This window comes from Kutzneria viridogrisea DSM 43870, assembly GCF_000525635.1.
GTDB lineage: Bacteria > Actinomycetota > Actinomycetes > Mycobacteriales > Pseudonocardiaceae > Kutzneria > Kutzneria viridogrisea.
The window spans coordinates 5,949,214-6,006,884 of sequence record NZ_CP007155.1 but is presented as its reverse complement, the minus strand read 5'-3'; the positions used below and the strand labels follow the sequence as shown (position 1 = coordinate 6,006,884).

Genomic DNA, 57,671 nt, shown 5'->3' with positions numbered 1-57,671 from the left:
CCAGGAAAGCTTGCGTGCGCGGCCCGATGCTGCAGGCCGCTTCGGCCATGCTCCCGCGCGTGGAGGACCTCGACGACGGTCCAGGGACCCGTCGGCCCGATCAGGTGCGGTGACGCACGGTTTATCGACGCCTGTTCAGTGACGTTACGGGCCTGGTTGTGATAAAGCCAACGTATCTGGCGTAATTTGCTGGCCTCGCGCGGTCGGAGAATTCGAGCACCTCGTGTCGGGTTAACGGTTGACTCAATAAAGCACTGAAACAGTAGGGGGTGATCCACTAGCCCGAACAGTGGCTTGTCGCGCGCACCGGAAACCGGCTTGACTGGTCGAAGACGCATCAGCGTCATGTCTCACGATGGGGGTTCTGTGTTCAGCAGGTCTCGCGCGGCAATGATTGTCGCGGCAATTTCCGCTGCCACCCTGATTCAGGCGGGGCCGATTTCCAGTGCGGCCACCGAGCACCCGAATGGCGCCTCCGCCTCCACAGTGCCGACGCCGGTGGACACCCGGCGCGATGGCGACCACTGTGTCTGGCTGTACGGCAAGTCCGAGGCGGGCAAGCCCTCGCCGCTGGTCGACAAGGCGTGCTCGGACATCTCGCCGGAAGCGGCCTCAGCCAAACTCGACGCGCAGCAGGCACGGCGTGCGGGCACGTCTGCCTCAGCCTCGCCCGCGGGCCGCGTCCGCATCATGATCTGGTACGTGGACGGCAACTTCAACGACTACAACCCCGCCACCGGTACGACCAACGGGCACCGGTCGGACTGGATCGACGGCAAGGACGGGCCCTGCGACGCGGCCGGCTACCGGATCCCGACCGACTCCTTCTGGAGGGACAATCTGTCCTCCCTTGTCGGCGACAACAACTGCCACACCGCACGACTGACCGACAAGGCCTTGGTCTACGCCCAGGACTTCCGGATCGACCCGTACTACGCTGGGAATTTGCAGGGCTACAACGACAACGTCGGTCTGATCCACGCGCACAGCTGATCCGTCCGCTCGCACCTCGGCGATAGTGTGTGGCGGTCCACCGCACGAGACCGCCACACACCGCTGTCATGGACGGCTGCTGGTATCCGCGACAAATGCCGAGGCCAACCACAGGTGATAGCGCACCGTGGCTGGTGTCCGCACGGTCGTGTGCAGCTGCGCGGTGTCCACGCTCAACGCCACGTATTCCACCGCACGCAATACGCCGGTCTCCGGGTCAATCAGGAGATAGGCCCGTTGCGTGGGGAAACTGCCGGAGTCGGTCAATACTGCGGAGACCGCGATCGCCGGACGACCGGCGCGGTCGGTGGTCCGTCCCTCGACCGCGAGTCCCGGTCGGGTGGACAGGACCTCGAGGAACGCGGACGTCACCGCTGGCTTGTTCAGCCACACGGGCCAGGTGTGCACCGCCTCGGTGAGGAACCACGCCGCATCGTGCTGCTGCCCGGCACGGGTGAACCAGTCCACCAGCCCACCGTGATCGGTCAGTGTGTCCGGCCACGGGGTCTTGTCGAACGGCCGGTCGTCAGTCATCGGCGTGGCCCCGGGCGGAAGGTTCTGTTCCCTGCTCACACCGCGACCGGTGCCATCGGGCCGGACCCAGACCTCCGAGAGGCGCTCGGCCAGCAGGGATCCCAGGTCCTCACCACCGGTGCCCTGCACAGCCGTGAACGACCAGGACCGGCTCTGGGAGTAGAAGACCGGTCCCCGGCCAGGCGGTGCGGGCTGACCGGCCGCGCGGACTGACAGGTCGCCGAGCAGGCTCCGTGCGTCGGTCTGCTGCGCGACAGGCTGGAAGGCGAGTAGGGGCGGGGTAGCCGCCACCGCGGTCGACGTCCCGATCACCTGGGTGGCCAGCAGCCCGGCACCGCCCACCGCCACCACGGCCAACCCCGCACCGACCAGCACACGCCGACGACTCAACCCCTTCGTGACCCGTTGATTCTCACCCGAGTCCTGGGCAATGTCCGCCGCCTCCCAGGGCGGGGTCGCCCCGTCCGCGGTCGTGGGCGACTGCGCCGCCAGCCGCTGCATCGCGCGCTCGATCCGCTGCTTCACTGGGCGACCTTCCCTTCGAACGTGACTGTCGCAGTCCCGAGACCATCCTCATCAGGCAGTTCCTCACCACGTGCCAACGCCTCAGTGAACCGACGCCGCGCCCGGTGCAGCCGGACCGCGAACGTGGCCGTGGAGCACCCGGCGACGCGCGCCGCCTCTCGTGCGCTCAGCTGGTGCCACACGGTCAGCATCAGCGCTTCCCGGTCCCGCTCGGGCAGCTCCGCCAGCGCGGTGAGCACCGTGATCCGCTCCACCACCCCTGCCTCGGGACCGACCGCGCGGCCCGTGCCGGTCATGCGGGCGAGGTCGTCGGCGAGCAGGAGTTGCCGGTCGCTGCGGCGCCGCTGGTTGGCGATGAGGTGGCGGGTGGTGACCAGCAGCCAGGGCAACTCGGCATCCACGGGCAGCTCGGCACGCTTGCGCCAGGCCACCAAGAACGCCTCGTCCACGGCCTCGCGTGCGGCCGCGGGGGAGCAGCTGTTGAGCGCGTAGGCGAGAACCCGCGGGTGCAGCGCCCGGTAGAGCTGGGTGAACCGCTCCTGGTCGACCCCCATGTGCCGGTGACCTCCGAACTCCCTCGAGGTGGTGTTACTGAGCAATGTCGCCAGCAGGGCCCATCCTTACAGCCACCCCTGGACAATTTTCCGAGTCGGCTTGGCGAGGGGAGAGCGGTGCAACCACGGGGGGTGCGGACGGTCGTGCCCGGCGCCGGTGACCCCGGGTGTTCCCGCTGCGGTCAGGGCGGCCAGCGTGGTGCCGACGCCGATGTAGTCCCAGCTCACGAGCGGACAGGCCGGGCCCCAGCCGTAGTGCTCTGTGAGCTGCTGCCACAGCCCCGGCTATCGCCCGGTGAACCGCACTCTTCGATCGCAGTGAGCAGGCCACGTGAACTGCGGGCGACGCCCGCGCCTGAAGCGAGGTCGATACGCGACCGGGGGGCTGTCACTTCGCAGGACTGCCGCGGACCACCATCCGCAGTGCCGCGGCTGATGGCTGCGCGCGACCTATCTTCCGACGCCACTGGCTATCGACTCAGACTGCCCACCTTGAGCGGTTGCCTGCAGGACCTGTCACCACCCAGTTGGAGCATTGCTCACTTTCTGTGGCCCGCGTTAGCCCCGGTCGGGTTTGTCGCATTTTCGACGAACTGTGCAAACAGTATGGGGGAAGCGTGCTGAGACGATTAACTTCGCTGTGCTCTGCCGTGACGACCGTCGCGTTGACAAGTGCGATCATCTCATTCGGAGGCGCCCCCCGCCTTCGCGTAGGGTGGCGGACTGTGCGACGCGGGAACGAATTCCGCAGTCGCCACGCTCTGCGCCGACACCAACGCCAACGTGTATGGCACCTTCACGACCTTCAGATACCCCGCCATCACCTACGCCTCGACAGCGCCGTTGAACTCCACGGCATACAACGGCACGCGGATGTTCACCAGCAACAACCTGTCGACATCATTCGAACTCGGCATGGGTGCCAGCTTCACCGACCAGGGCGCGCTCGTCTACCAGCCCTACTTCTGGGACTACGGACCGACTTCACGCTACAACCCGATTGGCGACGTGCTGTTCAAGCCGGACGACCGCCTCCACAGCTTCATGGGCATGCCCCACTGCACCGGTTGCACCACGTGGGACGTCTTCTACGACTTCAACATGATCGGCACCACCCAGGCAGGAGACACGCCGACCGCCCACCACGTCAGCACAGGCTGGACACTCGACGGGGAGCTCGCGAACGTGAGCTTCCCGCAGACACAGAACAGGATCCAGTACCTCGACGGCAACAACACCTTCCAACGGTTCAGCATCAAGGACCTCACCATCAGGGCACCGGAAGGAAACTGCTCCCCAGGCGCGGACCCGAAATACTGCTTCCGCTTCACCACCGGCGCCAACGTCAGCCCCGCACGCACCGTGATCTCCTGGGACGTCAGCAAGGACGTGGTCACACCACCACGCCTCTCGCCCCGCACGGCACCGACCACCACGACGACTGGCGCGCCCAGCCCGGTAGCGACACGCGGCTACTTCAACGGTGTGGACCAGGCCCAGCTCAGCCAGTGCATGCACACCGCCCCGGACCAGTGCCTGACCACCGTTCCTGGCCTGTCACGCTGCCTCCAGCAACGCAAAGCGTGCAACAGCGACGGCCTTGACGCGCTTCACGCGAGGGAGCCCGTTACGCGAACCGCACCGATGACAGTCGACCAGGCCTGAATCGCCGCCACCCACTTCCTCCATTTGACCGACACCCCGGCCAACCTCACCGCCGTCTACGACGACCAGCCCCCGCAACCAGGCGACCAGGCAGACACCGCGGCGGCAGGCACGCCCTCGTCCGACGCGTCCACCATCACCGTGACAGTGCAGGGCGAGGTACGCGAACCCACCGATTCCCGCCGGCACCACCGTGGTGCCGTGATCGTCTTCGATCGCTCACACCACCAGGTGGTGCACGCCTGCCTGGGCGACACCTGCGCCACCCATCCCTGACCGCGGCCTCCAGCCTCCCGCGGGTCTTCGTCAACGCCGCACTCCGCCTCACCTACTGCGGACAGCGCAGGCCGCCCCGGCGACGGCGAACACAGGCCCCAACTCGGTGAGCTAAAGGTTGTCCCGTAACGCCGTCTCGGCAAGATCGATGATCTTGATGTGGAGCAGGTGATCAGTGCGGACCGGCCGGAGTGGGTGCCGGTGTTCACGGGCGTGTCGGTGCGGGTGTTTCGCAAGCTCGTGCGGATCGTGGCCCGTCGGGGTGGTGAGCAGACCGGCACCGGCCGGCGGTGGGGCTTGTCGCTGGCGGATCGGGTGTTGCTGGTGGCGGTGTACTACCGGACGAATCTAACGTTTCGGCAGGTCGCGCTGTTGTTCGGGATCTCGAAGTCGGCCGCGAACCGCGTGGTGGATCACCTGGCGCCGCTGCTGGCGCTCGCGCCGGTGACCCGCGAGCACGGCCCGGACACCGTGCTGATCGTGGACGGCACGCTGGTGCCCACCCACGACCGCGGCATGTCCGCCTCGTCGAAGAACTACCGCTATTCGGTGACCATGCAGGTCGTCATCGACGCCAATACCCGCCTGGTGGTCGCGGTCGGCGAACCCACGCCGGGCAACCGCAACGACTGCCGCGCCTACACCGACTCCGGCGTCGATGAGCAGTGCCGGGGCGCGAACGTGCTGGCGGACGGCGGCTACCAGGGCAACCCAGGGGTGATCATGCCCTACCGCCAGCCCCGCAAGGGACAACCACCGCTGCCGCAATGGAAAGAAGACCTCAACACCGTCCACAAGAGCGTCCGCGCACGGGTAGAGCACGCCCTGGCACACATGAAGTCCTGGAACATCCTGCGCAACTGCCGCCGCAAACGCGACGGTGTCTGGCACGCCACCCGAGGCATCGCGCAGATGCGCAATCTGTCCATGACGGCCTGAGCGGCCCCCGACAGCAGACAAGGCCGCTGTCACCCATGCCCGCCAACACTCTTGATCAATACGGGACAACCTTTAGGACGACCACACCACGAGAACTCTGCCCACAGCGACTCTGGACCACTGATATCGAGGATCAGCAATGCCCGGTAGAGCATGGACGATGCTACTCGCCGCGACATGCGCGCTCGCTGTTCTCGCGCCGCCCGCCGCGGCCCACGGCACGCATGCACACGAACCGTCATCCGTCGCCGGCCCAGCAGACGAGAACAACCTTCGTCAGGACTGCCAAGCCCACAACGCGCTTGCCGACAGGCAGCAGGGATGGGCAAGAAACCGATTCGAACAGTGCTACCACTTCACCAAGGTGGTCAACCTCTTCAACTCAAACCACGAGTACATGGTACAGTATTCAGTGGGAGGAATGGATACTCGCGTTCGCCTATGACGGAAGCCGCCGAGTCGACTATGTGGTCAGCGTCGAGAACGCCAAACAGTCGAAACAGCTCTTCTCCGACATCGCGTTTCTGACCATCGGATTCAACGGATGCGATGGTCAACCCAACATTTCATGCAGTGGCACCCTCGCGCGGTCCAGCACCATCGAGGACTGGTACCACAGCCGCGTATGGACACCATCACGGTGACCTCGCCCAACGATGCCGGCGACGGCCCCGACCTGCTCGCATACTTCACCGGAAAGATCGGCTTCGTGGCCGAGTACCGCGACGGGAAAACCATCCCCGAAAATGAGGACGTTACCGCGATCAACCGGGTTAGGTTCGATTCGGTCGGACAACGCCTGGGTGGGAAATGTGAGGGAACCGTCTTCACAGACCTGACTCCGAACCTGGAGATCCACCTCACCGGTCACGGGACAGACCAGGAGGCCAGGAACGTGGACGACGCGCTGCATCATCCCGAACGGACCTTCCCCAGCGTCATTGGCAAGTCGGTACCAGGCGCAAGCCTGAGCAACCCCCTCCACCGGCTCATGGACGTCGGCGAGCGGAACAGGAACCACGACGCCTCCGTAGGAATCTGCAAAGACGTGTGGGGTCCTGACTACGCCGCCGGAGGTCTGGACTGCGACGAATACCCCTACAAAACGACACGAGAAGGCTCCTATACCTCGACCAACGGTAATCCGCAGGCCTGGAACGGCTCCGCACGCCCGATCAACAAGGAAGACAATAGTGAGGCCGGAACTCAACTCGGTGTCTTCTACGGCACCAATCGGGTTCTCGATAACGAAGCGTTCACGGTAAGTGTTGTCCCATAGGCCGCATGCGGGGTCCGGGACGCACCTTCCCGGGCCCCCGCACGCAACCGCATCGCCGAATGCGGATCTAGGTCGGTGTTCGAGTATGCTAGAAGGGTGTAGGGGTAAGCCTGTGGCCGATCAACTTGCGAGCTGAGGTTCAATGGTGACGCAGAACCCGAGGCAGGTATTCACGTTCAAGCCTGACTATCGGATTTTCACGTTGCGTGACGTCGAATGCGATGCGGGGGTCGGCAGATCGGAGGCCGTCCGCGAGGCCAACCGGAACGCCAGCGCGTGCACCGATTATGAGGTGTACGTAGCGTGCGCCCAAGATCTATTCGATGTCTCCGTCACCATCGAGACCCTGCCAGGCGAGCCCGAGCCCGGTGACTGCGATTTCGAGTGGAGTCGCGGAATTGACTATGAGCTGACCTGTCCGAGTGGAGAACTCCGCCTTGGAGATCCCACAACCTACGGATTCACCGTCGCGCTTCCAGATGGATCTGGGGTTTACGCTATCCGTGTTCGACATGCAGGAAGGGAACAAGCCGATCAAGCCAGGAACGACGCGCTGGCGAACTGGCAGGGCACTTCGTCCGCCGCGCCGCCCACCTCGGCGAACGGTGACGCGATCGAGAGGTACCTCCTCCAACTATGGCACCGGTCGCCCATAGCGGACGACGACAGTGACTGACGGGTCCGCGTCAAGATCGGCACGCTACACTGCCCATGCGCGCACGCGGCATGGGTGACAACGCCGTTCACAGCGGAGGCGAGCAATGAGCGACCGGCACTCCTACTGGTTCCCCTTGTTCCTCGCCGGTGTCCTGCTTCTGCCGTACAGGTACATCATGGAGACGGTTGAGGACGCCGCCCTGCCTGCCGGCAAACCGTTCACAGTCCAGGACAATAGGTTCGAATCTCCCTGGGGTGAGGTTACCCCCAACAGCAGCTTGGCCTGGATTCTGTCGAGCGCTATCGTGGCCGCTATCCTGATAGTCGCGACGATCTGGTGGTATCGACGATTGAACCGGCAGGGATGGCACCCGGGTGCGGTCGCTATAAGGGCTGCCGTGGTGGCCGTAGTTGGCGGCGCATTGCTTACACTCCTGGCGGACATGGTCCGAAATGGGCGCGAGGGTGTCAGGCTGGCAATTTCGACCTCGGTTGTTCTTCTTGTTGCCGCAGGTGTCCTGTTCCTCCGGTATCATCATCTCGGTCGCCCGGCCTGGGGTGTGGGTGCGACGCTGACGTTGGCGTTCGCGGTAGCAACATTCCTGGTATCGCAATTCACGGTCTCTGTACTGGTGTTGCTTGTTGCGGTCGGGGCCGCCGCGTTGGCTTGGTACGAGCGTGCGATTGTCGCGGCGACGGCCTCCATCACACTCATGGCCCTCACGGCATGGACGGCACACCACATTGTCAGCAGCGGTGACACCAGGCTGGGATTCCTGACGGTGGACCAGGCGCCCAGCGCGGTTCCCGTGCTGTCGAATCTGGCGGCGTTGGGGCCTGGAATAGTACTGCTGCTGAGTTCTGGAGTTTCCCTGCTGCTTCGGGCACGAGCACCTCGCGCAGCCTAATCCGCCCGAGGCGCGTTTCAGGGGTGGCGTTGCCGGATTCACCGGCGGCCCCGCGGGCGCCTTCGGGGATGTCCGGTGCGCCTTCGCGCACATGCCTGAGGCTTCCGGGTGGCATGGAGGGCATTAGGTTGAAATTCCTATCTGCGTGCGGTGCCCGGCGCGATACGGGCAAGGGCAATTTAACCAGATGTTCTCTTTGATACCGGTGGAGCTTGGAGTAAGTGAGTGAAGTCTCTTGCTGCGATCGAGATTGAACGGTACGACTGGGACTCAATGCCGGTAATGGGAGACCGGTCCGAACAGGTTCCTCTGAACCTGTTCGGTCTGATCGCCGCCGATAGCGAGAGCGCCGTTGAGGAGTTCTACTGGGGTCTTGAGAACGTTGTGGTGGTGCAGGGTCAGCTATTCGAAGCTGCACCTGCGGTAGTTTCAGTGTTGCTTGCTTCGCTGGTTGGCGAGTTGTCTCCTTCGGCACGGAGGATGATCCTCGAGCTCCTCTTCCAGCTCGTGTCGGGTGAGTCGGATGAGGAAGCTATCGAGCGAGGGAATCCGGAACTGGGCGCCGCCTGCCGCGAACAGGCTCGCCTGGGAATTTCTGTGCTCTACTCCGAACTTTATGGCCACTTTTCGGTGGCGGCTAGAGATATACTTGAGGTTGTCGAGGTAGACAAGGGGAGGTTATTTCATCATGTTGAGCGCAGGGGTAAAGTGAAGAAGTGAATCTGTTCCGCTGGTTCTAGATGGCACTCGCAAATGTGAGGGTAGTGTTGTGATGAGGGTTGTCGAGGCCGAGATACAGTTGCGTACTTGTGCCCTATCTGATGTCGGTGACGGCGGGGGAGAGGATGTTGTGCGCGCACTGCAGGGGCTGGTGGATGCCTCCGCTGAAGATGATGCCCTGCTCAACTTCTGGGAGTTGGAGAGCGCGCTTCTGCGACAGAAATCTTCGTCTCGAGTGACACCCGCACTAGCCGCCGTTTTGATAACCGCCCTCGGGTCATCGCTTCCTGAGCATGTGAACAAGTGTGTACTAGAACTCGTTCTCCAGATCGTCCGAGGTCAGTCCGATTCTGCTATTGGTGAAATTCGGCAAGGTCTATGGATGCTATACTCGCATGTCTTTACAAAATGGCGGGTCATTGTGGAGAATATACTTAGAATTGTTGAAACTGACCAGGGAAGGCTCTTGAAGGTCCTGGCTGAGGCAGATTGTTGAGGTGACGTGCCGCTCGAATGAAGAGGTCTCGACCTCAGCGGCAGGCCTGGCCGAATGGTCTCGGAAGGTCCTGGGCGGCGCGTCGGTCAGAGGCAAACGGGTGAGTCATGCCCGGGCCCACCCTGGTTGGCCCGGGCAGGTTCGGCTCGAAGGGCTACGTCCTGATCGCTCCTGTCGATCTGCCGCTGTTGGTGGGGTCTCTCCTTGTCGACACCACTGGCGCGGTCGCGCTCACGCCACTGGTCATGGCCGTTCCCGTGATTCGGTCCCACTGCGGGCTACGCCGACGCACGCCGGGCAAGCTTCACCCGGTCAATGCTTACGACCAGGCAGAACTGCGGGACTGGATCCATGGCTGCGGCATCGGTGTGCGCGTCGTTAGGAAGGACGTGGAGTCCAGCGAGAAACCCGGCAGACATCGTTGAGTTGTCGAGTGGTGCCCTGGCTGGCTGTTCGGCTACCGCCGCCCGGGCGTGCGTTGCGGGCGCAGGGCCAACCACTTCTACGCCTTCCTCATGCTCGCAAGCACACTGACCTGTCACAAGATACTCACTATGGTGAGGGGCACTCACATTTGCTTTCTTCCGAGTGTGCTTATACCGGAACCAGGTCACGGGCGCGAGGTTAGCCACGACGACAAGATCAAGCTTGTGGGAGGTCGGTGATGAGGGTTCGCTGTGTGCGGGCAGCCCGCGTGGTTGATGGGGTGGCCCTGGAGGACAGCCCGTGGATCAGGATCGGTGCCGAGTACGTCGTGATCTCCCTGATGATGGACTCGAACCGACGAGCCATGCTGCAAGTCGTTGACGAGGCGCGTCCTGACCCAGGCTGGTTCGATGCCGAGATGTTCGAGACGACCTCCACTCGCATTCCCCCGAACTGGTCGGCCAGGGTGCGCGGCACAGGCGTGATCGAGTTCGCCCCGGCCCGCTGGCTCGACGACGGGTTCTGGGAACGGTTCTACGACGACGAACGCGTCGCGGTCGCTGTCTTTCGGGAAGACTTGGAAGTCATCTTGTCGGACTCGGCGTTCGTCGATCCCCACCAAGGGACCGGTATCGAGGCTCCCAGTGGATGACCTTCCTAGATGATCATGGACAGGGTTGTCTCAACAGCATCGCGTTGTAGAGCACAGGACAACGTCCCAGCGGACAATCAGTGGTGTGAGGTTCACCCTGGGTAGTGGACACCGAGTTATTGAGTCGAAAGTGATCGTTTGCCTGTATGTTGCTCACTTGTGATCGAGGTCGAGGACGCGCGTCGTCTGTCGCCCGCTGAGCGGGAGGTGCTGCGGTTGCGGGTAGTGGCCGCGTTGGAGTCCGGCACCGTCACCGGCTATCGGCAGGCGGCCGAGGTGTTCAGGGTGGCCGAGCGGTCGGTGGGCGCGTGGTGGCGGGCGTATCGGGATGGTGGCCGTGAGGCGCTGGCGGTGCGGCGGGTGCGCCGCCCTGGACCGGCCGAGCTGATCACTGCCGCCGAGCGGGGCACGCTATTCATGGCGATGGCCGACTACACGCCCGAGGAGTTGCTGATCGGTGGCCCGTTGTGGACCCGGGCGGCGGTGGTCGAGTTGATCCGGTTGGTCACCGGGGTGGTGATGACCGAGCAGGGCGTGGGGCTGTGGTTGCGTCGTCACGGGTTCACCCCGCAGCGCCCGGCCCGGCGCGCCTACGAGCAGCAACCGGCCGCGGTGCGGGCCTGGCTGGACACCGAGTATCCGGCGATCGCGTCGCGAGCCAAGGCCGAGGGCGCGGTGGTGGCCTGGGTTGACCAGTGCGGGTTGCGCTCGGATGCGGCCCCGCCGGGGCGGTCGTGGGCGCCCAAGGGACACACGCCGGTGGTGCGGGTGACCGGGAAACGGCTGCGGGTCAACGTCATGTCCGCAGTCGCGTCCCGGGGTGCGTTGTGGTTCACCGTGTTCACCGGCCGGTTCACCGCGCCGGTGTTCACCGCGTTCCTGGCCCGGCTGGCCCGGCAGGCCGGGCGGAAGGTGTACGTGATCGCCGACCGGCACCCGGTCCACCGCAGCAGGGTGGTGCGTACCTGGCTGGAAGCCAACACCGACCGGATCGAGTTGCACCTGATGCCCGGCTACAGCCCCGAGTTGAACCCCGACGAGCTGCTCAACGCCGACCTCAAACGCAACATGCCTGCCGGTCGTGCTCGCACTGTGGAGCGGCTCGCCCGGGACACGCGCCGCTTCCTGCACCGCCGCCAGCGCCAGCCACACCTCGTCCGTGGCTACTTCCAGGCACGCCACGTCCGCTACGCGATCATGTAGGCAACCAAACAGTTTCGGCTCAATATGGGAGCACCCCACGGTGCGGCGACGCCGAACGGGCCCGCCAGGCCGGGGAACACGGGCAGCCGGGAGGGATCAGGATCGAGCGGACGGCCACTCGTGTTCGTGTACGCGACCGCCGTCGACCTCCCAACGTTCCTCCGCACCGTCGGAAGCCATGCGAGGGACTGGTATCGGTTCGCCGGCCGAGACCCCGGACACGGCCAGGATCGTCGCCGGGCTGTCGGCGTTGTCGCGTTGCCCGGCGGCCATCATCGCGTCGTGCCCGGCCGTGTCCCCGGCCTCCGGAGGGACCACCAGCAGGCTGACGCGCCGCCCGTCCAGCCCGATGACGTGCACGACATCCTTGTCCTGGAAGTGGAATCCCTCCAACCGGACGCGCCAGCCATCGATCTCGACACGACGCGGGGTCGTGCCCCAGGCGGCCATCGCGAACACCACCCGATGCACCACTCCCAGCCGTACGGCCAGCACCGCGGCCAGGGCGGGCAGCTCCGTGGCCAGATCCCGGGACCGAGGCCACCAGCCGCCGTCGACGTATCCGGTCGTCGGCCCTTGAGGCTTGAGTCTCAACCTGAGCTGTCGCTGCCCGACTGAAGCGGGGCTGGCGTGAACATGCGGGCCCGACGTCATGCCGGTGCTCCTCAACCCGATCGCGTCGCGACCGTTCTGTGATCCGCTGAGGACGGCGCCGGCGTGACTGCCGACGCGCGATGTGCTCTCAGCACCCTCTACGTTACGCCGCCTGTCCACCCCAGGTTCACGTCCACGACCGGGCGTGACCGGCGTACCATCAAGTTCGACGCCGTATCGACATCGAACAGTCCGGCCAGCGAGTCACCGAGGCCAGGATCCGAGGGCGTGAGAGCAGTCCAGAGGAAGTCTCATGAGTCAGACGTACGACCAACGGCGAACCACCGTGGAGCACGTTCTGGAAACAGAGAAGATCCATGCCGGCAAGGGAAAGACGCTCGCCGAACTGGCCGCCAAGGTCCTCGACGCACTCGATCACATCAAGGAGGACGTGCGATAGCGCACGGGCTCGAGCTCACGCTGGTGCTGGGTGCTGCCGGTGTCACCGCAGTGCGACACGGTGGCCACTGACACCCGCCCCCGCGTCGTCGACTGGCGGCAAGGACGCCGGGGTTTGGGACAGCCGTCGCGGAGCAACCCAGTACCCGGGAGCGGCGCTCGGACTGTGCCGCGTGCAGAGAACCGAGACCATGAGATGCCGGCATCATCCCCGGATTCCGCCGATGGTCATCACGACCTGATCGGCCAGCCGCACGACGATGAGCACGAGGGCCCGGTGGCCGACGCTGAAGCCGAGGCGGCCCAGATCAGCGAGTCCGACCGGCCGCTGGGGGCGATTGGCGAGCGATTCGACCACAGGTCGCCGTTCCTGATCGGGATGGCCGCCGCCGCTGGTGTCGCCGTCACCTACGGTCTGGTGCTGGTGGTGACGGGTCTACGGGAGGTGTTGATCCTCCTCGGACTGGCGCTGTTCATCGCGATCGGCCTGGAGCCGCTGGTGTCCTGGCTGGTGTCCTGGCTGGTGTCCCGACGCGTACCCCGCTGGCTCGCGGTGACCACCGTGTTCGTGGTGGCGTTCGGCGTGGTCGGCGGCTTCCTCACCGCCGCGATCCCGGTGGTCGTCACGCAGGCGACCCAACTGGTCGCGAGGGTCCCCGACTATCTGCGCCAGGCCCAGGACCACAATTCCTGGCTCGGTCAGATCAACGACCGGCTGCACCTCCAGCAGGCGATCGAGAACTCGCTCAGCGGCGGTGCCAGTCTGCTCAACGCCGGTGTCGCGGTGTTCGGGGCGCTGGCCAATCTCGGCATCCTGGTGGTGCTGACCGTCTACTTCGTCGCCGACCTGCCCCGGATCCGGACCGCGCTCTACCGGCTGGTGCCGAACTCGCGACGGCCGCGGGCGATCCTGATCGGGGACGAGATCTGTGTGAAGGTCGGCGGCTACGTGTTGGGCAACCTGCTGATCTCGGTCATCGCCGGGGTGCTCATCCTGGCCTGGTCGTTGGTCTTCGGCGTGCCCTACGCGGTGCTGCTCGCGATCGCCGTCGCCGTGCTGGACCTGATCCCGGTGGTCGGTTCGGTCATCGGCGGCGTCCTGGTGAGTCTGGTCGCGCTGACCGTGTCCGTGCCGGTGTGCCTGGCGACGATCGGCTTCGTGCTGCTCTACCGGTTCGCCGAGGACTACCTGCTGGTCCCGAAGATCATCGGCAGCGCGGTCAAGGTGCCCGCGCTGGTCACCGTGGTGGCGGTGCTGTTGGGCGGGGCGCTGCTCGGCGTGGTCGGCGCCCTTGTCGCGATCCCCGTCGCTGCGGCGGCCTTGTTGCTGGCCAACGAGGTTCTGTATCCACGCCTCGACCGCGCGTGACCGGAACCGGTCGGTGTCACACGAGCAGGTGTAGTGTTGTCGGTACCGGGAGCATCTCGCGTGTCGACGGTCAGGCCGACGCCGTCCCCGGGGAACGTCCATGTCGGTCGTGCCGCGGCCGGGGACAGGGAGACCGACATGAGGTCGGGCCCGATCGTCCGCAAGATCCAGAACCGGGTCACCGTCGGGCCGCTGAAGTCCGATTCGGTCGACGGCGGCTGGTGGCCGAGGCCGCGCGAGTTGGCGGCGGAGCCACCGCCGTCGACCACTCCTCTTGGTGTCCGGTCCAACTGGATCCGGGCCACTGCGGTGCGTTCGCGGTGAGCGTCCGGATTGCTGGGCCGCGTCCTCCCGGGGCACGCGCGCCGCGTTGCGTCCGATGTCCGGGTAGGCGGCGATCGCCAGAAACCCCTGTCGGAGGAGCGCCGCGACTGCGACGGCCTGAGGACAACGGCGTGGTGACCGAATCCGTCCACTTCAGACTTTTGACGCGGCCGGCCGACGGAAACTGGAGGCAGGTCTTGGCGGAATCCCTGCGCACATCGGCCGACACGACGTCCGCACCAACCGCCTGTCCCGTGTGTCCACATCCACCGGACACGCATGACGAGATCGGCGTGAGGTACTGCGTTGCGACTGCGGCTGGGAAGTTCGAACGCGGATGTGTTTGTGTCACGGGCGAATCCGCCCGATAGGCCGGCCGTGGCGCCGAGGTCGACCGGATCGTGGTGCACCATCGGTGTCGAGGAGGAGTTCCTCCTGGTGGACGCCGTGACCGGAAGTGCCATCTCCGGTGCACCGGAGATGGTGCGGCTGCTCACGGACGAGCCGGCCGTCACTCCGGAGTTCCTGCGGTACCAGGTCGAGACGGCCACCCCGGTCTGTGCCGGGCTCGGCGAGGTCCGCGCGGAGCTGGATCGGCTGCGCCGCCTGCTCGTGGGCGCGGCCGACCAAGTCGGCTGCCTGGTCGTGGCCGTCGGCGTGCCGCCGTTCGACGCCCCGCCCGCACTCTCCGCGGTCGCCGACCTGCCGCGCTATCGGGAACTCGTCGACCGGTTCCCGACACTGTTGTCGTCCCCCGGGACGTGTGGGTGCCACGTGCACGTCGGTATGCCGTCACGGGAACTCGGCGTGCAGGTGCTGTCGCGGATACGACCGTGGTTGCCGCAACTGCTCGCGGTCAGCGCCAACTCGCCGTTCGCGCTGGGACGGGACACCGGCTGGGCCAGTTGGCGCCACCCGGTGTGGTCGCGGTGGCCGACCGCACGACCACCGGAGATCTGGGCGGACACCACCCACTACGACGCGGCGGTGCGCCATCTCGTGGACAAGGGCGCAGCCGCGGATCCACGCGGCGTGTACTGGCACGCCCGACTGTCGCCGCGGTACCCGACGGTGGAGGTGCGGGTCGCCGACGTCGGCCTGTCGGTGGACGATGCCGTGCTGCTCGCCGGACTGGTCCGGGCGTTGGTGGCGATCGCGGTCGAGGAATTCCGCGAGGGGCGGTCGGCGCCGGCCGTGCCCACGGCGAGGATCGCGGCCGCGTTGTCCGCCGCCGCCCGACACGGCCTGGGTGGCCCCGGCATCGATGTCCGCTCCGGCGAGGTCGTGGCGCAGCGGCAGCTGTTCCAGGATTTGCTCGAACACCTGCGGCCCGGGCTGGACATCACCGGTGACACGGAGGAAGTCGAACGGCTGGCCTCCGGTCTGGTGCTCGGCGGCAGCGGGGCGGACCGGCAGCGGCAGATGCGCGCCGCCTCGGCGACGGCGGGGGAGTTCGTCGTGGCACTCGCCGCCGCGACCGCGGCGAGCCGAGCGCCGGAGCTCACCGTCGACGGCAACGACCGGTGATGCCGGGCTGTGCCGACCGTCGCGGGCGCGGCGCAGCCCGGTGGCCTACGCCGTCGTCTTTCCCGGCATCCGGGCGGGGCGCGCGGGAGCCGTCGACGGCGCCGCGATCAGTTCTTCAAGCTGGCGGACGACCACAGCGGGCGGCGTGGGCTGGGGCGTGGCGAACACCGCCAGCAGCGTGTCCACGGACTGCGCGACGGTGAATCTCGTGCCCGCCCGCTGCCGGACCGTGACCGGGAGCGGCCCGAGGTCGACGGCTTGCCGGATGCCCCAGGCAAGTGCCTCGGCATCGTCCGGTGCGACGAGCGCCAGGCCGCCGCAGTCGGTCTCGGGCAGACCGCCGTCGTGCGAGGCGATCACCCGGCAGCCCGAGTGCTGGGCCTCGATCGAGACGATGCCGAAGGTCTCGTGCCAGTACTGGCTGTTCGACGGCATCACCACGATGTCGTGGTCGGCCATCAGCGCGGCCATCGCCGCCGGTGTCGTGCGGCTGGGCACCACGGTGATGCCGGGGTGCCCGCGGAGCAACCCTTCGATGATCTTTCCCTGCGGCTTGTCCGCGCCCGCGGTCGTCGCGGTGAACGCGATACGCCTGTCCTGCTCGATGATGTCGATGTGCAGCGTCTCCAGCAAGGTGTAGACGCCCTTCTCCGGGCTCAGCCTGCCGGCGAACAGCACGCGGGTCGTGCCGACCCGAATGGCCGGCCGGGACTGGGCGGCAAAACACGGTTCGGCGAACGGATGCACCACGTTGATCGTCGCGACGTCCACGTCCAGATACTGCGACCACAGCGCGGCGGCGTACCGGCTGGTGGCGATGAGCGCCCGTGTTCTGGTTCCCTCGGTGGCGAACGCCCGGTGGCGGGCGCGGATGGGCGGCGGGTTGTGCAGGATCAGGAACGCCGGACGTCTGGTGGGCACCGTGTGCGGTTCGTTGACGAACACGACCGTGCCGTCCAGATCGCCGACATCGGCCAGTCGCGACAGAGACCGGAACGGGACGTCGGCGAAGCCGTCCCGGCCGTCGCGGGCGCCGAGGCCGACCGTGACCACCTGCGCCGGGATGCCGCGCCTGGTCAGTTCTCGGACCTGTCCGACGGTGTAGTTCTCCGAGCCGCCGGTGCCGGCGGGCAGCGGGTTTCCGGGTGACCAGACAAAGGATATCAAGGTGCCGCACCGTCTTTCGTCGTTTGGCATCAAAGATCGAGTGGGCGAGCCGCAGTGCGGCCAATACAATCCACAATGGACGAACGGGGTCGCGTGGGTGTGGCGACCCGATCGGCTGATGAGACGCTCAGAACCAGATGCCGGCGGGAATCCGCGACAATGTGATGGCGAGCGACGACACTCGACGTCAACGTAGCACGTGACGTCGGTGACCGCCTCGCCGGCCACGCACCGCCGTCGCGTCGGAACTTTTCCGGATCGCGGGGCGTTGTACCGACGACGGCATGCGGCCGCGTCGGCCGTCCCCGGCTCGAGCATCGGAAACATATGACCTCGATCGACCGAGGACCGGCTGCCACGCGACGCGGCACCGACTTCGCCGAGTTGTCCCGCGTGATCAGGCGACACGGCCTGCTCGACCGCCGGCTCCGCAGCTATCTCGTCAAGTTCGCGGTCAACGCGGTGCTGCTGGCCGCGGGCTGGACGGCCTTCGCCGTGCTGGGCTCGTCCTGGTGGCAACTCGTCACCGCGATCGTCCTGGCTCTGGCATACACGCAGCTCGCGTTCATCGGCCATGACGCCGGCCACAAGCAGATCTTCACCGGCAGGCGGGGCAACGACGTCGTCGGTTACCTGCACGCCGGTCTGGTCGGCATGAGCTACGGCTGGTGGCTGGGCAAGCACAACCGCCACCACGCCAATCCCAACCACGAGGACGAGGACCCGGACATTCGGATTTCGGTGCTGGCTTTCACTGGCGTGCAGGCTACCGCCAAGCGCGGCCTGGCCCGCTGGCTGGCCAGGCACCAGGCCGTGCTGTTCTTCCCGCTGCTGACATTGGAGGGACTGGGCCTGCACGTGTCGGGTGTCAAGGCTGTCTGGCGGCGTGAGGTCAAGGCGGTCCCGCTGGAGGCGGCGCTGCTCGCGGCGCATGCCGCCGGCTACCTGGCGGCGGTGTTCTGGGTGCTGCCGCCGGTGCACGCGCTGGTGTTCATCGCGGTGCACCAGGGCCTGTGGGGCGTCTACATGGGATGTTCCTTCGCTCCCAACCACAAGGGCATGCCCACCGTGCCGGCCGGTCAGCGGCTGGACTTCCTGCGCAAGCAGGTGCTGACCTCACGCAATGTTCGTGGTGGCCGGGTCGTCGACTTCCTGTTGGGCGGCCTGAACTACCAGATCGAGCACCACCTGTTCCCCAACATGCCGAGGGCGAACCTGCGCCACGCCCAACCCCTGGTGCAGCGGTTCTGTGCGAACAACGGCATCGCCTACCGCCAGACCGGCGCCCTGGACTCCTACCGACAGGTGCTCAGTCACCTGCACGCCATCGGCGCGCCACTGCGCCGGACGAAAGGACAATGATCATCACTCAGACCTCCACAGTCGTGCCGACGCGAGACGGCCGCAGACCAGTCGATGCCATCCGGTTCAGCCATCCGGCCCTGGACGAGCCCGTGCGCCGCTGGACGGACGCGACACCCGGATCCACCGCCCATGCGCCGTGCTGCGCGCCGGTGCGATTTCTCGCGCCTCCCGGCGACGACCAGCCGGCGGGAGAAGACCGCCCGGAGTATTCGGTCCACAAGGGACAATCATCGTGGCAGCGCTCCCGTCGGGTCGGAGTCGAGGCGAGGGCGAACTCCCGGGGTCGACACGCGGCGTAGTGTGCGGGTCGACCGAGCCGGGAGAACCGATACGAGAGCGGCTACGAGGTCCGGTTCGGCCGACCGGGACGGCCGCGCCCCGGGTCAGCTCGGGCCGGCCTCCAGTTGCCGGGCCACCGTGCGGCCGAACTCGTCCCAGCTCGACTCGAACGTGGCCATGCCCTCGCGTTCCAGGGTTTCGGTGACGTCCGCGTAGTTGACGCCGACGTGCCGCAACGAGTCGAGGTGCTCCCTTGCGGCTTCGTAGCCGCCGTGCACGGTGTCGCCCTTGACGAGGCCGTGGTCGGCGAACGCGGACAGCGTGCCACCAGGCATGGTGTTCACGGTTCCGGGTGCGACGAGTTCCGTGACGTACATGGTGTCCGGATAGGTCGGGTCCTTGACCCCGGTGGACGCCCACAGCGGTCGTTGCGGATGCGCGCCGTCCGCGGCGAGGCGTTGCCAGCGTGGGCCCGCGACGAACCCTTCGTGGATCTGGTGTGCCAGGCGGGCATTGGCCACCGCGGCCCTGCCCTTGAGAGCGATGGCCTCCTCGCCGCCGATCGCGTCGAGCCTGCGGTCCACCTCGGTGTCGACCCGGGAGACGAAGAACGACGCGACCGAGTGGATGTCCGACAGGTCGCGGCCGGCACGCCACGCCTGCTCCAGGCCGGTGGCGAAGGCGTTGACCACCTGACGGTAACGGTCCAATGCGAAGATCAGGGTGACGTTGACGCTGATGCCCCGGGCGATCGCCGCCGTGATGGCCGGCAGTCCCTCCACGGTGGCGGGAATCCTCACCATCAGGTTCGGCTGGCCGACCTCGTTCCACAGCGCGTGCGTCTGGTAGACGGTGGCGTCGGTGTCCCTGGCCAGACGAGGATCGATCTCGATCGACACCTTGCCGTCGACGCCGTCGGTGCGGTCGTGAACCGGCCGCAGCACCTCACAGCCGGCGCGGACAACCATCGTGGTGATGGCGCAAACGGCATTGTCGAGTTCGGTGCCAGCTTGCGCAAGCGCACGCAACTGCTCGTCGTATCTGTCTCCTTTGGACAGAGCGGACGCGAAGATGGTGGGGTTCGTGGTGACGCCGACGACGTGCCGGTTGGTGATGAGCGTCTCCAGGGCACCGCCCGCGAGCAGCTCACGGGACAGGTCGTCGAGCCAGACTGAACACCGGCCGCGGACAGGTCGGCGAGCGGCGAGCGCAGCCGTTTGGTGTTCACGGAGCCTCTGGGGGTCGACCGGGCGTTCATCGGGTGTTGCGCAGGTTGCGGGCGACGCGCCGTGCCGCCGGCCAGCGGACTTTGGTCGCCCAGCCGCACTTCTCGAATATCCAGATGATGCGAGCGGAGATGTCGATCTGTCCCCGGCGCACGCCGTGACGCGCGCAGGTCGGGTCCGCGTGGTGAGAGTTGTGCCATGACTCGCCCATGGAGGCGATGGCCAGCGGCCAGAAGTTGGCCGATCGGTCGCGTGCGGTGAACGGCCGGTCGCCGATCAGGTGGCAGATCGAGTTCACCGACCAGGTGACGTGGTGCAGCACAGCGACACGCACGAGACCGGCCCAGAAGAACGCGGTCAGCGCGCCCCACCAACTCATGGTGGCCAGACCGCCGACGAGAGCGGGGGCGAGCAACGTACCCGCGGTGAGCATGGGGAACAGCCGATCCACGCGCCGAATGTCGCGATCTGCCAACAGATCCGGGGCGAACCGGACGGCGTTGGTCAGGTCTCGCTCGAACAGCCACCCCATGTGCGCGTGCCAGAACCCTCGCACCAGGGCGGTGGCGGAACTGCCGTACCGCCATGGCGAATGCGGATCACCGTCCCGGTCGGCGAAGGCGTGGTGGCGTCGGTGGTCGGCGACCCAGGCGACGACGGGGCCTTGCATGGCCGCACTTCCGGCGGCGGCCAGCGCGATCCGCAGTGCGCGGTTGGCCCTGAACGCGCCGTGGGTCAGGTAGCGGTGGAACCCGATGGTCACACCCAAACAGGTCAGGCAGTAGAAGACCACGGCAAGCCCGATGTCGAGCCAGCTCAGGCCCCAGCCCCACGCGGCGGGAACGGCGGCGGCCAGGGCCAGCATCGGCACGGCCGTGAACACGACGACCAGTGCGATCCTGGCGGTGGACTGTTCGCCGGCGAACATCGGTTCCGGCTCGGCGACGCGAGGTACACGAACAGAAGCGGTCACGAACAAACCTCCTGGGCCTGGCGGTGTTACGGCCGCCGGGTCCAGGGCGATCGCTGCGAACTCTCACCACGAGGCTACCCCGGAACGCGCCGGCCAACCCACACATGTCCCGACCGTCGGCTTCCGCCCGGTCCCGTACAGTGAGCCACGAACGACGTCGTGTGTTGACCATCTTGGCGTGGGTCCGGACCCGCTGCACCAGGACCGATCCTGAGTTGTCGATGTGGCGGAGGTGACGCATGCCGGTCGCGTGGCTGGTGCGCACTGAGGTAGCCACCGATGAGTGACACCGACGGCGCGGGGTGGCGGGTACGCGCCGTGATCGCAGCCGCGATGCGGAATCACGCGGGCGACCCTGACCTGCTGGCGCACGTGTACCGGGCGTGCGCAGACCTGTTGCCGGTGGACGGCATGTCGATCTCACTGATGAGTGACACGGACCGCAGGGAGGTGATGTTCGCCAGCGACGAACTCAGCGCTCGAATCGAGGCACTCCAGTTCAGCCTCGGCGAGGGACCCTGCTTCGAGGCGTTCACCACCGGCAGGCCCGTGCTCGTGCCGGACCTGGCCACCGCCACCGCCCCGTCGTGGCCGGCCTTCGCCGCCGAGATGGCCCGCGAGCCCGTGGGGGCTGTCTTCGCGTTTCCCTTGCAGAGCGGCACCGTCTGTGCCGGCGCGATGAACCTCTACCGACGGCAGCCGGGCTGGCTGTCCTCGGCGGACTTGGCCACGGCGCTGGCGGTGGTCGACGCAGCGGTGCTGGTGGTGCTGAGCCTGCTGGCCGGCACGGACCATGACGAGTGGTGGCTCACCCTGCCCGAGCAACGGGACCAGGTGCACCAAGCCGTCGGAATGGTCATCGCCGCCTTCGGGATTCCGGCCGATCATGCGCTGGCCCGGCTACGGGGATACGCATTCGCCGCCGGCCGCCTCGTCGACGAGGTGGCGCACGACATCGTCACCCGCACGCTCGAGCCGAAGGATCTCGACAGGTGAACCGAGAGGCTGGACAGGTGAGCGAGGGCGGAACTGGCTATCCTCGACAGAGCAGACAGGAGCGGAGCGAACCCATGAGCAGCACTGCCCCCACTGGCGCGCAACGGGAATCGCAGCTGCTTCACGCCTTCGTCCAGATGGCGGACACACTGGTCGACGACTACGACGTGGCCGACGTGCTGCACCAGCTGGTCGACCACTGCGTGCGGCTGCTGGACGCCGCCGCGGCCGGCTTGATGCTGTCCGACCAGCGCGGGAACCTACAGGTGCTCGCCTCCTCGTCCGAACGAACGCGGCTGCTGGAACTCTTCCAGATCCAGAACAACGAAGGCCCCTGCCTGGACTGTGTCCGCAGCGGTGAGCCAGTCCTGGTCGCTGACCTCACCGCGGCCACGCGCCGCTGGCCGATGTTCGCCCCACTGGCGGTCGCGGACGGCTTCGTCTCCGTGGCGGCCGTGCCGCTGCGGCTACGACGGGAGACCATCGGAGCGCTGAACCTGTTCGGCCGCGAACCCGGGCCACTCAACGACCAGGACGCCCAGGTCGCGCGGGCGTTGGCCGACACAGCCACCATCGGCATCCTCCAGGAACGGGCCATCCGCCGCGGCGAGGTGCTCACCGAGCAGTTGCAGACCGCCTTGAACAGCCGAATCATCATCGAGCAGGCCAAGGGTGTGCTCGCTTACGCCGGTGACCTGGAGATGGAGCAGGCGTTCGAGACCCTGCGCCGGTACGCCCGTCACCAAGGGATCCGTCTCAGCGAGGTCGCGCACCGACTGGTCACCGGTGGCATCTTGCCGCGGGAAGTCCTGCCTGCGCCGGACGGCGTCGATTCCTGACACTCAGTTGCGCTATAGGGGCGTCAGCCCACCCGACGCCTAGGCTACTCGCACTTGCGTCTGCCAGCAGCCGCCCGGACCCGCGGTCAGCCCCCACCTCTGAGGAGCGCACCGTGTGCCGGATGTCGACGGCCATCACGCTGGACGGTGCCGTGGAGCCGCTTCCCGATCTCACCCGCGACATGTAGCTGTCGACCCGAGTGGCCGAGGCCGCGGCTCCGGTATGTCCCGACAATCGGCCGCCGACTGCGGCGCTTGTCCGGCCGGGGTTCGACAGGCCGGCGTCGGGTCAGGGGCGACTCCGCCTGTTGGTCGTGGTGCTCCCGGCACAGGAGCGGGGAGCACCACGATGCCCGGACCGCGCTCGCCTTCGACACGTCGAGGTTTCCCGATCTGCCCCTGGGGTAGCCGGTCGCAGCTTTCCCTGAGGGGAAGGACCGAGGACGTCACTCCTGGACCGAGCCGGCAGGGCCGGGCGGCCACGGGTCTGTGCGTGAACCTGACGGAGGAAGGATCCTCATGAGCACTGAACGCAAGATCGACGCCAAGGCCGACGAGGTGAAGGGCAAGGTCAAGGAAGGCGTCGGCAGCGCCACCGACGACCGGAGCCTGGAGACCGAAGGCAAGGGCGACCAGGTCAAGGGCAAGGTCAAGGGGGCGGCCGAGAAGGTCAAGGACGTCTTCAAGAAGAACTGACCTCAGTGGACAGTGGTGGGCCCTCGCCGAACCGGCGACGGCCCACCCTCGTCGTTTCGCGGCCATCGGTCGGATGATCGCAGCCCGCACCGCCGGATCGGGATTGCCCGGGACCGGTGAGGTTTCGGCGGGCCGTGAGTGGGCATTCCCCCAGCGACGCCACGAATTTCCGCCGATCGGCGGCCGGCGTCCCGGTCGAAGGAGCCTCGCAAGCCCATGATCATCTTAGGTGTCATCCTGCTGATCGCAGGTTTCCTGCTCAACATCTCCATTCTGTGGACCATCGGCATCGTGCTCGTGGTGATCGGCGCGGTGCTGGCGATCCTCGGCGGCACGGGGCGCAAGGTCGGCGGGCGGGCGCACTGGTTCTGAGCCGACCCGACGCTCTGCGGCCCGGGTCGGGTTGAAGTGAGCATCGCTCGGGCTATGGCGACGCCACTGCGGACGGCCGAGAACCGCGGTGAATCCGGGCGAGTCGCGGCATGGAATTGCGCCAGGCCGACAGCCTGTTGCCGTCCGGCTTGCGGTGTCGTTCGGTCCACGGTGACCAGCGACACTGCGACCGCGGCGATATCGAGGTCGCGGTGGTGATCGTCAATTCGCTCACCGCCGCAGCCGCGGCACGCTCACCGCCAGCGCGGCGGCGTCATCCTCCAGACCTGTCCCGAAACTGGTCAGCAGCCTCGCCACTGCGGCGATCAGGTCGGCCGCCGTGGTGGGCGCGAGGTCGGCGGCGAAGGCGTGCAGTCCTTCTTCCTCATAGGGTGTGGGGCTCGTAAAGTCATCGGTGCAGGTGACAGCTCGTGGGGTTCCAAAAGTCAGTACCGGCGCTGACCAGTAGTTTTACGCGGCCCGTTCGTACTCGGTGATCAGGCCTCCTGGGAGCTGCTGTCGCTTGATCCGCTGGGAGTGGAGGTTCGCCACCGGGTGGGTCGGCCGTGGTGGGCGGAGCTTGCGGGACCGGTGCGGCCGTCGACCGTTGTAGTGCTCGATGTATTCGGCGAGCACGGCGTTGAGGTGCCGCTGGCTCAGCCTCAGCATGTGGTCGGTGAGTTCGGATCTGGCGGTGAGTACGAACCGTTCGGCGTAGTAGTTCGCCTGTGGGCAGCGTGGTGGGATCTTTACCGTCGTGATGGCCACGTCAGCCAGGACGGCGTTGAATGGGATGTACCAAGGATCTTGGATAGGGACTCTGATCCGAGAGGATGACCACCGTGCCCGAACGTCGCCGGCAGTTCAGCCCTCAGTTCCGAGCTGAGGCCGTGCAGATGGTGCTCGAGACCGGCAGGCCGATCGCCCAGGTCGCCCGCGACCTGGGCATCCATCACGGCACCCTAGGCAACTGGGGCAACGCCTTCACACGCGCTCACCCCGAACCGCATGACGAGCCCAGCCCGACCGACCAGACCCGGGTAAGCGAGCTGGAAGCCGAGATCCGTCGCCTGCGGATGGAGAACGAGTTTCTGAAAAAAGCCGTTGCGGACTCAGGCGGTCAACGCAACACCTGTGCCAGTGCTTCGTAGGGTGTCTGGAGGTCCAGGGTTTGCCACGCCATCGACGCCAAACCTCATCGACCTCCTCCGCAGACAACGGTCTCCTCGCCATGCTCCACCACGTCCTCTCCACCTGGAGGTACGCAGTGTTGCGTTGACCCGTTGAGACCGCCGGCATGAGCGGACGATTCGCACTCGGCATCGATTCGAGCGCTGGCCGGGCCCGGAGCCTGGGTTAGGGGGTGTGGCGGAGCAGGGTCCGCGATGGCGGGTGGCCGTAGGCGCGGCGGTAGTAGTAGGCGAACCGGCTGGGGTGGAAGAAGCCCCAGCGGGCGGCGATCTGGGTAACGGTGGTCCCGGTGGTGGGGTCGGCGGCGAGCAGTTCTTGGTGGGCGTGGTGCAGGCGGACCTGGCGGAGGTAGCCCATCGGGGTGGTGCCGCGGTGGCGGCGGAAGGCGTACTGCAGCGTGCGGATGGTGACGTGGGCGGCGGCGGCGATGTCGGCGAGACTGATCTCGTGGTGGGCGTGGTCGTCGATGAAGGCCATGGCGCGGCGCAGGGTGGCGGGGTGGGCGTCGTGGCGGTCCTCGATGGTGGGGTCGAGTAGCGCGGTGTTGGGGAAGGTGGCCAGCACCGTGGCCGCCAACAACTGCGGCGCCGTGGAGGCGATCAACGACGTGTCCCGCAGTGTCAGGTTGGCCAGGACGTGATCGCGCAGGTAGGTGATGGTGCGCGCCAGGTACTGGCCGGCGCCCGGGGAGACCGGCCGGTAGCTGGTCAACCGCACCGGGGTGTCGGTGCGGCCGGGTGCGGTCGCGGCCACCTGGGACAGCAACGCCGGCTCCAGCACGGTGTAGCTGAAGCGCGCATGGCAACACCGGCCTGCATAGGGTCGATCGGGCTGGGCGACCAGGAACACCTCACCCGGGCCGTGACTGTCCTGCACGCCCTCGGTTTCCACGCGGGGAAAGGTGCCGGATTCCAGCCCGACCAGGCCGACGCTGCCCTTCGGGTTGGCGACGTAGTCCAGCTCGAAACCGCAGTCAAACCGATCCAGTCTGATCGGCCCCAACAAGTTCTGGATGATCTGTACCTTGTGCTGGTCTTGGGAGCGGGACTTGAACCGCATCGACTTGTAGCACACGCGAATAAATTCGTGAATCTCGTTCAGGTCGGTGCTTTCGAAAGCTATTCCCATGATCTCCCGCCGCCGGTTTGGCTGTCAGCTTGCGCCTGTCGGCAGGGAGATGGTGGTGTCGAGGGCACATGACGCGGTTGGGAGATCGATCCAGGTGAAGTTGCTCCGCCCGGACCATGTGGGGCACCCGGGCGCAGCAGCCGGAGTTGGCGGGTTGTGGCCATTCACCAAGGCCCTCGCGCGGCTCCACGTCGGCATGTGCGGACGTGGAACAACGTGATGGATTGACCTGCTCGGTCAGCGGCTACTTGGGCGGATTCTCGACGTTCCCCGGCTCCGCTCTCCAGAGGGACAGGTCGATCCAATCGGACTCGATCAGACCGGACCAGCAAGCCCGACAGCGATCAAGCCGACGGATCTGCAGGCCCGGTCCTCACTGTTCGGGACGTTCGACATCTCCGCCGAACGTCAAGGGCTACCAGGTTGGATCGAGGCTAGGACTGCCGGTGTGGTGGCTCAGCGGCAACAACAAATGAGACGACACCTGCTCACACCTGGTAGGTGTCTTCGAGTAGGAGTCGTCCCGTTGTTGATGTTGCCCAAGTTTTGTGTGCCCCCGGCGCGGTTCGTCGCAGAACTGTGCAGGCGGCTGGATCACAAGTTGTAACCCAGCCGTTGCGTTGACCTGCGCATTCGTGATCGTGTCGGCAGGAACTCGAACCCTAAACCCGTTGGCTGAGACATCCCGTGCTGTCATATCGGGATTGTGTCGAACCGGCTCGCTGCTGCTGTTCTCGCATGTCGTGTCAAATTCGCGTGTCGGTATCCATCGCATCACGGTACGTACGCTGCAGCAGAGCGACCTCGGAGCAACCACACCCGGTGTTGTGCGTTGGAGTGGCACCTGCATCGATCTGCCGTCTTACCTGGCCGCGGTACCGTCCGAGGAGCCGCCGCCGGCTCACCGACATGCGGCTGAGCTCTTAGGTGTGAACTATGGACGGTCGTATGCGCTGACCTGCGGAAATGCGACTTCCGCAGGTCAGCGCGGGTCCGTTCAGTGTCGTTGTGTGCAGTTGGGGACCGTTCAGCACACATGTCTGCTCCCCATTTGCTCCCCGCCGTGCTCCCCGTCCGTGTCAAGCTATTGGGGAGAGCCGCTGATCTGTGGGACTGTGGCGCTACACGCCGCCCAGTGCTGTCTCGTATGGGTCGCACATGAGTACCGACCTGGGTGGATGGAGTTTTTGGCACGCACAGGGCGGGCGTGCTGGGATTACCGGAGCAGGCCCAGAGACCTCAGTATGCGTCCGGTATCGGCCCCGTCAATAATCATGTAGAAACGGGGATGCCGGGCGTCGTGGGCGTAGGCGTCCATCATGCCAACCACGCTCGGCTTGATCTGATGACAGTGCTGCAGAACGAGTAGCTCCGCGGGCTCGGTGAACAGCCGATCGATCTGGTCGCCGTTCTTGCCCAGGGCCTTGACATCCATCGCGCGAGGGTAGCCCGGTCCCTTGAACAGCCACGCGGCCGACATCTGGCGCCCGCGGGTGAATACTCGTGACGTGTAGAGGTCGGAGCGCTCCCCACCCCAGTCCTTCGGAACGTACGACTCGCCGATCAGCCTGGCAAAGGCGCGCTTCACCGTGTCCTCCGGCACACGCAGGACCGCTTCACCCTCCGCCTCGGCGAGAGGAGAGGCGAAGTCGATCCCGCTGAACTGGCGGATATCGTTGGGGTAAACCCGCGCTCCCGGCACTGGACCTCCAGCGGCAAGGTCGTCATCGACGAACGACCTGATTCCGATGAAGACCGGCCTGAGCTCAATTTGCTCTGCGCTGAGATTGGTGACCGTCCCGATCAGGTAGGCCCGCCTGTTCCCGGTGAGGCTGCCGGGCGCGGAGGAACTGGCGATTCTTGCCGCGTTGAATGTCCCGATGACGCGCACCGGCTCGCCCGCGTCGAGCACCGCCGTGAAGCTGGCCGGCTTGAAGCCAGGGGCGTCGAGGTCCCGGTCTCGCTGGAACGCGAACTCCAGCTCGGTGCCGACGACTTGCCCCGCGCGCAGGTTCCGCTCCAGGACGTGCCTCGCCAGCTCGCCGACTCCCAGCGAGGAGAGCACCTCGGCGAGTTCCGCGGCGAGCACGTAGGGCAGTGCCGCCTCAGGATCGCTCCGGCGGGCCGCGCGTGCCCGTGCGGACTCCGTCCGCTGCTCTCCGAGGAGGGACTGAACCTGGTCCTGGTGCAGGAAGTACGGTTCGAGCGCGATGCGCGTCATCGACAACATGATCCCTTCAGCTGAGGCGGGCCACAATTTTCTGTGTCTGGCGGGCTTGGGACGGCGAGGGAGCGGTCACGGGATGTCCTTGAGCAGGCGGAGGAATTCGTCCACGTCCTGCGGCCGGTCGGTTGGCTTGTGGTGGGTTGCCTCCGCTACTACGGCCTGCCATGGTCCGCTGGCAGGCAGCAACGGGAGATTCTGCTCCGGTCGTTCCCCGGTCAGGATGGCTGCGATGAGCCGCCCGATGCTGTAGATGTCGGCGGCGGCCGTCACGTTGTGGGGGTTTCCGGACGACAGCTCCGGTGCGGCGAATCCCTCGGAGCCGAAGCCGGTGCCGGTCCGAGTTCGGCGCGGAACGCTGGTTTCCCCTCGGGGCTGTCGACCCAGCCCCCAGTCCGCTACGACCCACTTGCTGTTGAGGAGCAGGACGTTGGCGGGCTTGATGTCGCGGTGGATCCGGTCATCGGTGTGTGGGCGGCGCAGTCCTTCGCAGACCGCCCTGACGAGGTCCAGAAGGGCTCCTGTTTCCCGCTGTAGGCGTTCCGTGTGGCTGGCGGCACTGCCGTTCGCGAGCGGCATCACGAACCACCGCCCGTCCGGGTCGGAGTCCAGGACCGGCATGACGTTCGGGTGCTCTCCGTAGAGGTGCCCGATGGAGATCTCACGGCGCATGCGGTGTACAGCGTCTTCATCGCCGTAGCGGAGCTGCTTCAGCGCAACGGGGATGCGGGTGTGTTTGTGCACGCCGCTGTAGACCGCGCCCTGACCACCTTCAGCGAGCGGCTCTGGGTCCCTGTCGTAGTCGGACTTCGTTCCGCGCTTGAGCCAGCGCACAGCGGCCCACGGCGCGGCCCCGGCTGTGTCGGTCATGGTGTCGTCGGTGAGGAAGGCGCGGGCAGCCTCGATACCGTGGTCACGGTAGGGCCCGTCCCGTTGTGCTCTGAGGATGGCTGCCAGTGGCCCGGCGGCCGGATAGTGAGCGAGTTCGGCAGCGAGACGGCGTGCCTCGTCGTCCTGAGCCGCCCGGCGGATGGCGCGCTTGCTGTTTTGCTCTTGCCGGGCCGTGTGCAGGTCAGGATGAGGGGCCCAGCCACGGGGCGGCAGGACCACGCGGGCGCCGCGGAAGTCGCATTCGAGGATGATGCAACCGTTGCGCGCTAGTTCTGCGGCTATGTCTTCGGCGCGGTCGCCGAACGTGGTCACCGCAGATTGCCACCGACGGGGGCTGTTGGTGGCGAAGGCCCACTGACTGTCGGTCAGACCGCCCGGGCGGTGCGGTAGCGGGAAGCCTTCCGGTTCCAGAGTGACGCGCGTGATCTTCGGATTGCCGTTGCGGTCGGTGTTGTAGCTGCCGTCAGGTAAGGGGACGGCGTACGTGGTGAGGCCGGGGTAGACGCTGAGGTGGCGCATCGCGAAACCTCGCGGGCGGGGGCGGGCGGTCATGCCGGCTCGCAGTACTCGTTGCCGGTCAGCCAGGCACGGAGCAGTTCGACACGCGGAGTGTGCTCGTCATAGCCGACGACGACGGGCTGCTCGTTGTACGGGCTGGAGTCCGAGCTGCGGCGCAGCTTGACGTACTGGCCGCAGGCGTCGATGGCGTAGGTCTCCATGTCGTCTTGCAGTGCCCCGACGACTGTGATGCCGCTGTCCCTGCCGATCTGCCCGAGCAGGGCGACCGCCTCGCGGCGGTGTTGCTTGCCGAGGTTGCGGCCTAGCTCGTCCAAGACGAGCACCAAAGGGCGGCCGGTGCCACTCGCGGCCGCGGCGGCACAGACGAGCTTGATCGCCCGGTCATCGATTTGTGCCGTGTTGGCCCGCCGGTCGTAGGGGATGTGGCGCCGCCCCTCGGCGCGCCGCCACATCGGCGTGACTTTCCAGCTCCACGCCTCGGTGGGGTCGGCCGGCGGCGAAGGTTCTTCGTATTGGAGCGTGGCCCCGTACCCACCGTGTGCCCTGTCGAGCCGGTCGAACTCGGCCGCGACGTCGGCCAGCTTTTTCTTGATGGCGGAGGTGAGCGCCCCTCGGTAGGCGCGGCTGGCCTGAACCGCCTCCTCGTGGCCGATCCGCGCGGCGTCGAAGCTCTTGTGGCGTTCATCGCGCTGGATGGCGATCTGCCAGCGCTCGTACCGGTCGGTGCCCTCCTGTTGGCGCAGGTAAACGTGAAGCGCGTGGAGCAGCGGGGCAAAGGCGGCCTGCGCCCGTCGGTTGCTGCCGGGCCCGCGCTCGCTGGACTCCTTCAGCAAGCCGGTGATCTCCGCAGGCATACTGTCCGACGCGCAGGGAGGGAAGCACTCGGATATCGCCGTGCTGATCAGGCCCTTGGCTTCCTCCCACCAGTCGTCTGCCGTCCATGACTGCTGGTTGTCCGGCAGGGCGAGCAGATACTCGCTGGCAGAGCCAGATGTACCGTCCCAGCGGGTAATCAGTTCCGGAAGGCCGAGCTGCGCTTGCTCATCCTCGAGCTTCCCACGCTTCTCACGCCGGATCTTGTTCGTGTTGTCGAGGGCGGTCTTCTGCCGCAGCAGTGACTCGACCTGCTGCTGGCGAACGCCTGCCAGGCGGAGTACCTCGTCCCGCTCGTCTTGCGCGGCGCTGAGCGTCGGTGCGAGTTCCCTACGCGCGTTTCTGGCCCCCTGGTCCTTTTTTCGTAACGTGCCAGCGTGCGCTTCCAGCCGGCCTGCCTCCGCCGCCGCCCGCGCGCCCTTTTGCCGACGCTCGGCGCTGATCACCTTGCGCTCAACGGCCTTTCTTGCTTCGGCGGCGTCCTGGTGCTCCGTGGACTTCTGGCGGACCTGCTCGCGGGCAGCCGCGATACGGGCGGCGCGGCCGGTCGCGGGCTGGCTGAACCCGCCGATCACCACGATCCCGGCGTCGTCGTGGACCCGGTCGGGGTCGCTGCGGGCCGTGGTCCGAGCGTGCAGGGCGGCGAGGAAACCGCTCAGGTCGTACTCCGGATCGGCGCTGCCCGGGAGCCTGCCGTGGGGTGCTGGCGAGGCGAGGTTGGCAGCGATCAGGATCGAGCCGGGTACGCCCGCCAGGAGTTCGCTGGCTCGGTTGAGCTGGGCTGAGTCCACGACCGCCGCCTCGCGGTAGGGCCAGAGGGCAGCTTCCCAACGGGCCCGGTCCGGCTCGTCAAGGACAACGGCGTCCAGCAGGCCGATAGCGCCGATTCCCTCGGTCGCGAGGATCTCGATCTGTTGCTGGGCCAGATCCCGGCCGCTTTCCGCGTCTCGCAGGCGTGATTCGGCGTCGGAGAGCGCCTTCTCTGCCACTCCGACCGCCTTGACCGCGTCTTCGAAGGCCGCGTCCGCTTCGGCGCGCTCCCGGTCGGCAGTCTGCTCGTCGCGGCCGTCGGCGTCGCGGGCTGCTTCCCTGGCCTCGCGCAGCCGGCGGTCGGTGCCCTCGATCTCCTGTTCCAGCGCGGCGATCTGATTGCCCAGCTCGCGGTCGTCGTTGTCGAGTTTGCCGAACGTGCTTATCGCGGCTTGGTGCCGTCGCCTGAACGCCTCGTCGTCGGCTAGCACCGCCGCCTGCGCGGCTAGCTCTTGTGCCGCGTGGCTGTCCCGGTCGATCGCGGTGTCGATCCCGGCGATCTCGACCTGGATGTCGGCGTCACGCTGGAGGGCATCGCATAGCAGCCGTGCCGTGCGCGACCGCCATCGGTTCGCCGCTTCCACGACGAATTCGCGCGCCCGGTCCCGGGCGTCGATGCCGCCCTCGATGACCTGGGCGTTTTCCTCCCAAGTGGCAAGGTCGGACTCGGCGTCGCTGGCCTCCTGCAGGCGGTCATACTCATGGCGGCGTGCCTGGCGTTCCTTCTCCAGCTCGGTGTCGATGCCGGTGAGCGCGGCGATCGCCTCGAAGATCCGCCGCTCTGAGATGTCGCTCAACGGTTGGGCGAGCAGGTTCGGGGCGGCGTTGGCCCGCACCGACGTCGATAGGAACGACACGCACCGCACGTGTTCGCCGTAGAGGGTGCGCGGAAGGTCACGAGCCGACACGTCGTGTCGCCCGGCCCGCGGGGGTAGGGCTTGCCAGACCCCGTCAGCGGCCTGCTCCCGCTCGGCCTCGCTGTCCCCAGTGGGCAGATGCAGTCCGTCCTGCCAGCGCAGCTTCAGCCGGGGACCTTTCTGGCTGCTGCGGTCGATCCGTATCCACACGGTCAAGGCGCGGACCTGAAGCTGATCAAGGGTCCCGGCGGCAGGAGCGAACACGCCGATGAGGTATCCATGGTCGGCGTTGCCCCAGCGGTCTTCACCGCCGGCGTCCTCGGAGTTGAACAGTAGGTCGACCGCGGCGGGCGCACCGGAGCCGAATCGCCACTGCTCGTCGGCGTGCAGCAAGCTGATCTGGGCCAGCAGCGACGATTTCCCCGCCCCATTGGAGTCCTTCGGCCCCTGCCCGGCCACGGCTATGAGAGTGCCGGCGGCAACCGGGATGGGATGCGTGGACAGCCGGGAGATTCGTACGCTTTGCAGGCCGACCAGGACGCGATCACCGACGATGTCCCCTTCTTGCGGCGTGCCGCCGCTCATGAGCCGCTCCTCGGGGAGGTTGTCACTTCTGGACGGCCCAGACTCCGGCGGACCGTAACCGCGGTGGCGAGCGCGGTATCCGGGCCTACTGCCAGGATCAGATTCTCCTGCAGGCGCTGGCGCGCGGCTGGAGTGAGCCGGCGCAGCGCCGGTCCGGGGACGTAGGAGGCGCCAGCCGTTCCTGAATCGGCGCCGCGTACCAAGCGGACCAGCCCGGCCGAGCGAAGCCACTGCAGGGCATCGGACAGGCGCCGCTGCCCGTGAATCTGCGACAGCTTCCGCAGATGGGTTGGTGTGGTCGGATGGGGCGACTGCCAGTCGTCGCCGGCCAGGCGACCCTCTGCCCGGGGGATCGCAACGGAGTGGATCAGTACCAATATCAGTGCGGCCCGCTCCATCGGCGGCAAAATCCCCCAGCCCTTTGCCGCGAGTTCTGCGGCGATGTCGTCTCGGTATCCCGATGTCCACAGGTAGGCACCCGCGTGGACGAGCGTACGGCCGGTCCTTCGCAACATCTGGTCTAGCAGGTGGCGCAACGCCGCGTCCCGGAGTGCGGGCAGCGCGGCCTCGCTGGCGGGCTCGCTGCCGTACTCAAGCGCGGCCCAAGCCGAGACCAGCGCGTCGCGCTGCTTGTCGCCGAGCGGCTGGAGCAGGTCATCGAACAAGCCGCTCACTGGTCCAGCTCCCGATCTGGCCGCGGGGGTGGCAACTCCCGGCACAGCTCCCGCAGCGCCGGGAGGTCCTGGTCTGGCCAGGTAGCCACCCGGGGGCCGAGACAGACCCGCTGCGCGTCGTCATCGATATCCAGCCATCGGCTGGCATTCAGGCGGCGGAGCGCCCCCGTCCCGAAGCGGTGCAGCACCTCTTTCCCCCGTCCGGGAGTGAGCTGGTCCACCACGTCCAGCACCTCGCGCATCGTCGCCGGCTGCCCTGGCCACGGACTTGCCTGGATGTCGGTCCAGCAGCAGCGCAGCGCCGCGGCCAGGACCCGGCTGGTCTCGTTCGGAAATTCCACCGGGAGCACCTGCATCCGCAGTTCGCGCAGCACGGCCGGTGTCACGTCGTCGGGCGGACGGGGCACCAGCCAGCAGTGCTCACCGCCCCGTTCCACCAGCCGCAGCATGCCTGCCGGGGTTCTGGTCGCCGACGGCACGCGCAGCGTCCCCTCGGCCCGCGACCTCGCCCACCACAGCGCCGCCTCCGGACTACTCACGCGGGCCTCCGTACTCGCTCGAACACGCCAGGGGTAAGCCAGGAGGGCACGCTGCCCGGCCGTACCTGGACCGGGCCGGACCACGTTAGCCGGTAGCTGAGTCGGTCGTTGTTGCCCGCGGCGACCAAATCGGCCAGCACGCGGCGCGCCGTCACCCAGTCCGTGCCCGACAGCAGGTGCTCGACCGCAACGGAGTCTCCGCCGCCGAGCACCTCTTCGGCGATTCCCGCCAGTCGATCAGCCTCCGCGTCAGACCACTCGTGCGGGGGCCGCTCATCGCCATCGGGAACGCGGGACCGCGGCGGTGTCGAACGGCCGCTGGTCGGCTGCGGCCTTCCCGCAACGGCCTCCGCCAGGTCGGCGACGTCGTGCCACGGGGAAGGTGCGTCAAAGACCTGATCGGCCAGAACTGCCGCGAGCTCATCCACAGTCGCTCGCCGCGCGAAGCGCTTCCACATCTCGGGCGGCAGCAGGTTCAGTGCCCGCGAGGTCCCCGCCGCGGCTATCAGGCGTGCCGACGCGTTCGTCGAGGCATCTTCATAGGCGGCGATCGCCGAGCGCAGTTCCCCGCACAAGCGGCTGAGTTCCGGCCAGAACTTCAGCAGGATCTCGTGCACCGCGGACGCCTGGTCGATCAGCGACTTCGCGTTCCACAGCAGTGGGGCGCGCTCCCGCAGCGCCTCCACGGTGCCGCCAATGGTCAGTGCCACGAGCTCGGCGACCAGAAGCCGCAGCGCCGTGGTTATCCCGACGACAACCTCGCGGGCTTCCTCGGTTGTACTCTGCCCGCCCTCCAACCTGGTCTTCTCCATCGTCAGGAGTTGGTGCAACTCGGACTGCCCCCCGCGGGCTAGCATCCGCTGGACGAACAGCATCGACACGTAGCTGGTGAACGAGGCCCGGTACTCGCGCGGGTAGGGCTTATCAAATGCGGGCTGGATCGCACCGAGCTTCCGCAGGACGCCCAGACGGTTTTCGATTACTTCGTCTGGGAATGCAGCGCATGCCGCCCTGATCTGCTCAACTGTCAGCCCGTCCTCACCCGCGCGGGCAAACGCGGCGAACAGTGTGTCCGCCAGACGGAATAGGTCAGCGTTATCGATCGCTGCGTCTGCCTTGCGTGCCAGGACAGCAACAATCTGCTCGAACACAGAAACGACGGCCTGCTCAGCCGCCACTGCATCCAATCCAAACTGCTCGCCCCCCACATCGGTCAACACGGTTCCCCCGGTTTCCGCATCGTCACGCTCGTCCTTCCATCCGCACCCATAGAGGTGCGCAGCTCCACGTTCTACATCTGGCCGCCGCTATCTCCCAGCGACTGTAGGCAGGCACGCCGACAACCCAGAGGAGAGAACAAATGTTCGAGTGACATTCTGTGATGGGCTCGTTAGACGCATAAGTCCATTCGATACACATACTTGAGCCGCCGTTACTCCGAAGGTGGTTCTCGGTGAGCCGCAAGTTGACACCAGCGGCCGACCCATGTGGTCTACTGGCTCGCACAGCCCAACAAACTCCGTCAAACGGTGGACTCTGTGCTGCACACGTTGCGTCGGTACGCGAGCTACGTGAGCAGCCCAGCCGCCAGTTCGTCGGTGACCAATTGGTCTCGCTGGGCTGAGCTCGCCCAGTGGGCCTCGCTACCCATCCTGGTCGAGGATCCGGTCAGTAGCCTTGGCCTGCTGATATGCCGCACTCGATGATCGGCAGGACGTGGTTGCTCGACTGTTGTACCAGGCATTGGCCCAGGGATTGTCCTGGCTGGCGTTGCTCGCCAGGTCCTCAGCATCCAAGGACGCGGAGATACTCGTGCTGCGCCACGAGGTCGCGGTGCTGCGCCGGACCAACCCACGCCCGCCGCTCAACTGGGCCGACCGGGCGGTGCTCGCGGCCCTGTCCCGGCTCCTGCCGAAAACCCTGCGGTCGTGCCGCATCGTCACGCCCGCCACCTTGCTGCGGTGGCATCGCCGCTTGGTGGCCCGGAGGTGGCGTCAGCCGAAGCCGCCGGGGCGGCCGCCGATCAGTGACGAGATCGCCGCGCTGATCGCCCGCTTGGCGACGGAGAACCGGACCTGGGGCGTGGTCCGCATCCAGGGTGAACTGCGTCGGCTCGGGCACCGCGTCGCCGCTTCCACTATCCGCCGGATCCTGCGTAGCCGCCGGATCCCACCACCGTCGAGTCGCGGCGACGCGTGGCGCACATTCTTGCGCGCGCAGGCCAATGGTGTGCTCGCTGTCGACTTCTTTCACGTCGACACCGTGGCCTTGAAGCGCCTGTATGCGGCTTTCGTGATCGAGCACCGCTCCCGCCGGGTCCAGTTGCTCGGCGTCACCGACCACCCGACCGGGGCCTGGGTAACTCAACTGGCCCGCAACCTGGCTGCGGATCTTGAAAGTGCCGGACGCCGCTTCACCTATCTGATCCGTGACCGAGACGCCAAGTTCATCGCTGCGTTCGATGCGGTGTTCGCCTCGCTCGGCGTCGACGTGGTGTGCACCGCGCCGCAGGCACAGCGGATGAACGCGATCGCCGAGCGGTGGATCTCCTCCGTTCGCCGTGAGTGCACCGATCGGATCCTCATCATCGGCCGCCGCCACCTCCGCGATGTGCTCGACGTCTACGTCGAGCACTACAACGCCGGCCGCAGTCACCAAGGTCAGGGCGTTGGGTTGCGCGCGCCTGATGATGACCCGAAGGTAGTCCTATTGCCCACCACGCCGGACCTGATCAAGTGCAGGCGGCGCCTCGGAGGACTACTCAACGAGTACCAACCCGCCGCCTAAAAACTCAGCTCGCAGACGGTGGCGGCGTTTTCGACCAGGACACTTACCTGCGCGGGTTGCCGGAGGGACGGCGTGTTGAGGAGTGACCGTGCGCTCAAACTGACCTGGGTCCAGCGGTGTAGTGGCTGCCCTGGGAGCAGGTCGGTCTATGACTCAGCGCCTTCCCCAGCCTCCGCCAAGTCCTCCAGTCCGTACCGAGCCACGTGCTCAGGGTCCTGCAGGTCAATGGTGCGTAGGCCCTCGGACTGGAGCCGCTCGTTGATCGCGTCCAAGTGGTCGTGGACGATCTGCTTCTCGGCGTCGGTGGTCTTGCCCTTGTGCGGCTTGCCGGCGTGTTCCATTGAGGAGTAGTTGACCTTGGGTTCGCCGGTGGACTTGGCGCGGGCAGGCTTGGCGTAGGACTTCTTGGCGGCGCGCAGCACCACGTCCATGGGGTCGTCGGTGGCCAGCTTGTTGAAGGTCTCCACGTCCATGACGACCGTCTTGGGCGCCTCACCCGGGGCGTGGATGTCGAAGGTGACCACGTCCAGGGCATGCTGCTCGATGTCGGCGATCTCCGCGGGCGCGGCCTCGATCTCCACCGGGCCGTTCTCCAGCGCCGGGTGCTGGGTCACCACGATGCGCACCAGCTCGCCGCCTTCGACGATCTTGCCGCTGAGGTCCGAGAACGTGACGACCTTCTGGCCCTACCGGGTTCCCCTCTCGCGCTGGTACGACGGTGGAGGATAGCCGCTTGGACTCGTGGCCGCCGGAGGGCCAGCTCGACCTCGCCGCCGCGGTGCGGACCGGTCGGCGCGTCGCCTGCTTCCCCACGCCGGCGGGTGGCAGGCTCCCGGACATGCTTGTCACCTGCTTGCCTGGCGTGGACCGGCGCAACCTGCGCAGCACGCTGCGCGAGGTCTGCACGGACGTTGGCAACCTCCGCGGCGGTGGGGGACTGACGGCGGTCGAGCGGCTCAATGCCTATCTGGACTGGGCAGTCGTGTCTGTCCAGAAGCTTGGCAGCCAGATCAGCGCGGCGGACATCAGGCGACTCATCATGACGCCGCGGTACGAGCTGCTGTTGACGTTCGTGGGCAAGGTTCTGGATGGTGTCCACGCCTACCCGGTCAACGGCCTGCTGAACATCGAGTTCGATCAGCGCCTCGCGGCACTAGAGGCCGCACGGGATGCCGTGGAGCAGCAGATCCAGCGGTGGTCCCGCGTTGGCGAGTTCGTGGTGCCGGACACCAGCTTCTACATCAACCACAAGGAGAAGCTGGAAGAAGCCGACTTCGCGCCCTTGATCCCCGCGCGGGAAGAACCAATCCACGTCTTGGTACCGATCGTGGTTGTCGACGAACTCGACAACCTGAAGCAGCACAGCAACCGATACGTTCGCTGGAGAGCCGGCTACACCCTGGCGGTGCTCGACCGCGTATGCCGCTCAAGTATGGGGCCGGTCCGGCTGCAGGACGAGGACTTCTCCGCCCTGAACACCGGAGGTATCCCGCGAGGCGAAGTCACCATCGAGGTGGTGCTTGATCCGCCAGGGCATCGTCGGCTGCCGATCAACGACGACGAGATTGTGGCCCGAGCCGTAGCACTGCAACCCCTTGCAGCCCGGGAGATCACCCTGGTCACCTACGACACCGGGCAGGCGATGCGTGGGCGTTCGGCAGGGCTGAAGGTTGCCAAGCTCCAGAAGCAGTTGGAGAAAGAGCCGCCTGTGCAGTAGCGCGGAGTGCCCTTGGTCGTGCGTCCGCCGGCCAAGGGCGTTGAACCGGGCTCAGGAGCGTGAGCCGCCTGGAACCGTGCAACGAGCTCCTGGGGGATACGGCTGCGGTCGGAGATGGTCTCGCCCTGGGAACGTGTGGGGTTCCAGAAGTCGGTCCGCGCATCCGACCTGCGGCAACGGACACGTGACGGGCAGGGCATGATCGTCCGCCGTGGCGCTGCGTCTGCTCTATCTGATCTTCCTCCGGCTGGTGGGCCTGCTGGTGTTGCTCAGTCGCTCGTCGGCGTCCAAGGACGTCGAGCTCCTGGTGCTTCGCCACGAGGTGGCCGTGCTGCGCAGAGGCAACCCGAAACCGCGCCTGGACTGGGCCGACCGGGCGGTGGTCGCCGCGTTGGTCCGCCTGCTGCCCACGGGGCTGCGGCTGCACCGGTTGGTCACCCCCGCAACGATCCTGCGCTGGCACCGGCGTTTGGTAGCCGCGAAGTGGACCTACCCACACCGAGTCGGCCGTCCGCCCGTCGATGAGGCGATTACCAAGCTGATCGAACGGATGGCCACCGAGAACCACAACTGGGGTTACAAGAGGATTCAGGGCGAGCTGCTCAAGCTTGGACACCGGGTCGCTTCCTCGACGATCCGGCGGATCCTGAAACGGGCGCGCATACCTCCCGCGCCGGACCGGCAGACCGACACAACCTGGCGGCAGTTCCTGCGTACGCAGGCCTCGACGATGCTGGCCCGCGACTTTTTCCACGTCGACTGCGCGGTCACCCTCCAGCGGATCTACGTGCTGTTCGTGTTGGAGGTCGGCAGCCGTTACGTCCACGTTCTCGGCACGACCACCCACCCGGACGGCGGGTGGACCACGCAGCAGATCCGCAACCTTGTGATGGATCTCGGTGACCGCGTCGGCGAGTTCAGGTTTCTCGTCCGCGACCGGGCTGGCCAGTTCGCGGCCTCGTTCGACGCTGTGCTGGCTGACGTGGACATCACGACGGTCACGATCCCGCCGCGTTGCCCCCGTGCGAACTGCTACGCCGAACGGTTCGTACTCACCGCCAGATCCGAGCTCACCGACCGCATGCTGATCCTGAGCCAGCGGCACCTCAACGCCGCGCTCACCGAATACGTCCGGCACTACAACGGCCGACGGCCGCACCGGTCCCGCGAACTCCGCCCACCTCAGCCGACCTACCCCGTGGCGAACCTCAACTCTGCGTGGATCAAGCGCCAGTGGCTCCTGGGAGGCCTGATCAACGAGTACGAACGAGCCGCGTAAACCTACTGGTCAGCACCGGTGACAGACTTTTGGAACCCCACAGCTACTCAACGACTATCAACCAGCCGCCTAACACCCCAGGTCACAGCCGATGACAGACTTTTGGACCAGGACAGGCGGATCATGGCCGGGATCACGGAGCAGTTGGCGGTGGCACGCGGCGAGACGGTGCCACAGGCAGGGTGACGCGGACGCACAGGCCGCCTTCCGGGCGCGCGGTCAGATCCAGGGCGCCGTGGTGGGCATTGGTGATGGAGTCGACGATGGACAGGCCCAGACCGCAGCCGTCGGCCGGTGAGTGCGTGCGGCCGGCACCGCGGCGGAACGGCTCAGTGAGCTCCGCCGCCGTGTCCGCCGCCACCAGCGGGCCGGTGTTGCGCACTTCCAGCACCCCGTCGGGTGTGGTGCGGACCCAGACCGTGCCGCCGATGGTGTTGTACCGCACGGCGTTGGCGATCAGGTTGCCCACCAGGTGAGTCAGCAACAGGGCCTCACCGCGGACCAGAACCGGCAGCAACTCGACCTCGAAGGTCAGCTCCGGGTCGGGCCGCTGCTGGGCCAGCACATCGGTGACCACCTCGTCCAGACGAACCCGTTCCGAGCGGAGCACCCCCTGGTCGCTGCGGGCCAACAACAACAGTCCCTCGATCAGCCGTTGGCTGCGTCGGTTGTCGGCCAGCAGCTGCTCCCGGATCAGCGCCAGCTCCGCCGGGGTGGGGTCGAGCAGGCCGACCTGTAGCGCGGTCCGCTGCACGGCGAGCGGGGTGCGCAGCTCATGGGCGGCATTGGCGATGAACCGCCGCTGGCTGGTGAATCCCGCCTCGATCCGGTCCAGCATCTCGTCGACCGTGCCGGCGAGGTCAGTGAGCTCGTCCTTGGGGCCGGTCAAAGCGATCCGCTCGTGCAGGTTCTGCGCGGACAGCCGCCGCGCGGTGGCGGTGATGCGGCGCAGGGGCCGCAGCACCCGGCCGGACACACACCAGCCGACCGCGATCGCGCCCAAGCCGAGCAGTGCCAGCGACAGCGCCGACCACAGCACGTACTGGCCGAGCGCCGCGGACAGGAACGGATCGGCCTGGCCGCCGCCCAGCGACCACACGGCGGCGCCCTCGGTCGAGGTCAGCTCGGCGGCGCTCCCGCCGGGCATGAGCCGGATGGCGATGGAGTCGAAGCGGTCGGGCAGGTTGGCCTGCAGCAGCAGGTAGACCACGACCATCAGCACCGACGAGGACACCACCATCAGCGCCCCGCACAGCAGGCCCAGCCGGGCGCGAACCGGCAGTTTCATGGCACGATCCGATAGCCGGCCCCGGAACTGGTCTCGATCACCGGCGGGTCGCCGAGCTTGGCCCGCAGCTTGGAGATGGTCACCCGCACCGCGTTGGTGAACGGGTCGGCGTTCTCGTCCCACACCCTGGCCAGCAACTCCTCCGCGCTGACGAAGGTCCCCGCCTCGGCCATGAGCACCGATAGCACGGCGAACTCCTTGGGCTGCAACACAATCGTGCGATCAGCGCGGCTCACGCGCCGCGCGGCGGCGTCGAGCTCCACAGTGGAGTGACGCAGGACCGGCGGCACGGCCCTGGCGACGCGGCGGGCCAGCGCCCGCACCCGGGCCACCAGTTCGGGGAACTCGAACGGCTTGGTGAGATAGTCGTCGGCGCCCAGTTCCAGGCCGTCCACCCGGTCGTCCAGCGACCCGGCCGCGGTGAGCATCAGCACCTTGGTCCGGGAGCCGGAGCCGATCAGCTCGCTGCAGATGTCGTCGCCGTGCACGCCGGGCAGATCCCGGTCCAGCACCACCACGTCGTAGTCGTGCAGGCCGAGACGGTACTGGGCGGCGGTCCCGTCGTAGGCGACGTCCACCGCCATCGACTCCCGGCGCAGGCCGGTGGCGACCAGATCGGCCAGCAGGGTCTGGTCCTCGACCACCAGCACGCGCATCGTCTCCCCAATCCGCTCGGTCGGGGCAGGCTATCGGCCGCGGGGTTGCGAAAAGGTATCGGCGGGCCGGCCGCGGTGGAGATCTTTTCGAAAGGTGGGCTCCGGTTGGCTTGGGCCCGTCAACCAAGCAGCACTCACCTTCGAGGAGCGATCATGTCCACCAGCACTCGTCGTCATCTCGCCGCGGGCATCGCCGGGCTGGCCGCCGTCGGCGCCATCGCGCTCGGCGCCAGCCCCGCGTCCGCCGCCACCGCCACGCCCGCCACCGCCGGCTTCCAGCACGCCCAGTCCGGCGACCCGCAGGGCGGGGACACCTGCCTGGAGCTCAAGCAGGACCCGAACGGCATCGTCATCCTGGTCCCGTGCGAGAACCCGCCGGCCGGCAGCACCGCGCCGGTCACCCCCATCCCGGGCCTCTGAGGCCCGGCGACGCCTGGCGGTGCTCGCGGGGGTCACTCACCGCCAGGCGTCGCGTTCCTCGTCCAGCACGACGTCCTTCTCCACCGGCCGGCCTGCACGCTCGACGTTGTATGTGCCGAGAACTACGTCCGTGCAGGTCAGCGGGCATCGGCCGTGTGCCTGGTCACCGTCCAGCATGATCGCGGCTCGTGCTGGTCCGCTTCGCCTACCTCGCCGCCGCCCACGCCTTCGCCGCGCTGCGGCTATTCCGCATGACCGACCGTGAGAAGGACATTGAGATCCTTGCCCTACGCCATCAACTCACGGTTTTGCAGAGACAACTCGGCGATCAGCGCCCTGAGGACAGGGCGTTGCTCGCGGCGCTGGTCATGCCCCTGACCCGCGCGACGCTGCGCCGACTCCGGCTGCTAGTCAGCCCAGACACGGTGCTGCGATGGCATCGCGAACTGGTGAAACGCCGCCACGCCCGTGCAAGCAAGCGCCGTAGGCCCGGGCGTCCGCGCACCCTTGCCTCGATCCGCCGCCTCGTCCTGCGCCTGGCAACCGAGAACCCCTCCTGGGGCTACCGGCGCATCCACGGCGAACTCGCCCTCCTCGGCATCGCGATCGCCGCATCCACCGTGTGGGAAATTCTCAAGACCGAGGGCATCGAGCCGGCCCCGCACCGGGCCACCATCACGTGGGCTGCCTTCCTACGTTCCCAGGCCGGCGCGATCCTGGCGATGGACTTCATCGAGACCATCACCCTGTCCGGAGTGCGCCAGTACATCCTCGCCGCCATGCACCACGCTGGCCGGCGCGTCCGCATCCTCGGCGCCACCGCACACCCCACCCATGCCTGGGTGACGCAGGCGATCCGCAACCTGCTCATGGACCTTGAGGATGCCGGAAGCCTCGCGCGGGCCAGGTTCCTCATCCGCGACCGCGATGCCAATTACCCTGAGTTGATCGATGAGATCCTCAGTGCCGCGGGGATCACCACGATGCTGACCGGTGCCCGGATACCCCGCATGAACGCGATCACCGAACGCTGGGTCACGACACTCCGCACCGAACTCCTGGACCGCACGCTGATCTGGAACGAGACCCACCTCCGGCACGCGCTTCGTGAGTACGAGCGGCACTACAACCAGCACCGAACCCACCGATCACTCGCCGCCGCAGCACCCCTGCCAGCCGGACCCCAGCCCCTTGAGCCCGACCAGATCGAACGCCTCACCGTACGCCGGCTGGACTGTCTCGGCGGTGTCATCCACGAGTATCGACATGCCACTTGACCTGTGCGGACGTAGTGCTCGGCACGCGCAGGGACGTCCAGAGTGTGGCTGGACATCGGGCTTGGCGGTGCTGATAGTGGACCTCCGGTCGCTGCTCCAGTGCGGCCGACGGGCTGACGGAGGTGGCGCGTGTCGGTGGCTGCGGGACGGCGGATCAGTGCGCAGGAGTTGGCCCGCGTGGTGCGGGGCGGGTCGTTCGCCGAAGTGCTCGACGCCGCCATCGCGGTGCGAGGGCTGACGCTGGACCGGTTGCGGTTCCACCTCGGCGAGCGCGGTGTGGACGTCAGTGTCGCGACGCTGAGCTACTGGCGGCACAACAAGAGGCGGCCCGAACGGCCGGAGTCGATGCGTGCCGTACGGGTCTTGGAGGAGGTGCTCGGGCTGCCGCCCACCGCATTGATCACGCTGCTGGGTCCGCCCAAGCCACGCGGACGGCGGGTGCGGCACGCCGGGATGCCCTTGGAACAGCGGTTGCACAAGCCCGACGAGGGCCAGTACGCCGTGGTGTCGGCGCACGACGTGTTCACCGTCGGGTCCGACCGGCTCGAACGCGGCACGTGGTCGCGGCTCGTCCTGCGCGGCGAGCACGGCCGCGTGACACGGTGCCTGGTGCGTTACCGGGCCGACCACCCGCAGTTCCCGCCCGCGCTCACCGGCGTCCGCTTCTGCCGGGCCGGCCGGATCGCCACCGAGCCCGACACCGGGCTCATGGTGGCCGAACTGTTGCTGGACCGTCCGCTCGGTGCGGGGGAGCACGCTGTGGTCGAGTACCGGATGGCGGCCGAACCGGGGCTGCCGGTCGACAACTACTCCCGGCGCTTTCGGGAACCGGTCGCCGAGTACAGCCAGCAGATCCAGTTCGAGGGCACGCTGCCCAAGCGCTGCCACAGCTTCCACATGAGCGACTTCGACGTCCCGGAGCGCGTGGTGGAACGCCTGGAGGTCGGCCCGTCCGATTCCACCTGCTTCGTCAGGATCAACCTGTCTGCCGGAGTCATCGGCACCCGCTGGACGTGGTGAGCGGGTTCTTCACAGATTTGCGCGCCGTTCACCCGGCGTTCCGACAAGAATCCTGGGTCTCCCACCAGCGTTCTTCACAGAATATGACGGACGGTGTTCGAATCGCGCCGCAATATTGCGCGGAGTCACCGGCGGTGGTCATTCTTTCGCTCGTCACCGCGCGGTGACATCCCCTGACACTTCCGCCCCGGAAGGCATCCCTGCACATGAAATCCGGACTCGTGTTCCCCGTGGTCGTCGCGGCTGTCGCGGCCACGGCCCTGCTCCCGTCACCAGCGTCGGCGGCGCCGAACCACGCCGCTGCGGCCTGCGCGTTCACCACCGGCTCCGCTGAGCGCTCCGAGGCACGGCCAAGCTGCGTGGCCGCCGACATCGGGCTCGACCGGCTGCCCGCGGTCGGCGAGTCGGCGACCGTGACCGTCACCATCAAGTCCCGGGTGGCGCTCGACCACGCGTCGCTGACGGTCAGGCTGCCCGACACCCTCACGCTGGACCGGCGTTCCAGCGGCCTGTCCGAACCCCGCACCACCGGCCTGTCCCAGGTCGCCGTCCAGCAGTTCCCCTTGACCACCAAGGGCCGCACGGTCACCTTCGGCGTCACCGCCGTCGCACCCGGACCCGCGCACATCGAAGCCGACGTCACCGACCCCGACGCGCCGGCGATCGAGCGCGCCGCGCACGCCGCCGCGCCCCTGGTCGTGGGCGAGCGGCCGGGCACCTCGCGCCAAGGTGTGACCGGCACCGAGTCGAAGGCCGTCACGCGGTCCGCCCCGACCGCCGCGCTGACCACCGCCGCGGCGGGCCAGGTCTGTGCCACCGGCTCCCTCACCTACGCCGACGCGGCGGGCAACTGGAAAGCCGGCCGCACCGTCAGGGTGCAGATCGCCGCCAGGGCCACCTCCACGTCCGCCGCCGCGTTCTACGCCTCGGGTCTGACCTCGTGGAACGACGGTTCCTACTCGCTGTGCTTCACGGCGCCGGTCACCACCATGTACCAGCTGTGGATCCAGTTCACGGCCGACTCGAACCTGTGGCGGGTCACCGACAACGCGGGATCGAGCGCCTACACGCTCACCACCGTGGCCAAGTCGAACGTCGCGAGCGGGAGCACCGCCGCATTCGGCACGACATCGCCCCCCAGCACGTACATGCGGGCGTGGCACGCGTTCGACACGCTCAACAAGCTGTGGGCACTGCATGGTTCCAGCTCCTGCTGGACCGACCGCCAGTCGAGCAACTGCACCCCCATCACCCTGCACTGGCAGCCGGGCAGCACCGACGGCACGTACTTCAACAACGTCGGCACGCGCTACGTCGCCCTCAAAGACGCCGACCCCGACTCCGAGCACACCGTGCTGCACGAGTCCGGCCACGCCCTGATGGATCTGCTCTACGGCGGCTGGTGGGCCCAGAGCGACTGCCCCAACCCGCACACCCTGCACCTGCGTTCCGGGACCAACTGCGCGTGGACCGAGGGCTTCGCCGACGCCATCGCCGGCTACACCATGGGCGACGGCATGTACTACTGGCCCAACGGCGCCTCGGTGGACCTCATGAACACCACGTGGAACGACCCGACCCAATACGCGTCGCGGACCAACCCGGAGGACGGCGACCAGGTCGAGTTGCGCGTGGCGGGTGCGCTCATCGACTTGTGGCGCAAGGTCGACAACGGTCCGACGAGCACATTCGCGGACATGATCAGCTACCCGTCGTCCTCGTTCAAGGAGTGGTTCACGACCGACCGCCCCGCATACAACCTGGACGTCTCCTCAACCACCCGCGACCTCGTCTACACCCATACGATCGACTACCGGACGACCAGCTGACCCCGAACCCTGAGCCCGCCCGGCCTCTTCCGCCGGGCGGGCTCTCGGCACAACCGGTCGCACCGGTCGCACCCTTCACCCTCAAGGCCGTCCCTCGCTCTGGATGTGTTCTTCTACCGCGAACGTGTCAAACGAGCTCGTTTTGCAGTTCCTCAACCGACACCCGGATGCCGCGCGAGGCGTGATCGTGGCCGGTGGTGCTCCTGGTACCCCGGTGCGCCGCAGTCAGCGTGGGTCGACGGTACCCGGCTCCTGGCACGTCGTGGTCGAAGTGTTCACTTACGTCGTGCTCACGGTCTTGGTGTCGATCACGGCCCGCGCAGCCCTGAAGGATCTGGCGCGAACGTGTGAACCGAAGCCCTGGACGCGCCAACCGCTGGCAGAAGCCCATTGGGGTGCGCGTGGTCATGCCGGGTGGTGGCGACGACGGTCAGTGCGGCGGCGATGAGGAATGGCCCCATCGGCAATCCTGAGCCGGGCGCTTGGCGGTGCGCGACTCGCAGGACGAACCAGGTCGCCGCCGCAGCGCACCAGCCGAGGAGCGTCGCCGTCAGCAGCGCTGGCCAGCCCAGAGCAGGCCCAGGCATCGAGTCCACACCGAGGGCTGCACTCCACCCAACGTGAGCCCACGGCAGCCTCGCCAGGTCGAACGCTCGTGGCTGAGTCTGCTTGGGCGGGCGCACGTTCCTTTACAGGACGCGGTTTTCGTCTCGCCCAGTCGTTGGGAGTAGTGGTGGAGCACGGATTGTGCGGCCGGTTTGCGCGTGGCCATGGTGGTCGTGCACTCCGGTTGCCGATCGGAGGACCGGTCGGGAACCCGAGGCACGGACGCCGGAAGGAAGAGAACATGCGTATACCCGGACCTGCACGGGGCTTGTTCGTCGGATCGATGCTCCTGGCCACCGTCCTGACACCGGCCGCTGCGGCGCAGCCCTTGGCCGCGCCGGCACCGTCAGCTGTGCGCGCGGTCTGTGCCGGTATGGATCGAATTCCTGGCAAGGTCGCCTGCCGTCAGCTGCTGCGTACCGATCTGCCGACCCATCTGGGGCTGACCGCGGCGGCCCCTTACGGCTACGGGCCGGCCGACCTCCAGGCCGCCTACAAGGCACCGATCCAGCAAGGCGCCGGCACCACGGTGGCAGTCACGATTGGTGCGGACTACCCGGACGCCGAGGCCGATCTGGCGGTCTACCGCAAGCAGTACGGCCTGCCGCCCTGCACCAGCGCCGACGGCTGTTTCCGCAAGGTCAACAAGAACCTGAACCCTAGCCCGCTCCCGGCTCCTGACGGCGCCTGGTCCAGCGAGGCCGCGATGGACATCCAGTTGGTCTCCGCCCTGTGCCCCCGGTGCAGGATCGTGCTGGCGGAGGCGGACAGCAGTGACAGCACGGTGCTGCTCCCGATGGTCGCCCGGCTGGCCAAGCAGGTCACGCCGTTCGTCTCCAGCAGCTGGGGCGGCACCGAGTACCCCGAGCAGGTCCGCGAGGGCAAGGTCCTCGACATCCCCGGTGCGGTGCTGGGCTTCGCCTCGGGCGACGGCCCGGCTTCGGTGCTGCACCCCTCCTCCTCGCCCTACACCATCGCGGTCGGAGGCACTGCTCTGGTCCGTGACCCGAGCACCGCGCGCGGCTGGAGCGAAAAGGCGTGGAACAGCACCGGCTACGGCTGCTCGATCTACTCGGCCAAGCCCGCATTCCAGAACGGTGTGAACACCGGGTGCGGCAAGCGTGCCACCGCGGACGTCGCCGCGGTCGCCGATCTCTACCCCGGGGTGGCCTACTACTGGGGTGCCGGCGGCGGTTGGCGGGTGTCCGGTGGCACCAGCGCGAGCACGCCCATCGTGGTGTCGCTGTGGGCTTTGGCCGGTGCGCCCGGCAAGGCTGATCGGCCCGCGAGCTACCTGTACGCCCACCCCGGCGCGTTCAACGACGTGACCGAGGGCCCCGGCGCGCACGCAGGCTGGGACGGCCCCACAGGCCTGGGCACGCCCGACGGGGTGGCGGGATTCGTCCCCGTGCACTGAGCGCACAGCTTCGGTTGCCGTCCATCATGCGGCTCGGTGGACGGCAACCGCGTTGTCGCGCTGGTCAGCCGCCTAGGGCGAACCTGCTGGGGGCTCCGGTCTTACGCATCGCGCGGCTGACGTGCTGTTCGACCGTGCGCACCGACAAACCCAGCGACTGGGCAATCCGGGCGTTGGTCCATCCGCGTCCGGCCAGCCGCGCGACCTGGGCCTCCCGCGGTGAGAGTTGGACCCCGTACCCGGGGCGGCCCCGACCCCGCCGGGCTGGCTCGGGCACCCCCAGCAGGTCCTCGCACAACCTGACCGCGACGGTGCAACCCAGGGCGCGGAACCGGTCCGCTGCCGCGGCGGCGTCCTGAGCGCCGGGACCCGGGCCGGCGAAGCGGGAACGGAGCAGCAGTGCCGTGGCTGCCCAGTAGGGCCGGGGCACCGCGTCGAACGCCTCGGCCGCCACCTGGTAAGCGTGGAGCACCTGTGCGGTGTCGGCTCCACCGGCCTGCAACGCCATGGCCCGGCACAGGTCGAGGCCCGCGAACGCCGCTGGTGCGTCACGGCCGTCCACACCGGACTGCAAGCAGTCCAGGAGTTGCTCCAATGCGGCGTGATCTCCGTTGTCGAGCAGTAGTTCGCCCAGCACGGGTGCCAGCTCGCTGGCCCACACCCACTGGCCGGTGCGCTCCACCACGGCCAGCGCCGCCCGGGCTTCGTGCCAGGCCTCGGCGCGGCGACCCCGCCGGAGGTGGTCGCGCGCCAGCACGGCCGAGGCCGTGATGGCGACGGGTGGGGCACCCGCGGACGTGGTGCGGGCAGCGCTGATCCCCGGCAGCAGCGCGCGTCCGCGCTCGGACGCCCCTGCCTCCATCGCCAGCGCACCGGCGATTAGCCGGCACTCCGCCTCCACCACCGGCAGTCCCTGACACCGCTGTGCCAGCGACTCCGCGCGGCGCTCCAGGCCTTGCCATCGGCCGGTGAGCCAGTCGTTGGTCAGGGCGGCGACCTCCAGCAGTTCGGTCAGGTGCGCCGCACCGAGCGTCTGCGACCAGTGCTGGCCTCGGGCCAGGAATCGGGTGGCGACCTCGTGATGGCCGAGCCAGGCCGCGCTGTCGGCGATGTTGAGGCAGCCTCGCATCAACTGGCGGCGGAGCTCAGCGTGCTCGCTGTCACCGAGGACGAACTCGGTGTGCTCCCACGCCTCGGGCAACCCGCAGGTCAACAGGGCAGTGGCCCGGTTCACCCGCACGATCGCGGCACCGACCGGGTCCAGGTCCACCGGGGACAGCGTCTCGATCTCGGCAAGCCACCGCAGGTGGGTGCTGACGTGGCGCCGACCGGCGTAGGGGTTGGCCAGGGTGGACATCACCCGCGCCGCGATCTCGGGTGCACTGTCGCGCAGTTCCGCGGCGGCGTGTTCGAGTTCGTCGTAGCCCGCCTGGTGATCGCCAACCTGGCTGAGCAGCAGGACCCCGAGGTCGTTGCGCAACTGCCCACGGATTCGTTCGGGTAGCACGAGCTCGCCGAGGATCTGCCGGAGGATCCGCACGCTCGCGCGGTAGTCCAGGGCCTCGAACGCCGCCGAGCCGAGCTTGACCGCGATCCGCACCCGACGCGCTTCGTCCTGCTGCTCGTCCTCCACCAGCGGCGACAGCAGCTGCACCGCGGTGCTCCAGTCCCCGGCGGCCAGCGCCGTGTCCGCCTGCCCCTCGCTGTACTCACGCCAGTGATCCAGGTCGCCCGCCTCCCGCAGGTGGCGGGCGACCAGCGGGGCGGGCTGGCCCGCGGCGTCAAGCAGGGTCGCGGCCCGGCGATGGGCTCGCCGCCGCTGCGAGGCCACCACAGCGTGTTCGACCGCACGGCGGACGAACTCGCTGCGGCAGCGGTAGCCAGTTCCCGCCACGCGCAGCAGCCCATGACCAACCGCGGTATCCAACGCCGACTCACAGCGGCGAACAGGCAGTGCCGTCAGGGCGCGCAACTGGTCCTCGGTGGCACCGGTCGCCCAAACCGCCGCGGCGGTGATCACCGCTCGGGTGGCGGCGTCCAGGTCGGCCATCTCCTCGGCGATGGTGTCCACCAAGCGCGTCGGGACGTGCAGGTCGCGCAGCGCCGACCACACCGACCGGCCGCAGGAATCGGGCTCGTGGAGAACCTGCTCCACGGCGGCGGTGATCGCCCGCGGACAGCCTGCCGAGCGGTCGAACAACGCCGTCGCCACGTCCTCGGGAATCGCGTCGCAGCCCAGCAGAGCCCGGACCAGCTCCGCGGTCTGGGTGAGGTCCAGCGGCGTGAGGGTGAGCATTGTGCCCGCCTCGGCAAGACCGACGTGGGGTACCCGGCTCGTGTGGGCCAGTACCACGGCGAGATCGCCCGTCGCGGTACCGGTGAGGTAGTCAAGGAAGGCACACGTGGTGGTGTCGGCTTGGTCGACGTCGTCGAGCAGGAGCAGGACCGCGTCCGGTCCGCACAGCACCTGGCGCAGCGCCCGGAAGATCCGGTGCAGGTCCGGGGCACCTGCCAGCGTGGGCGGGAGCCGATCGGCCAGTTCGGGCAGCAACGGCCCCAGGGCTGCGGTGGCGTCAGGACTCCAGGGCGCGCTGGTGTCACTGAGCAGGGCTTCGAGTACCGGTGCCAGCGGCGTGCACGATCCCCGCCGGCACCTCGCGTGCAGGACGTGACGGAACGGGGCCGGCCTGATCCGCTGGAGCTCGGCGAGCAGACATGACTTGCCCATCCCGGGTCCACCCCGTACCCCGATCAGGGCGGGACGTGACCGACCGGCCACCAGCACGGCGGCCAGGATGTCATCCCGGCCGACCAGCGGTGTCTGGCAGATCCCCGTACCTCGGGTGATGACTGTCATGTCGCTCAACCTAGGGACGCCGCGGTCGAGGTGACCACGGACGATGGTAGGGACCGTGCGTGAATGGCCGCGGTGGTGGGGCCCGCGGTCTCCGCGGGCCCCACCACCGGCGGGCTCAGTGCGTGGGTTTGCCGCTGGTGACGCGCAAATCGTCCACACCCGCTTCGACCAGGCTACCGGCGTCGGCGTCGGCCGCCTCGATCAGCACGCGGATCGTCTTGCCCGCCCACGGCGACAGGTCCGCGGTGGTCGTGCTCCACGTCGCGGCGGTGTCGGTGGAGGTGGACTTGCGTTCGGCGACCACGCTGCTCTGCCCACCGGAGACGACCCGGACCCGCAGGTAGTCGGCGCCAGCGGAGTTGGCCAGGTTCCCCAGGTACCAGGCCATCGACAGCGACGCCGGTGCACCCGCTGGCAGCGTCACCTCCGGGGACAGCGCGCTGGTGGTCCCGCCGTCGATGTCGTTGTCGCCCACCGACGCACCGGCGGCCGCGCCCGACACCAATGCCTTGGTGCCGGTGGGGGTGTTCCCCGGCTGTATGGCCAGCCCCGAGTAGGTCGTCTGCTGCGGGGCGGCGATCTCGAAGCGTCCCGAGGTGGCGGTGTCGGTGCCGTTGGGGTTGATCGTCCACCCGGTGGACTTCTCGAAGTCCTCGTTGTAGACGGTGGTCTGCCCACCCGGACCGGGCGGGTTGTCCCCGCCGGAGACCGCGGCCAGGGCGTTGACGATGCCCTCACCGAAGAACGAGTTCTTGGCCGGTGTTCCGGTGCAGCGGCTGTCCCCGGCAGGGCACGGGGTGTCGATGGCCTGGGTCAGCAGCATCGACCGCAGCTGGTCCACGGTGGCCTGGGGGTGGGCCGAGGCCAGCAACGCCATGACCCCGGCGGCGTGCGGGGAGGAGGCGGAGGTGCCGTTGAAGGTGGTGTAGCCGCCGCCCAGCGCGGTGGTGTTGATCATCGCCGAGCCCTCGCCGCCGGGCGCGGTCACCTCCACGGTGTTCAGGCCGTAGTTGGAGTAGGAGGCCAGCTTCTTGTCGATGGTGTCCGCGGTGACCGAGATGGCGTTGTCCAGGTTGCCCGGCAGCAGCACGCCCGGCTGGGTGTCCAGGTTGTTGGAGTAGTTGCCGGCAGCCGCGACGGTCGCGGTTCCCTTGCCCTTGGCGTAGTCCACCGCGCGGCGCACCCCCTCGATGACCGCGGCGCCGTCCTGGTCATTGGGGTCGTTGTAGAGGTTGGGATCGACGTAGTAGCTGTTGTTGGTCACCTTGAACCCGTGGTCGGCCGACCAAACCAGGCCGCAGATCACGTTCTCCGGGAACATGTTCCCCGAGGGCTCCATCACCTTCACCGAAGCGATCCGCACGTTCGGGGCTACCCCGACAACGCCTTTGTCGTTCTTGGCAGCGGCGATGATGCCGGCCACCGAGGTGCCGTGGCCGGCGGCGGGGGCGTTGGCGTCGGGCTCCCACGCGCCCGGGGTGGTGTTGGGTTTGCCGTACAGGCAGGACACCGAGTCGGCGCTGTCGAAGTTGTCGCGCAGATCCTCATGGGTGCCCTGGACCCCGGTGTCCAGGATGCCGACCCGCACGTCCCGGCTTCCCGGGTTGATCGCCCACGCCTTGTCCGCCCCGATCTGCTGCATGTTCCAGTCCACCGGTTCGGCCGGTGCGGCGATCGCCCGGCCGAGCTCGGGTGCGAGGTGCTTGGCCGCAGGGGAATCCGCGCGAGCAGCCACGCGCGTACCCTCGTCCGGGACGTCGTAGCCGCCGCGGGTGTCACCGACCTGCTGCACGCCGGGCACCGCCCGCACCTTCGCGGCGAAGTCCTCCGCGCTGGAATGAGCGAGGACGATGCCCATCTGCGCGTAGGACGCCTGCACCGTGCCGCCGTTCGCGGTCACCGCCTTGACCGCCGGGTCGATCGCCCCCGGTGCGGTGAGCACCAGGTAGGCGTGCACCCCGGCCTCGTGCGGACCGGCGTGTGCCGACGCGGGTGCTGCCACTCCCAACGCGGCGCACAGGACCGCTGTCAGCACGCCAGTAGTTTTCGTCCCGACCAGGAATCGGGTCTTGTCCATCGCAGGGACCTCCATCACGGGTGGTGAATGCGATTCCAACCGGTGACGCTCCCGGCCCGCTCAGGTGGCGTCAATGCGTGCCGTCACCTATGAAAATCAATTGCCGCGCGACAATATTCCACAACGAGGCGGCTCTCCGGCCGACCAACCGCGAACGACCGAAGCGGCAGGCAGGGAGGTCAGCGGCGTTCAGGCGGCATTGCATGACCCGCTGAGGTGCGTCCCTATCCGGTGGGCCATTGCGACCAACGGGCAAGACCTCTCTCGTCAACGCGGGTCACAATCGCTTGAACAGGCCTGGGCGGTGCGGCGGGTAATCAGCCCGCCGACGGCCTCAGCGACGGGTGGGCGCACAGGAAGCAGAGCTGGAGCGTGTCGTCAGTGCTTCTCCTCGGTGCTGGTCGGACCCGTTCTGGTTACGTTCACCCCTGGGACGGAGCCAGCCAAGGGTTCTCGACATCGCCGTCCTGGTCGGCCTCCCCCACAGCTCAGACCGGCGCCTCTGTGCGCGGCTGCCCGATGCCTTCCACGTCCTCAAGCTCGCAGGCAACGCAATCACCGAGGTCCGTCTGCTCGACCGGATGGGCCGCACCCCGCACACCCGTGTCGAGTACCTCGACAACCGGCAATGCGCGCGATCGGTGGCGCACTGCTCGGCCTGGTCACGGTGCTTGTCGCGGGCCGTGGTTCAGCTGTGGCGGCCGGACGTCTCGTCGCACGGCGGCCACTGGGGCAGTGCGACCGAAGGTGGTGCCATGAGGACACCCCACTCCGGCGGGGTGTCCTCATGGCGGCGGTCAAGCCACGGTGAGCACGTACTCAGCGGTGCCGGACTTGCCAGCGCTGTCGGTGCCCGTGACTGTGATCTTGTAGGTGCCCGCCTGGAACAGCGCCGAGACGTGCATCGTGGAGCTGCCTGACCCCGTCACGGTTGGCGGGCTGAAGAACGGCGTGAGTGACAGGCCGGACCGAGGAGCTCCAGCACTGGTACGACCTGATGCTGCGGCGCGCCGAAGCGGCCGAGGCCCACCGCCACGCCACGCCGCCACCGCGGTCGCTGCCCATGCCCACCGAGGCCGCGATCGCCATCGCGCGGCATGTCAAGGCCATGCTGCTGCACTATCGCCAGGAATGAGCCGCCACCGCGACCGCCGGGGCGGCACCGGTCTGGGCGGCGGGAGGGAGAGCGAGCACCTTCTCGTGTCAGGTCCCCCTGCCGCCCGGGCGGCGACCGATCCCACCCCGGTTCTGGAATGGGGTCACCGCACATCATCGCTGATCTTGGCCGTCACGATCGAGGGGCTGGTCCCTTGGGGGCCAGGGCAGGGCGGCCAGGGTGGTCCACCGGTAGCCGTGCCCGGCGCCGACACGGCAGGACAGGTCGCGCTGCGGAGACCGCCGTGGACACCGATGTGCACCGGTACGCACCGACTCTGGCGCCGGATCCTCACGCGAGCAGGCCGTTCGCGGCCCGGTCCTCGGGTTGGCGGCTGGTGGCCTGGACCCGACCTGGGGGCTTCGCGTCGTGTCACCACGCCTGGCGATCAGGTTTACGCACTGCGGGAGGGTCAGTCCTCGTAACACCAGCAGGCGATCCACCGGTCCCCGCCACGGTCTGTCGGCGATACGCAGGGTCGCGAAAGTGGTGGGCCCCAACAGCCGGGTCCGCACGATGGGCACCTCGTAGAACCGGCCGATCGGGCGGGCATGGACCACGATGCGCTGCAGGGTGCGTGTGGGGTTCCAGAAGTCGGTCCATGCGTCCGACCTGTGACAGTGGACGCGTGACGGGCAGGGCGTGATCGCCAGTCATGGGGCTGCGTCTGCTCTACCTGATCTTCCTCCGGCTGGTGGGCCTGCTGGCGTTGCTCGGTCGTTCGTCAACCTCCAAGGATGTCGAGTTGCTGGTGCTCCGCCACGAGGTCGCCGTGCTGCGCCGAGGCAACCCGCGACCTCGCCTGGACTGGGCCGACCGGGCCGTGTTCGCCGCGTTGGTCCGCCTGCTGCCCAAGGGGCTGCGGCTGCACCGGTTGGTCACCCCGGGCACGGTTCTGCGTTGGCATCGGCGCCTGGTGGCGGCGAGGTGGACCTACTCACACCGGCATGGACGTCCGCCCGTCGACGATGTGATCACGAGGCTGATCAAGCGGATGGTCACCGAGAACCACTGTCAACGGTCATTGGGAGCTCCCCGGTCGCGGAAAACGGACGTCCCCGCTGGCGGACACGAGAAGTCCCCACTGATGGGCGTGATCTTCCGTGTGGGGCGGGTCAGTGCAGGGGCCGTACCCCCTTGCCGGAGGTGGCCTCGGTCAGCCGGAACGAATCACCCTGGGTGACCACGACATGAGCGTGATGCAGGAGACGATCGACGGTCGCGGTGGCCAGTGTCTTGGGCATGATCTCGTCGAATCCCGACGGATGGAGGTTCGAGCTGACCGCCAACGCCCGACGCTCGTAGGCGGCATCCACCAAACGGAAGAACCCTTCGGCGGCGTCGGTGGACACCGGCAACAGGCCGATATCGTCAACGATAATCAGGTCGGAACGGATCAGCCGGGTCATCGCCCGAGCCAGGGAGTCATCGACGCGGTGTCGGCGGACCAGTGCCCCAAGGTCCTCGATGGCGAACCAGGCCACCGTCATCCCGGCCTCGACAGCGGCCTGGCCCAACGCCTCGGTGAAGTGGCTCTTGCCGGTGCCCGAGGGGCCGCAGACACAGAGATTTTCCTTGCGGGTGACCCATTCCAGGGTCTTGAGCGAGTCCTGGACCTGGCGAGAGATCGAGGACGCGGTCTCGTCCCAATCGCCGAAGGTCTTGCCGGCGGGGAACCCCGCACGTTTGCGGCGGGTCCGCAGGTTCGCCCCGTCGCGGCCGGCGGCTTCCTCGGCCAGCAGGACACGGACGACCTCGGCGGGGTCCCAGCGTTGGGCCTTGGCGGTGGGGATCAGGTCGGTCAACGCCCGGCGGATGTGGGGCAGCTTCAACCGTTTGGTCAGTTCGATGGCCTCAGCCAGCGGATCACCGCTGGAACCGGTGATGGTGCGAAGTGGAGCGGCCATCAGTTCATGTCTCCTTCAGGAGCGATGCCGAAACGGGACCAGGCCGAGGTTCCTGGTTGCAGGCTGTGGTTCTCCGACGCTCGGGTCGGTTCCGTGAGGGTGCGGCCGAGATGGTGGTCGAGGATGGAGATCAGGTCGTTCTCGGCGAACCGGCCGGCGATGGCCGCGGTGCCCAGCGCCCGGTCGACCTCGTTGACGCCGTGCAGTTTGGCCAGCGCGATGGCCTCGGCCATCTTCGGTCGCATCCGCCGTGCCCCCGCCGCGGCGGCCTCCACCAACCACGCCCCAGCACCGGGCCCGAGCGCGAGGAACGCGGCCTCCTCGGCGGAGGTGGCCTTGGGAGTGCGATCGCTGTGCGCGTCCGGGCGGGGCGGATAGTGCTCGTCCTTGATCGCGGGGTTGCCCGGTGTGGACCGCGCATGGCGGGTCACCTCGACCGCGCCGGCGGCGCCCAGGGCGGTGACGACCAGTTCGTCGCCGTGGAAGCGGACCCAGACCGTCTGCTCGACCAACGCGTGCGGGACCGAGTAGCGCACCGAGTCCACCGAGATCGTCGCGTCGCCGGCGACTTTGCGGGTGGTGCCCAACGCGGCGGTGAACGGGTTGGCGGGCAACGGATGCAGCCGATGGCGTTCCTCGGCCAACGCCTCCAGGGGCCGGCGGCGTGTCGCGCGGTGGACCTTGTCGTTGACCTGTGTGGTGAACTCCTGGCAGGCTGCGACGAGCTCGACGAACTCGCCATAAGCCGGGCGCAGGTTGACGTCGGTGGGCACCAGGTCTCGTTTGGCGATGCGCACCGTGGCCTCCGAACCACCTTTGGTCTGAGGGTCAGCGGGGACACAGGTGCGGATGGTCAGTCCGTAGTGGTGCGCGATCTCGACGATCTGTTGGTTGCGCACGGGAATCCGCGCGATGTGGTCGGTGGTGACCGTGCGCTCGTTGTCGGTCAGTGCGTAGGTCGGCGCCCCGCCGATCTGTCGTAACGTGGCGTCCAAGCATCCGGCGATCGTGGGTAGTGTCTTGTCCAGAACCGGCGTCACCACTCGAAACCGCGACCAGGCCAGCCACGCGCAC

Annotated in this window: 53 protein-coding genes and 1 pseudogene (1 of these 54 running past the window's edge); 32 read left to right on the top strand and 22 right to left on the bottom strand. The window is 67.7% G+C overall.

Annotated elements, in window-relative coordinates:
* Window positions 1-498: 498 nt before the first annotated feature.
* Window positions 499-993, top strand: a complete 495-nt coding sequence (locus tag KALB_RS26665) for a hypothetical protein (RefSeq protein ID WP_030110869.1) — start codon at window positions 499-501, stop codon at window positions 991-993.
* 66 nt (window positions 994-1,059) lie between these two features.
* Here KALB_RS26665 and KALB_RS26660 read toward each other — a convergent pair whose 3' ends face one another.
* Both KALB_RS26660 and KALB_RS26655 read right to left on the bottom strand, forming a co-directional pair.
* Window positions 1,060-2,052, bottom strand: a complete 993-nt coding sequence (locus KALB_RS26660) for a hypothetical protein (protein ID WP_025358745.1) — start codon at window positions 2,050-2,052, stop codon at window positions 1,060-1,062.
* Window positions 2,049-2,606: an RNA polymerase sigma factor gene (locus KALB_RS26655; RefSeq protein ID WP_025358744.1), complete on the bottom strand. Its 558-nt coding sequence runs from the start codon at window positions 2,604-2,606 to the stop codon at window positions 2,049-2,051. The genes KALB_RS26660 and KALB_RS26655 overlap by 4 nt, the downstream gene beginning before the upstream one ends.
* A gap of 783 nt (window positions 2,607-3,389) precedes the next feature.
* Here KALB_RS26655 and KALB_RS26650 point away from each other — a divergent pair.
* From KALB_RS26650 to KALB_RS26610, 11 genes are all read left to right on the top strand, one after another.
* Window positions 3,390-4,271, top strand: coding sequence for a hypothetical protein (locus KALB_RS26650; protein WP_025358743.1), 882 nt, complete (start codon window positions 3,390-3,392; stop codon window positions 4,269-4,271).
* A 24-nt stretch (window positions 4,272-4,295) separates the two neighbouring features.
* Window positions 4,296-4,547 (top strand): hypothetical protein, encoded by a 252-nt coding sequence (locus tag KALB_RS26645; RefSeq protein ID WP_025358742.1) that lies wholly within the window; start codon window positions 4,296-4,298, stop codon window positions 4,545-4,547.
* 159 nt (window positions 4,548-4,706) lie between these two features.
* Window positions 4,707-5,486, top strand: a complete 780-nt coding sequence (locus KALB_RS26640; RefSeq protein WP_081789522.1) for a transposase — start codon at window positions 4,707-4,709, stop codon at window positions 5,484-5,486.
* A gap of 625 nt (window positions 5,487-6,111) precedes the next feature.
* Window positions 6,112-6,765: a NucA/NucB deoxyribonuclease domain-containing protein gene (locus tag KALB_RS26635; RefSeq protein ID WP_201771814.1), complete on the top strand. Its 654-nt coding sequence runs from the start codon at window positions 6,112-6,114 to the stop codon at window positions 6,763-6,765.
* A 142-nt stretch (window positions 6,766-6,907) separates the two neighbouring features.
* Window positions 6,908-7,441, top strand: a complete 534-nt coding sequence (locus KALB_RS46910) for a hypothetical protein (RefSeq protein ID WP_236650026.1) — start codon at window positions 6,908-6,910, stop codon at window positions 7,439-7,441.
* Between the two features lie 85 nt (window positions 7,442-7,526).
* On the top strand, window positions 7,527-8,330 hold the full coding sequence (locus tag KALB_RS26625) for a hypothetical protein (protein ID WP_025358739.1): 804 nt from the start codon (window positions 7,527-7,529) through the stop codon (window positions 8,328-8,330).
* A gap of 225 nt (window positions 8,331-8,555) precedes the next feature.
* A complete protein-coding gene (locus tag KALB_RS26620; protein WP_025358738.1) occupies window positions 8,556-9,050 on the top strand; it encodes a hypothetical protein in 495 nt (164 codons plus the stop codon).
* A 130-nt stretch (window positions 9,051-9,180) separates the two neighbouring features.
* Complete coding sequence (locus tag KALB_RS46905; protein ID WP_148309665.1) at window positions 9,181-9,546, top strand: hypothetical protein; 366 nt, start codon at window positions 9,181-9,183, stop codon at window positions 9,544-9,546.
* Window positions 9,547-9,653: 107 nt separating this feature from the next.
* Window positions 9,654-9,971, top strand: a complete 318-nt coding sequence (locus KALB_RS46900) for a hypothetical protein (RefSeq protein ID WP_148309664.1) — start codon at window positions 9,654-9,656, stop codon at window positions 9,969-9,971.
* Between the two features lie 281 nt (window positions 9,972-10,252).
* On the top strand, window positions 10,253-10,624 hold the full coding sequence (locus KALB_RS26615; protein WP_148309663.1) for a hypothetical protein: 372 nt from the start codon (window positions 10,253-10,255) through the stop codon (window positions 10,622-10,624).
* Between the two features lie 159 nt (window positions 10,625-10,783).
* Window positions 10,784-11,827 (top strand): IS630 family transposase, encoded by a 1,044-nt coding sequence (locus KALB_RS26610; protein WP_025357638.1) that lies wholly within the window; start codon window positions 10,784-10,786, stop codon window positions 11,825-11,827.
* Between the two features lie 96 nt (window positions 11,828-11,923).
* Here the strand turns inward: KALB_RS26610 and KALB_RS26605 are convergent, their stop codons facing one another.
* Entirely contained in the window at window positions 11,924-12,421 is a 498-nt protein-coding gene (locus KALB_RS26605) for a DUF5994 family protein (protein ID WP_236650025.1), read from the bottom strand.
* A gap of 313 nt (window positions 12,422-12,734) precedes the next feature.
* Between KALB_RS26605 and KALB_RS47775 the strand changes: the two genes are divergently transcribed.
* From KALB_RS47775 to KALB_RS26590, 5 genes are all read left to right on the top strand, one after another.
* Window positions 12,735-12,881: a DUF6307 family protein gene (locus KALB_RS47775; protein WP_158510820.1), complete on the top strand. Its 147-nt coding sequence runs from the start codon at window positions 12,735-12,737 to the stop codon at window positions 12,879-12,881.
* Window positions 12,882-13,076: 195 nt separating this feature from the next.
* Entirely contained in the window at window positions 13,077-14,249 is a 1,173-nt protein-coding gene (locus KALB_RS26600) for an AI-2E family transporter (protein ID WP_030109315.1), read from the top strand.
* A 138-nt stretch (window positions 14,250-14,387) separates the two neighbouring features.
* On the top strand, window positions 14,388-14,573 hold the full coding sequence (locus tag KALB_RS26595) for a hypothetical protein (RefSeq protein ID WP_025358734.1): 186 nt from the start codon (window positions 14,388-14,390) through the stop codon (window positions 14,571-14,573).
* A complete protein-coding gene (locus tag KALB_RS50100; protein WP_338033818.1) occupies window positions 14,570-14,944 on the top strand; it encodes an RGCVC family protein in 375 nt (124 codons plus the stop codon). The genes KALB_RS26595 and KALB_RS50100 overlap by 4 nt, the downstream gene beginning before the upstream one ends.
* Window positions 14,913-16,100 (top strand): carboxylate-amine ligase, encoded by a 1,188-nt coding sequence (locus tag KALB_RS26590; RefSeq protein ID WP_420811836.1) that lies wholly within the window; start codon window positions 14,913-14,915, stop codon window positions 16,098-16,100. Before KALB_RS50100 ends, KALB_RS26590 begins: the two co-directional genes overlap by 32 nt.
* 45 nt (window positions 16,101-16,145) lie before the next feature.
* On the opposite strand, the gene KALB_RS26585 is transcribed toward KALB_RS26590, so the two are convergent.
* Window positions 16,146-17,267, bottom strand: coding sequence for a glycosyltransferase family 4 protein (locus KALB_RS26585; protein WP_025358732.1), 1,122 nt, complete (start codon window positions 17,265-17,267; stop codon window positions 16,146-16,148).
* A gap of 327 nt (window positions 17,268-17,594) precedes the next feature.
* Here KALB_RS26585 and KALB_RS26580 point away from each other — a divergent pair, with 327 nt between their 5' ends.
* The gene (locus tag KALB_RS26580) at window positions 17,595-18,629 is read left to right on the top strand and encodes a fatty acid desaturase family protein (protein ID WP_025358731.1); all 1,035 of its coding nucleotides are present in this window, start codon (window positions 17,595-17,597) and stop codon (window positions 18,627-18,629) included.
* A 386-nt stretch (window positions 18,630-19,015) separates the two neighbouring features.
* Here KALB_RS26580 and tal read toward each other — a convergent pair whose 3' ends face one another.
* Both tal and KALB_RS26570 read right to left on the bottom strand, forming a co-directional pair.
* The gene (gene tal, locus KALB_RS26575) at window positions 19,016-20,038 is read right to left on the bottom strand and encodes a transaldolase (RefSeq protein ID WP_338033875.1); all 1,023 of its coding nucleotides are present in this window, start codon (window positions 20,036-20,038) and stop codon (window positions 19,016-19,018) included.
* A gap of 127 nt (window positions 20,039-20,165) precedes the next feature.
* Window positions 20,166-21,065: an acyl-CoA desaturase gene (locus tag KALB_RS26570; protein ID WP_030111168.1), complete on the bottom strand. Its 900-nt coding sequence runs from the start codon at window positions 21,063-21,065 to the stop codon at window positions 20,166-20,168.
* Between the two features lie 324 nt (window positions 21,066-21,389).
* Here KALB_RS26570 and KALB_RS26565 point away from each other — a divergent pair, with 324 nt between their 5' ends.
* The 4 genes from KALB_RS26565 to KALB_RS48310 all read left to right on the top strand — a co-directional run bounded on the left by KALB_RS26565 (window position 21,390) and on the right by KALB_RS48310 (window position 24,013).
* A complete protein-coding gene (locus KALB_RS26565; protein ID WP_025358729.1) occupies window positions 21,390-22,106 on the top strand; it encodes a GAF and ANTAR domain-containing protein in 717 nt (238 codons plus the stop codon).
* 74 nt (window positions 22,107-22,180) lie between these two features.
* Window positions 22,181-22,945, top strand: a complete 765-nt coding sequence (locus KALB_RS26560) for a GAF and ANTAR domain-containing protein (RefSeq protein ID WP_025358728.1) — start codon at window positions 22,181-22,183, stop codon at window positions 22,943-22,945.
* Between the two features lie 519 nt (window positions 22,946-23,464).
* Entirely contained in the window at window positions 23,465-23,641 is a 177-nt protein-coding gene (locus tag KALB_RS44910) for a CsbD family protein (protein WP_063750767.1), read from the top strand.
* 216 nt (window positions 23,642-23,857) lie between these two features.
* Window positions 23,858-24,013, top strand: coding sequence for a hypothetical protein (locus KALB_RS48310; protein ID WP_169743537.1), 156 nt, complete (start codon window positions 23,858-23,860; stop codon window positions 24,011-24,013).
* Window positions 24,014-24,484: 471 nt separating this feature from the next.
* Here the strand turns inward: KALB_RS48310 and KALB_RS26555 are convergent, their stop codons facing one another.
* Complete coding sequence (locus tag KALB_RS26555; RefSeq protein ID WP_025358727.1) at window positions 24,485-24,781, bottom strand: integrase core domain-containing protein; 297 nt, start codon at window positions 24,779-24,781, stop codon at window positions 24,485-24,487.
* Window positions 24,782-24,846: 65 nt separating this feature from the next.
* Between KALB_RS26555 and KALB_RS26550 the strand changes: the two genes are divergently transcribed.
* Window positions 24,847-25,164: a transposase gene (locus KALB_RS26550; RefSeq protein ID WP_081789519.1), complete on the top strand. Its 318-nt coding sequence runs from the start codon at window positions 24,847-24,849 to the stop codon at window positions 25,162-25,164.
* A 205-nt stretch (window positions 25,165-25,369) separates the two neighbouring features.
* Here the strand turns inward: KALB_RS26550 and KALB_RS26545 are convergent, their stop codons facing one another.
* The 7 genes from KALB_RS26545 to KALB_RS26515 all read right to left on the bottom strand — a co-directional run bounded on the left by KALB_RS26545 (window position 25,370) and on the right by KALB_RS26515 (window position 35,524).
* Window positions 25,370-26,332, bottom strand: a complete 963-nt coding sequence (locus tag KALB_RS26545; protein ID WP_042220826.1) for a helix-turn-helix domain-containing protein — start codon at window positions 26,330-26,332, stop codon at window positions 25,370-25,372.
* A gap of 1,216 nt (window positions 26,333-27,548) precedes the next feature.
* The gene (locus KALB_RS26540) at window positions 27,549-28,553 is read right to left on the bottom strand and encodes a hypothetical protein (RefSeq protein WP_148309661.1); all 1,005 of its coding nucleotides are present in this window, start codon (window positions 28,551-28,553) and stop codon (window positions 27,549-27,551) included.
* A 75-nt stretch (window positions 28,554-28,628) separates the two neighbouring features.
* Window positions 28,629-29,966 (bottom strand): serine/threonine-protein kinase, encoded by a 1,338-nt coding sequence (locus KALB_RS26535; RefSeq protein WP_025358723.1) that lies wholly within the window; start codon window positions 29,964-29,966, stop codon window positions 28,629-28,631.
* 29 nt (window positions 29,967-29,995) lie between these two features.
* Entirely contained in the window at window positions 29,996-33,091 is a 3,096-nt protein-coding gene (locus KALB_RS26530; protein WP_025358722.1) for a coiled-coil domain-containing protein, read from the bottom strand.
* Complete coding sequence (locus KALB_RS26525; RefSeq protein WP_025358721.1) at window positions 33,088-33,765, bottom strand: hypothetical protein; 678 nt, start codon at window positions 33,763-33,765, stop codon at window positions 33,088-33,090. The genes KALB_RS26530 and KALB_RS26525 overlap by 4 nt, the downstream gene beginning before the upstream one ends.
* Window positions 33,762-34,304: a hypothetical protein gene (locus KALB_RS26520; protein WP_025358720.1), complete on the bottom strand. Its 543-nt coding sequence runs from the start codon at window positions 34,302-34,304 to the stop codon at window positions 33,762-33,764. The genes KALB_RS26525 and KALB_RS26520 overlap by 4 nt, the downstream gene beginning before the upstream one ends.
* Window positions 34,301-35,524, bottom strand: a complete 1,224-nt coding sequence (locus KALB_RS26515) for a hypothetical protein (protein ID WP_025358719.1) — start codon at window positions 35,522-35,524, stop codon at window positions 34,301-34,303. The genes KALB_RS26520 and KALB_RS26515 overlap by 4 nt, the downstream gene beginning before the upstream one ends.
* A 592-nt stretch (window positions 35,525-36,116) precedes the next feature.
* On the opposite strand from KALB_RS26515, the gene KALB_RS49415 reads away from it, so the two are divergent.
* Window positions 36,117-37,091, top strand: a complete 975-nt coding sequence (locus KALB_RS49415; protein ID WP_236650023.1) for a helix-turn-helix domain-containing protein — start codon at window positions 36,117-36,119, stop codon at window positions 37,089-37,091.
* A gap of 146 nt (window positions 37,092-37,237) precedes the next feature.
* On the opposite strand, the gene KALB_RS26505 is transcribed toward KALB_RS49415, so the two are convergent.
* Window positions 37,238-37,717 carry a hypothetical protein gene (locus KALB_RS26505; RefSeq protein WP_025358717.1) on the bottom strand — a complete coding sequence of 160 codons (480 nt, stop codon included), beginning with the start codon at window positions 37,715-37,717 and terminating at the stop codon, window positions 37,238-37,240.
* A gap of 107 nt (window positions 37,718-37,824) precedes the next feature.
* Here KALB_RS26505 and KALB_RS26500 point away from each other — a divergent pair, with 107 nt between their 5' ends.
* Complete coding sequence (locus tag KALB_RS26500) at window positions 37,825-38,808, top strand: PIN domain-containing protein (RefSeq protein WP_051913340.1); 984 nt, start codon at window positions 37,825-37,827, stop codon at window positions 38,806-38,808.
* A 211-nt stretch (window positions 38,809-39,019) separates the two neighbouring features.
* Complete coding sequence (locus tag KALB_RS49410) at window positions 39,020-40,087, top strand: integrase core domain-containing protein (RefSeq protein WP_025358715.1); 1,068 nt, start codon at window positions 39,020-39,022, stop codon at window positions 40,085-40,087.
* Between the two features lie 133 nt (window positions 40,088-40,220).
* On the opposite strand, the gene KALB_RS26490 is transcribed toward KALB_RS49410, so the two are convergent.
* Window positions 40,221-41,375 carry a sensor histidine kinase gene (locus KALB_RS26490; protein ID WP_025358714.1) on the bottom strand — a complete coding sequence of 385 codons (1,155 nt, stop codon included), beginning with the start codon at window positions 41,373-41,375 and terminating at the stop codon, window positions 40,221-40,223.
* A complete protein-coding gene (locus KALB_RS26485) occupies window positions 41,372-42,031 on the bottom strand; it encodes a response regulator transcription factor (protein ID WP_025358713.1) in 660 nt (219 codons plus the stop codon). Before KALB_RS26485 ends, KALB_RS26490 begins: the two co-directional genes overlap by 4 nt.
* Window positions 42,032-42,184: 153 nt before the next feature.
* Here KALB_RS26485 and KALB_RS26480 point away from each other — a divergent pair, with 153 nt between their 5' ends.
* The 5 genes from KALB_RS26480 (at window position 42,185) to KALB_RS26460 (ending at window position 48,600) form a co-directional block, all read left to right on the top strand.
* Window positions 42,185-42,451, top strand: coding sequence for a hypothetical protein (locus KALB_RS26480; protein ID WP_025358712.1), 267 nt, complete (start codon window positions 42,185-42,187; stop codon window positions 42,449-42,451).
* Window positions 42,452-42,639: 188 nt separating this feature from the next.
* A complete protein-coding gene (locus KALB_RS26475) occupies window positions 42,640-43,728 on the top strand; it encodes an integrase core domain-containing protein (RefSeq protein ID WP_025358711.1) in 1,089 nt (362 codons plus the stop codon).
* Between the two features lie 135 nt (window positions 43,729-43,863).
* The gene (locus tag KALB_RS26470) at window positions 43,864-44,748 is read left to right on the top strand and encodes an XRE family transcriptional regulator (RefSeq protein ID WP_148309660.1); all 885 of its coding nucleotides are present in this window, start codon (window positions 43,864-43,866) and stop codon (window positions 44,746-44,748) included.
* A gap of 206 nt (window positions 44,749-44,954) precedes the next feature.
* Window positions 44,955-46,577 carry a hypothetical protein gene (locus tag KALB_RS26465; RefSeq protein WP_148309659.1) on the top strand — a complete coding sequence of 541 codons (1,623 nt, stop codon included), beginning with the start codon at window positions 44,955-44,957 and terminating at the stop codon, window positions 46,575-46,577.
* Window positions 46,578-47,556: 979 nt separating this feature from the next.
* Window positions 47,557-48,600 (top strand): S53 family peptidase, encoded by a 1,044-nt coding sequence (locus tag KALB_RS26460; protein ID WP_051913085.1) that lies wholly within the window; start codon window positions 47,557-47,559, stop codon window positions 48,598-48,600.
* A gap of 64 nt (window positions 48,601-48,664) precedes the next feature.
* On the opposite strand, the gene KALB_RS26455 is transcribed toward KALB_RS26460, so the two are convergent.
* The 3 genes from KALB_RS26455 to KALB_RS49930 form a co-directional block, all read right to left on the bottom strand.
* Window positions 48,665-51,457, bottom strand: a complete 2,793-nt coding sequence (locus tag KALB_RS26455) for an ATP-binding protein (protein WP_025358708.1) — start codon at window positions 51,455-51,457, stop codon at window positions 48,665-48,667.
* Window positions 51,458-51,572: 115 nt separating this feature from the next.
* On the bottom strand, window positions 51,573-53,534 hold the full coding sequence (locus KALB_RS26450) for a S8 family peptidase (RefSeq protein ID WP_158510819.1): 1,962 nt from the start codon (window positions 53,532-53,534) through the stop codon (window positions 51,573-51,575).
* 797 nt (window positions 53,535-54,331) lie between these two features.
* Window positions 54,332-54,463: a hypothetical protein gene (locus KALB_RS49930; RefSeq protein ID WP_268872218.1), complete on the bottom strand. Its 132-nt coding sequence runs from the start codon at window positions 54,461-54,463 to the stop codon at window positions 54,332-54,334.
* Between the two features lie 26 nt (window positions 54,464-54,489).
* Here KALB_RS49930 and KALB_RS26445 point away from each other — a divergent pair, with 26 nt between their 5' ends.
* On the top strand, window positions 54,490-54,669 hold the full coding sequence (locus KALB_RS26445; protein ID WP_025358706.1) for a hypothetical protein: 180 nt from the start codon (window positions 54,490-54,492) through the stop codon (window positions 54,667-54,669).
* Between the two features lie 1,136 nt (window positions 54,670-55,805).
* On the opposite strand, the gene istB is transcribed toward KALB_RS26445, so the two are convergent.
* Together istB and istA are read right to left on the bottom strand one after the other, a co-directional pair.
* Window positions 55,806-56,597 (bottom strand): IS21-like element helper ATPase IstB, encoded by a 792-nt coding sequence (gene istB, locus KALB_RS26440; RefSeq protein WP_025357625.1) that lies wholly within the window; start codon window positions 56,595-56,597, stop codon window positions 55,806-55,808.
* A pseudogene (gene istA, locus KALB_RS26435) lies at window positions 56,597-57,671 on the bottom strand (IS21 family transposase) (it continues 432 nt past the right edge of the window). Before istA ends, istB begins: the two are co-directional and overlap by 1 nt.

Excerpts from the sequence above, each read along its gene's own strand:
- KALB_RS26655 (WP_025358744.1), bottom strand. The coding sequence starts at position 2,606 with ATGGGGGTCGACCAGGAGCGGTTCACCCAGCTCTACCGGGCGCTGCAC.
- KALB_RS26635 (WP_201771814.1), top strand. The coding sequence starts at position 6,112 with ATGGACACCATCACGGTGACCTCGCCCAACGATGCCGGCGACGGCCCC.
- KALB_RS46910 (WP_236650026.1), top strand. The coding sequence starts at position 6,908 with ATGGTGACGCAGAACCCGAGGCAGGTATTCACGTTCAAGCCTGACTAT.
- KALB_RS26625 (WP_025358739.1), top strand. The coding sequence starts at position 7,527 with ATGAGCGACCGGCACTCCTACTGGTTCCCCTTGTTCCTCGCCGGTGTC.
- KALB_RS46900 (WP_148309664.1), top strand. The coding sequence starts at position 9,654 with ATGCCCGGGCCCACCCTGGTTGGCCCGGGCAGGTTCGGCTCGAAGGGC.
- KALB_RS47775 (WP_158510820.1), top strand. The coding sequence starts at position 12,735 with ATGAGTCAGACGTACGACCAACGGCGAACCACCGTGGAGCACGTTCTG.
- KALB_RS26600 (WP_030109315.1), top strand. The coding sequence starts at position 13,077 with ATGCCGGCATCATCCCCGGATTCCGCCGATGGTCATCACGACCTGATC.
- KALB_RS26595 (WP_025358734.1), top strand. The coding sequence starts at position 14,388 with ATGAGGTCGGGCCCGATCGTCCGCAAGATCCAGAACCGGGTCACCGTC.
- KALB_RS26580 (WP_025358731.1), top strand. The coding sequence starts at position 17,595 with ATGACCTCGATCGACCGAGGACCGGCTGCCACGCGACGCGGCACCGAC.
- KALB_RS26570 (WP_030111168.1), bottom strand. The coding sequence starts at position 21,065 with ATGTTCGCCGGCGAACAGTCCACCGCCAGGATCGCACTGGTCGTCGTG.
- KALB_RS26565 (WP_025358729.1), top strand. The coding sequence starts at position 21,390 with ATGAGTGACACCGACGGCGCGGGGTGGCGGGTACGCGCCGTGATCGCA.
- KALB_RS26560 (WP_025358728.1), top strand. The coding sequence starts at position 22,181 with ATGAGCAGCACTGCCCCCACTGGCGCGCAACGGGAATCGCAGCTGCTT.
- KALB_RS44910 (WP_063750767.1), top strand. The coding sequence starts at position 23,465 with ATGAGCACTGAACGCAAGATCGACGCCAAGGCCGACGAGGTGAAGGGC.
- KALB_RS48310 (WP_169743537.1), top strand. The coding sequence starts at position 23,858 with ATGATCATCTTAGGTGTCATCCTGCTGATCGCAGGTTTCCTGCTCAAC.
- KALB_RS26550 (WP_081789519.1), top strand. The coding sequence starts at position 24,847 with ATGACCACCGTGCCCGAACGTCGCCGGCAGTTCAGCCCTCAGTTCCGA.
- KALB_RS26545 (WP_042220826.1), bottom strand. The coding sequence starts at position 26,332 with ATGGGAATAGCTTTCGAAAGCACCGACCTGAACGAGATTCACGAATTT.
- KALB_RS26540 (WP_148309661.1), bottom strand. The coding sequence starts at position 28,553 with ATGACGCGCATCGCGCTCGAACCGTACTTCCTGCACCAGGACCAGGTT.
- KALB_RS26535 (WP_025358723.1), bottom strand. The coding sequence starts at position 29,966 with ATGCGCCACCTCAGCGTCTACCCCGGCCTCACCACGTACGCCGTCCCC.
- KALB_RS26530 (WP_025358722.1), bottom strand. The coding sequence starts at position 33,091 with ATGAGCGGCGGCACGCCGCAAGAAGGGGACATCGTCGGTGATCGCGTC.
- KALB_RS26490 (WP_025358714.1), bottom strand. The coding sequence starts at position 41,375 with ATGAAACTGCCGGTTCGCGCCCGGCTGGGCCTGCTGTGCGGGGCGCTG.
- KALB_RS26485 (WP_025358713.1), bottom strand. The coding sequence starts at position 42,031 with ATGCGCGTGCTGGTGGTCGAGGACCAGACCCTGCTGGCCGATCTGGTC.
- KALB_RS26480 (WP_025358712.1), top strand. The coding sequence starts at position 42,185 with ATGTCCACCAGCACTCGTCGTCATCTCGCCGCGGGCATCGCCGGGCTG.
- KALB_RS26465 (WP_148309659.1), top strand. The coding sequence starts at position 44,955 with ATGAAATCCGGACTCGTGTTCCCCGTGGTCGTCGCGGCTGTCGCGGCC.
- KALB_RS26460 (WP_051913085.1), top strand. The coding sequence starts at position 47,557 with ATGGATCGAATTCCTGGCAAGGTCGCCTGCCGTCAGCTGCTGCGTACC.
- KALB_RS26455 (WP_025358708.1), bottom strand. The coding sequence starts at position 51,457 with ATGACAGTCATCACCCGAGGTACGGGGATCTGCCAGACACCGCTGGTC.
- KALB_RS26450 (WP_158510819.1), bottom strand. The coding sequence starts at position 53,534 with ATGGACAAGACCCGATTCCTGGTCGGGACGAAAACTACTGGCGTGCTG.
- istB (WP_025357625.1), bottom strand. The coding sequence starts at position 56,597 with ATGGCCGCTCCACTTCGCACCATCACCGGTTCCAGCGGTGATCCGCTG.